Genomic DNA, 40,408 nt, shown 5'->3' with positions numbered 1-40,408 from the left:
TGGGCCATGGATGGCCCTTCGCGGCGGGCCCACGGAGCAATGCCGGAGTGAGGGCATGCCGAGCCTAGGCGAGGCACCGAGTGGTGGGGCAGAAGCGCTTTGGTTACTTTCGACTGGGCCGGCTTCCGGGCTTTTCGAAAGTGACCCGCCGTCAGGGCGGAACCATAAGCAGCCGTTACCGCAGAAACGGATATACACACCGATCAAACACCCCCCAAAAGAAGCGCAAAAAAAAACGGCGCTTCCCATTTCTGAAAGAAGCGCCGTTTTTCTATGTAGACAGTATTACGCCAAACAGGCGGGTTTCTCGATGAGCGACTCAGAGCAAGAAAATCGTCGCCAACCCCAGGAAGATGAAGAACCCGCCACTGTCAGTCACCGCGGTAATCATGACACTGGCGCCCATGGCAGGGTCACGGCCCATGCGGGCCAGGGTCATGGGGATCAGGACCCCCATCAATGCCGCCAACAACAGATTGAGCGTCATCGCGGCCGTCATGACCACCCCCAGCGACCAGCTGCCATAGAGCAGATAAGCCACCACGCCAATCACACCACCCCAAATCACGCCGTTGATCAGGGACACAGCCAGTTCCTTGCGCATCAATCGCGAAGTGTTGCCGGTACTGACCTGGTCCAGCGCCATGGCACGGACGATCATGGTGATGGTCTGGTTGCCAGAGTTGCCACCGATACCGGCGACGATGGGCATCAGCGCCGCAAGCGCCACCAGTTTTTCGATGGAGCCTTCGAACAGGCCGATGACCCGGGAGGCAACAAACGCGGTGATCAGATTGATCGCCAACCAGGCCCAGCGGTTACGCAGGGATTTCCAGACCGAGGCGAAGATGTCTTCTTCTTCGCGCAGACCGGCCATGTTGAGGACTTCGCTTTCGCTTTCCTCACGAATCAAGTCGACCATTTCATCGATGGTCAGACGACCGATCAGCTTGCCGTTCTTGTCGACCACCGGCGCCGAAATCAAGTCATAACGTTCGAACGCCTGGGCCGCATCATAGGCGTCTTCGTCCGGGTGAAAGCTCACCGGATCGCTGGCCATCACCTCGGCCACCTGTTTTTCCGGGTCGTTGACGAGCAAACGCTTGATGGGCAGAACGCCCTTGAGCACGCCGTCGTAGTCGACCACAAACAGCTTGTCAGTATGCCCAGGCAGTTCCTTGAGGCGACGCAGGTAGCGCAATACCACTTCAAGGCTGACGTCCTCTCGGATCGTCACCATCTCGAAGTCCATCAGCGCACCGACCTGCTCCTCGTCGTAGGACAACGCCGAACGCACACGCTCACGCTGCTGGCCGTCGAGGGCTTCCATCAGTTCGTGGACAACGTCCCGCGGCAGTTCGGGCGCAAGGTCGGCGAGTTCGTCGGCGTCCATTTCCTTGGCCGCCGCCAGCAACTCGTGATCATCCATGTCGGCGATCAGGGTTTCCCGAACCGAGTCCGACACTTCGAGCAGGATGTCACCGTCGCGATCAGCCTTGACCAACTGCCAGACCGTCAGACGCTCTTCCAGTGGCAAGGCTTCAAGAATGTAGGCGACGTCGGCGGAGTGCAGATCATCGAGCTTGCGTTGCAGCTCGACGAGATTCTGCCGGTGGACCAGGTTCTCGACCCGGTCATGATGCGGACCTTCCTGGCGATGCGTCAGGTCTTCGACGACACGCTGGCGCTGCAGCAGCTCAACAACTTGAGCGAGGCGATCCTGAAGGCTTTCCTGCGTTTTTTTTACATCTACTTGGGTCATAGGCGAACTCCACTCCCAGCAGTGGAGCACGCCGGAAGGATCAATCAGTCAATTCATGATTGGCAAAACTAAATATTGAGTAACTACTGGGTAAGTCCATGGAGATATTCCAAAGCCCCGGCGGGGCTGACGGGCGCAATCATACACCGCTTGACGCTTTAAAACGCTAAAAAATCATGGCAAGAACAAGCGCTTGCGAGACAAACCTGAACACAGGCTGAACCTGTTCCCTTACGACGACTTATCCAGAAAAGAAAACACACGCCGCGGCAGAAATGCGGCGACTACCCTTCTCTTCTGCACCGTCAAGGAGGACGACCGGATGCACCTCAACCACTGCCTGTTCCTGCTCGCCTGCTTGCCCTGCCTGCCTTTATCGGCTGCCGGGCAGACCGTGCATCGCTGCGAAAACGTCGCAGGACACGTGACATTCACCACCCTGAGCTGCGGCCCGGGAGAAGCCCTGTCGCTACAACAGATCCATCCGTATCGCCCAGGTTCGACCGAACCGACAATCAAACCGACGACCGAGGCGATGCTGCCTGAAGCGGAGCGCGGGCTAACATCCGACAACAAAACCACGCGCAAGGAACCGACCGTGGTTGGCCAGTTCCAGGACCGCTGCGGGAACCTCATCGACGCCAGGCAACGCCGCGACGCCATCCTGGGCCGACGCATCATCGCCGGCATGAGCCAACAGGACGTAGAGAGCGCCCTGGGCAAGCCAGATTCGATCAAAGTTCGGAATTCGAGCACGCGGTATAGCTACAAGGCGAAGAAACGCCGCAGCGCAGAGGTCGTGTTCGATGAGAGGGGATGCGTAAAAGGCAAATCGTAGACAGCAAAAAGCCCGCGTAAAACGCGGGCTTCTTGGTGTTTGGTGCACTCGACAGGATTCGAACCTGTGACCGCTCGGTTCGTAGCCGAGTACTCTATCCAGCTGAGCTACGAGTGCAGGTTGTGGTTTTATACCAGATCACAACTGGTTGAAGCCAAGTTATTTGCATTGCTGCAAACAACTCTTAAATGGTGCACTCGACAGGATTCGAACCTGTGACCGCTCGGTTCGTAGCCGAGTACTCTATCCAGCTGAGCTACGAGTGCATTTGTTGCCGCGCATTATAGGTCGTCAATTCCTTTTGTAAAGCGCTTTTTTCAGTAATTTCAAGCACTTACTGATCAAGCCAGGTTTTGACGCACTAAAAAATAATGGCGGAGAACGGGGGATTCGAACCCCCGACACCCTTTTGAGGTGTACTCCCTTAGCAGGGGAGCGCCTTCGGCCACTCGGCCAGCTCTCCGCAACACGGGGCGTATATTAACCACCTTCATCCCCGTTTGCAAACATAAAAATCGATAAAAATTAATGGCTTGGTTCGTCGTCCTTCTCTTTCTTGATACGCAGGTAAATTTCCTCGCGGTGTACAGCAACCTCTTTCGGGGCATTAACGCCGATACGCACTTGGTTTCCTTTGACGCCGAGCACGGTCACGGTGATTTCGCCATCGCCAATAATCAGGCTTTCTGCACACCGACGGGTCAGAATCAGCATACCTTTCTCCTCACGCAATTCACTTAAGGGACAACAGTCTGAAAAAAAAAGGCATTGGACCTACAACCGAAACGGTCGAAGCCTACAGGCCTAGTATTGACCAGCGCGGGCAAAAGAACAGTTTTGGGACGCGCCATTCAGAAAAACAAAGGGCGCGGTCCAGCCGCGCCCTCCAGACAACGCTTTACTCGCCCGGTTGGGCAGCAGCGTCGAGTTCGAAAGCCGTGTGCAGGGCGCGCACGGCCAGTTCCAGGTACTTCTCTTCGATGACCACGGAAACCTTGATTTCCGAGGTAGAGATCATCTGGATGTTGATGCTTTCCTTGGCCAGGGATTCGAACATGCGGCTGGCCACGCCTGCGTGGGAGCGCATGCCGACACCGACGATCGAGACCTTGGCGATCTTGGTATCGCCCACCACTTCCCGGGCACCGATCTCGCCAGCGGTTTTTTTCAGTATCGCTTCGGCAGACTGGTAGTCGTTGCGGTGCACGGTGAAGGTGAAGTCAGTGGTGTTATCGTGCGAGACGTTCTGCACGATCATGTCGACTTCGATGTTCGCGGCACTGATCGGGCCGAGAATCTTGAACGCCACGCCGGGGGTGTCTGGCACGCCACGGATGGTCAGCTTGGCTTCATCGCGGTTGAAAGCGATGCCGGAAATGATCGGCTGTTCCATGGATTCCTCTTCATCAATAGTAATGAGGGTGCCCGGACCCTCTTTGAAGCTGTGCAGAACGCGCAGCGGAACGTTGTACTTGCCGGCGAATTCGACCGCCCGGATCTGCAACACCTTCGAACCGAGGCTGGCCATTTCCAGCATCTCTTCGAACGTGATCTTGTCCAGGCGCTGGGCCACAGGCACCACGCGTGGGTCGGTGGTGTAGACACCGTCCACATCGGTGTAGATCTGGCATTCGTCAGCCTTGAGGGCCGCTGCCAGCGCTACGCCCGTGGTGTCGGAACCACCACGGCCGAGGGTGGTGATGTTGCCCTGCTCGTCTACACCCTGGAAACCGGCGACGACCACGACACGGCCAGCCTTCAGGTCGCCGCGGATCTTCTGGTCGTCGATCTGCAGAATACGCGCTTTATTGTGCGCGCTGTCCGTCAGGATACGCACCTGGTTGCCGGTGTAGGACACCGCTGGCACGCCACGCTTGATCAGCGCCATGGCCAGCAAGGCGATGGTCACCTGCTCGCCGGTGGAAACGATCACGTCCAGCTCACGGGGAACCGGTTGCTGGTCGCCGCTGATTTGCTTGGCCAGATCGATCAGACGGTTGGTCTCGCCGCTCATTGCCGACAGCACAACCACCAGGTCATCGCCCGCCTCGCGGAATTTCTTAACCTTGTCGGCGACTTGTTCGATTCTCTCGACAGTGCCGACCGAGGTGCCTCCAAATTTCTGTACGATCAAAGCCATTTCAAAGCCGCCTCTGCCCATGAAGGGCGCCCAATAATCACTCAACAGCAACCGGGCCGGCCACTAGACTGCAAGCCCGGGACGCCGCCTTAAATACCCTGCTCTACAAATGCAACGGTCTGGGCCAGTGCCGCGTCCAGTGCGCCGACGTCGGTACCACCGCCTTGCGCCATGTCCGGACGACCACCGCCCTTGCCGCCCACTGCCGCAGCGGCTTGCTTCATCAAATCACCGGCTTTGAGTTGGCCAGTCAGGTCTTTGGTCACGCCTGCGACGAGAACGACCTTTTCCTCATGGACACTGCCGAGCAGGATCACTGCTCGGCCGAGTTTGTTTTTCAGTTGATCGACCAGCGCCAGCAGCGCCTTGCCATCCTGGCCGTCCAGACGCACGGCCAGCACTTTCACGCCCTTGACGTCCACGGCCTGGGCCGAGAGATCGTCGCCCGCAGCGCTGGCGGCCTTGGCCTGCAACTGCTCGAGTTGCTTTTCCAGCAGGCGATTGCGCTCCAGCACAGCCGACAGCTTGTCGATCAGGTTGTCACGGCTGCCCTTGATCAGGGTTGCCGCTTCCTTGAGTTGTTCTTCGGCCGCGTTGAGGTACGCCAGGGCCGCCGCGCCGGTGACCGCTTCGATCCGGCGCACGCCGGATGCCACGCCACCTTCGCTGATGATTTTCATCAGGCCGATGTCGCCGGTGCGGTTGGCGTGGATACCACCGCACAGTTCAACGGAGAAGTCGCCCATGCTCAGCACGCGCACGTTGTCGCCGTATTTCTCGCCGAACAACGCCATCGCGCCCTTGCGCTTGGCGGTCTCGATGTCGGTTTCTTCGGTTTCCACCGGGGAGTTCTTGCGAATCTCGGCGTTGACGATTTCTTCCAGCGCCTTGAGCTGCTCAGGCTTGATGGCTTCGAAATGGCTGAAGTCGAAGCGCAGGCGCTGACTGTCCACCAACGAACCCTTCTGCTGGACATGCTCGCCCAGCACCTGGCGCAACGCAGCGTGCAGCAAGTGCGTGGCGGAGTGGTTCAGCGACGTGGCATGCCGAACGTCGGCGTCGACATGGGCGGCCACCGGGGCGGCGATCATCAGGCTGCCCGACGCCAGCACGCCGTGGTGCAGGAAGGCGCCGCCGGTCTTGGTGGTGTCACGCACGTCGAAACGCGAACTGCCGGCCTGCAGGTAGCCGCTGTCGCCGATCTGGCCGCCGGATTCGGCGTAGAACGGCGTCTTGTCCAGCACGATCACGCCTTCCTGGCCTTCGCTCAGGATGTCGACCGATTGCCCATCCTTATAGATGGCGACGATCTTGGCCGAGCCGGTGGTGCCCGCATAACCGGTGAACTCGGTGGCCACATCAACCTTGACCAGGCTGTTGTAGTCCATGCCGAAGGAGCTGGCAGAACGCGCACGCACCCGCTGGGCGTCCATCTCACGCTCGAAACCTTCCTCGTCGAGGGTCAGGTTGCGTTCGCGGGCGATGTCGCCGGTCAGGTCCATCGGGAAACCGTAGGTGTCGTACAGCTTGAACACCACATCGCCCGGGACCACGTTGCCCTTGAGCTCGGCCAGGTCCTGCTCGAGGATCTTCAGGCCTTGCTCCAGGGTCTTGGCGAATTGTTCTTCTTCAGCCTTGAGCACGCGCTCGATGTGCGCCTGCTGGGATTTGAGTTCCGGGAAGGCTTCGCCCATCTCGGCCGCCAATGCCGCGACGATCTGATAGAAGAAGCTGCCCTTGGCGCCCAGTTTGTTGCCGTGACGGCAGGCGCGACGGATGATCCGGCGCAGCACATAACCGCGGCCTTCGTTGGAAGGCAGCACACCGTCGGCAATCAGGAAACCGCAGGAGCGGATGTGGTCGGCCACCACTTTGAGCGACGCCTGGTTGTCGTTGGTGCAACCGATGGCCTGGGCCGACGCGCTCAGCAGGCTCTGGAACAGGTCGATTTCGTAGTTGGAGTGAACGTGCTGCAGCACCGCACTGATCCGCTCCAGGCCCATGCCGGTGTCGACCGACGGCGCTGGCAGCGGATGCAACACGCCATCGGCGGTGCGGTTGAACTGCATGAATACGTTGTTCCAGATCTCGATGTAGCGGTCACCGTCTTCTTCCGGCGAGCCGGGTGGGCCGCCCCAGATGTCGGCGCCGTGATCGTAGAAAATCTCGGTGCACGGACCGCACGGCCCGGTGTCGCCCATGGTCCAGAAGTTATCGGAGGCGTAAGGCGCACCTTTGTTGTCGCCAATGCGCACCATGCGCTCAGCCGGGACACCGACCTCTTTGGTCCAGATGTCATAGGCTTCGTCGTCGGTGGCGTAGACCGTTACCCAGAGCTTCTCCTTGGGCAGGTTCAGCCACTTGTCGGAGGTCAGGAAGGTCCAGGCGAAGGTGATGGCGTCGCGCTTGAAATAGTCACCGAAGCTGAAGTTACCCAGCATTTCGAAGAAGGTGTGGTGACGAGCGGTATAACCGACGTTCTCCAGGTCGTTGTGCTTACCGCCGGCACGCACGCACTTCTGGCTGCTCACCGCACGGGTGTAGGCACGTTTTTCCTGGCCCAGGAAGCAGTCCTTGAACTGGTTCATCCCCGCGTTGGTGAACAGCAGGGTCGGGTCGTTGCCCGGAATCAAAGAGCTGGAGGCTACTCGGGTGTGGCCTTGCTCTTCGAAGAAGCGAAGGAAGGCTTCACGGATTTCTGCGCTTTTCATTAGGTTCTTCCACGGAGGCTGCGGCCAAAGGCCTGTGCAAAACGTCAACAGACGAAGCAACGGCAAAGGGCCGCATTATATCGGCCCTGCGCGTGGGGTACAGCGTGTTTATACGATAGAAACTGTCAATTGCCCCGGTTGACGAGTCATTGGCGGGAAAATTCGACGAAAGTGGCGATCACCTGGTCGATTTGCGCCGCGCTCACGTCCATGTGCGTCACCATTCGCAGGCGTGGCGCAGCGCTGAGCTTGACGCCCCGCTCATCGGCAAATGCCTTGATCGCCTCGGCCCGCTCGCCCATTTGTACGTAGACCATGTTGGTCTGCACCGGCTCGACCTCGTAACCCGCCGCGCGCAAGCCCTCGGCGAGCCGCTGGGCATTGGCGTGGTCATCGGCCAGGCGCTGGACCTGATGTTCCAGGGCGTACAGCCCCGCCGCCGCGAGAATCCCGGCCTGACGCATGCCGCCGCCGACCATCTTGCGCAGCCGGCGGGCCTTGCCGATCAGCTCGACGCTGCCGCACAGGACCGACCCCACCGGCGCGCCGAGGCCCTTGGACAAGCACACCGACACCGAATCGAAATGTTGCGTGATCTGCCGGGCGTCGACATTCAGCTTGACCGCAGCGTTGTACAACCGCGCCCCGTCCAAGTGCAGGGCCAGGCCATGTTCCTGGGTAAAACGCCGGGCCCGGGCCAGGTATTCCAGTGGCAGCACCTTGCCCTGCATGGTGTTTTCCAGGGCCAGCAGGCGGGTGCGGGCAAAGTGGAAATCATCGGGCTTGATCGCCGCAGCGACGTGTGCCAGGTCCAGGGAGCCGTCCGCCTGCACCTCAAGAGGCTGGGGCTGGATCGAACCGAGCACCGCCGCACCACCGCCTTCGTATTTGTAGGTGTGGGCCTGCTGGCCGACGATGTATTCGTCGCCGCGCTCGCAGTGGGCCATCAAGCCCAACAGGTTGCTCATGGTCCCCGTGGGCACGAACAGCGCTGCGGCAAACCCCAGGCGAGCGGCCAGTTCGGCCTCGAGGCGATTGACGGTCGGGTCTTCCCCATACACATCGTCACCGGTAGGCGCGCTGGCCATGGCATCGAGCATGCCGGCGGTAGGTTGGGTGACCGTGTCGCTGCGAAGATCGATAACGCTCATGAATCTGGCCTCGGGCTCAAGTGGAGGGAAATCCCTTTCGAAGGGCAATTACTGCGGTCATGGCGAGGAATAATCAAGCCCAGTCGACGGAAAGGGCAACACCCCCCTTGCGTGCCGTGGGAGCAAAGCTTGCTCGCGATGGCGTCGGGTCAGGCAGTATTGATGTTGACTGACCCACCGCTGTCGCGAGCAAGCTTTGCTCCCACGGCTCGCTCCCACAAGGGGTTATGTGTTAAAAATTATCCGCCGTCACACAGCGTGGCGGCAAAACGTTCTCAGGGCGGGGCGCAATTCCCCACCGGCGGTAATTGCACGCAACGTGCATAGCCCGCGAGCGCTTGGTGGTGCACCGGTTTTTGGGGTGTAGCGGCAAGGTCAGCAGACCCGGTGTGATTCCGGGGCCGACGGTCATAGTCCGGATGAAGAGAGAACGGGATTGGCACCCAAGGGCCGACTGCGACTGTCCGTGCGCGGCGTACCCTCGAATCCCCTTCGATTCATGACGCCCTGTTTTTCACACAAACAGGAACCAGAACATGCAACCCACTGCAATCGACAGCAAAAGCAAAAGTCATCCGGGCGAGCGCGTCGCGTTCATCCAGGCCTGCTGGCACAAGGAAATCGTTGACCAGAGCCGTAAAGGCTTCGTCGCCGAAATGATCATCCAGGGTTACCAGGAAAGTGATATCGACTTCTTCGAAGTCGGTGGCGCCTTCGAGATTCCGCTGCACGCCAAGCTGCTGGCCAAGTCAGGCCGCTACGCCGGCATCGTCGCCGCCGGCCTGGTGGTGGACGGTGGCATCTACCGTCACGAGTTCGTCGCCCAATCGGTGATCAGCGGCCTGATGCAGGTCCAGCTGGAAACCGAAGTGCCGGTGTTCTCGGTCGTGCTCACGCCGCATCACTTTCATGCTGGGGAAGAACATCAGAAATTCTTCTTCGAACATTTCGTGCACAAGGGTCAGGAAGCAGCGAAGACCTGCGCCGATACGTTGCACAAGACCCGGGCGTTACGCCGTAGTGAGCAGCGGGCGGTAGCGGTCTAAAAGCCGCTAAAAAACCTGTGGGAGCGAGCTTGCTCGCGATAGCGGAGTGTCAGTCGCCTTCAACATTGACTGGTACACCGCTATCGCGAGCAAGCTCGCTCCCACAATGGTTTGTGGGGATTTTAGATCAGGTTTTCATCGGTCGCCGGCACGATCAGGATGCCAGCCCGCAAGCCATTCTTGACCTTGGGGTTCGGAAAGATGATCCGGGCGCCCTCTTCTTCGATCACCCAGCGGGTCTGGGCGATGTCTTCGGCCAGCACGTAGCCTTTCCCCAATTCCGAGAAGTTCTCGATGTCCGTCGGCAGATTCAGGCGGAAGCTGTCGCTGTGCTTGATGATTTCCCGGGCGACGCTGAACAGCTGCAGGCCATCGAGCCCTTCATCCAGCTCCGGCTCGTTGCCCTCGATGATCTGTTGCAGGCGGGTTTCCAACAGGCTGACGTTGACCCCGTCGTTCTGTCCGAATGGCCGGGCCTTGCCCAGTTCCAGGGTGAAGGACTCGGCGCCGAGCTGGTCGTAGGTGTAGGCGCTGAACACAATGGACGGCTTGTTCTGCAGCAACACCGCCTCCATGCCCGCGGCACGCAAGCGTGCCAGTTCACGGCGTGAATGCTGGCGACCTTCTTTCCACGGGTAGAGGGCGAACTGCTCGATCTTCGAGCCGCGGATGGCAGTGTGCAGGTCGTAATGCAAGCGACTGCGCTCTGGCCGGCTGAAAAAACTGGCGGCCAAGCGCTCCAGCTCGCAGGCCCGTAGCGCCTCAGGACCGCCGCTCAGCTCATGGCGGCCATTGAACAGGCGGTTGACGTCTTGTTCGACGAAACGCTCTCCGCGCCGGATGGCCTCGGGGTTGCCGAACAGGAACAGAATGCGTGCCCGCGGCTTCAAATGGCCTCGGGCGATGTCATGCAGCAAGCGGTCGAGCAACTCGATTGGCGCGGTTTCGTTGCCGTGGATACCGGCCGACAGCAGCAGGTCCAGGCCGTTATCCCGGGCTTCGGGCGGCTTGACCTCAAGCGCGCCCTCGCTCAACCAGCGCATCCGTACGCCTTCGACAGTCAGTTGAGTCTTCTCCGCCGGTTCACGGCCGGCGAGGGTCAGTTCAAGCAGTTTGCCGAGGGCGAGCATAGCGCGGTTTCCTTAATGGTCGTGGCCGCAATCCGGGCCATGGACATGGTCATCGTCGCCGACGTCCGCCGGTTCCATTTCCAGTTGCAGGCTGACCAGGTTGGTCGCCAATGGACGCAACAACAGGTTGGCGTATTCCTCGTCCCCTTCTTCGACATCGACGCCGATCAGCAACTGACCGCGGCCATCCTGCTGGATCCACAACTCCTTGCCTTGCCACATCACCGCGACGCGGGTGCAGGAGGTTTCCAGTTGGGTGCCGTCGGTGTCTTCAAGGATCAGCTGCAAGGTATCGCTCATGTCTTTACATTCTCGTCTGGGGATAAGGCAACGCGCCCTGCTTTGACTGTAGTCAGGTCGCGCGCGCTTTCAATTGATCTGGAAAGGATAAACCGAGCCAAGTTTAAGGATTTGTGTCAGTTCATCCAGTGCCGCACGGCATTCGAGCAGCAACTGCGGGTCTGCCAGATCATTTTCGGTCATGCGGTCGCGGTAGTGCCGCTCGACCCATTGGGTCAGCGAATCGTACAGCGGCGCGGTCATGATAACCCCTGGGTTGACGGCCGCCAGCTCGGTTTCATTGAGCGCCACGCGCAACCTCAGGCAAGCCGGGCCGCCCCCGTTCTGCATGCTTTGCTTGAGGTCGAAGACCTTCACTTCGCGAATCACCCCGCCAGTGCCCGTCAGGCCCTGCAGGTATTGCCAGACACGTTCGTTGCTACGGCATTCTTCCGGCACGATCAAGAGCATTGAACCGTCGGGACGCGACAGCAACTGGCTATTGAACAGGTAGGAACGTACCGCGTCATCGACGGTGACCGCCGAACGCGGTACGCACACCGATTGAAATTTCCCACCGACCTTGGCGAGTTTGCTGCTCAATTCAGCCAGCATCTTGTCGGTCTCGAGAAACGCGTCCTCGTGATAGAACAGCACTTCGCCATTGCCCACCGCGATCACGTCGTTGTGGAACACACCCTGGTCGATCACCGATGGGTTCTGTTGGGCGTACACCACGCCCTCCTCCCTCAGCCCGTGCAGGCGGGCAACGGCCTGGGAAGCTTCCAGGGTCTGGCGCGCCGGGTATTTCTGCGGCGCGGGATAGCGGGTGTCAAAAGCGCTGCGACCGAACACGAAGAACTCGACACCGGCCTCACCGTAGGCGCGGCAGAAACGGGTGTGGTTGGCCGCGCCTTCGTCGCCGAACTGCGCCACCGCCGGCAAGGCGGCGTGGTGGGCGAAGTGTTGCTGGTTGGCGAACATCGCCCCCAGCACGCGACTGGTGGTCGGATGCTCGATGCTGCGGTGGTATTTGCAGTTCAGGTTGGCGGCGGTGAAATGCACGCGGCCATCGGCCGTGTCGGCGCTCGGGCTGACCGTGGCGGCGTTGGCCACCCACATGCTGGAGGCCGAGCAACTGGCAACCAGCAACGGCATCGCTTCTTTCGCAGCCTGCTGGATGACCTGGGCATCGCTGCCGGCAAAACCCAGCCGGCGCAGGGCCGCCACGTCCGGGCGCTCCTGCGGCGCCAGCACACCTTGCTGGAAACCCATGTCCATCAGCGCTTTCATTTTCGCCAGGCCCTGCAACGCCGCTTCCTTGGGGTTGGAGGACTGCTGGCTGTTGCTCTGGGACGCGACGTTGCCGTACGAGAGCCCGCCGTAGTTATGGGTCGGCCCCACTAGACCGTCAAAGTTGACTTCATAGGATTTCATCAGCGAGGCTCCACGAGAATCTGTTTTTTATAGGCATCAAATAACAACCGCGGCGCGGCCTTCGCGAGCAAGCTCGCTCCCACAAGGTTCTGCGCAATCCTTTGTGGGAGCGAGCTTGCTCGCGATCGGGGTTCACACCATTCGCACGCCGGGGGTCAGGGCAGCCGGCATGACGAGGCTCGGGGTTTCCAGGGAAGCCACCGGATACGCGCAATAATCGGCCGCGTAATAAGCGCTGGCGCGATGGTTGCCCGAGGCGCCGACACCGCCGAACGGCGCGCTGCTGGCGGCCCCGGTCAGCTGTTTGTTCCAGTTGACGATACCGGCGCGGCTTTGCAGCCAGAACTGCTGGTAACGCTCCTGGGAATCGGACAGCAACCCGGCAGCCAGGCCATATTGCGTATTGTTGGCCTCGGTGATTGCCGCTGCGAAATCTTTGTAGCGGATCACTTGCAGCAACGGCCCGAACAGCTCTTCATCAGGCCGCTCGGCCACGGCCGTCACGTCCAGGATACCCGGCGTCAGCAATGCGGCCTGGGCCTGCGGTTGGGTCATGCTCAACAGCGGCACGGCGCCTTTGCCCAGCAAATGGTTTTGCGCATCCATCAGCGCCTTCGCCGCGGCCAGGGAAATCACCGAGCCCATGAACGGTGCCGGTTGCTGGTCGAAAGCACCGACTTCAAGGGTCGAGCTGACCGCCACCAGGCGCGCCAGCAGGGCATCGCCCCAAGCGCCTTCCGGCACCAGCAGGCGGCGCGCACAGGTGCAGCGCTGCCCGGCGGAAATGAAAGCGGACTGAATAATGGTGTAGACCGCCGCATCGACGTCGGCCACCTCATCCACCACCAGCGGGTTGTTGCCGCCCATTTCCAGCGCGAGGATCTTGTCCGGACGCCCGGAAAATTGTTGGTGCAACAGATTGCCGGTGCGGCTGGAGCCGGTGAAGAACAGCCCGTCGATGCCTGGGTTCGCCGCCAGGGCGATACCGGTTTCCCGCGCCCCTTGCAGCAGGTTCAGTACGCCCGCCGGCAGACCCGCCTCGACCCAGCACTTGACCGTCAGCTCGGCGACTTTCGGCGTCAGTTCGCTCGGCTTGAACAGCACGCTGTTACCGGCTAGCAGCGCTGGCACGATGTGGCCGTTGGGCAAATGACCAGGGAAGTTGTAGGGGCCGAAAACCGCCACCACACCGTGGGGCTTGTGGCGCAGTACAGCAGTGGCGTCGCCCAGGGGGCCGCTCTTCTCGCCGGTCCGCTCGCGGTAGCTCTGCACCGAAATGGCGACTTTGTTGACCATGCTGGTCACTTCGGTCGCCGCTTCCCACAGCGGCTTGCCGGTTTCTTCACCGATGCACTGGGCCAGTTCGTCCGCGTGGTTTTTCAGGGCAGCGGCAAAGGCCTCCAGCACCTGGATGCGTTCATCCAGCGAGCGCCGAGCCCAATCCGGGAACGCCTGGCGCGCGGCCTGCACCGCCGACTCCACTTGCGCGGCCGTGGCGCCGTTGCCCGACCACAACACCTCTTGGCTCACCGGGTTCAAGGACTCAAAGAGGTCGCCCTGGCCTTCCAGCCAGCTTCCTGCGATGTACAGCGAGTTCATCATTTCGACTCCCGGGCAGCAGACAACGCGACGGCACGTACCTGGTCACCGGCGTTGAGTTGAAGACGTTTGGCGGTCAGCGGATCGACCACCAGTGTTCCGGCGGCAAAGCGCGCCGGTGCAGCGGTGATGCGGCAGTCTTCGCGCTTGCGGTTATGGATGAGGAACGGCGTGGCGTCATCGCCCGGCGTGCCGATGGCCAGCACCAGCGCCTGGCTGTCACGAATCGCGCGGATCTTGCCGGTTTCGCATTCCACCGCCGGGCCGGCGTCGAAGATGTCGACGTAACCCTGGTAGCTGAAACCTTCGCTCTTGAGCATCGACAATGCTGGTTCCGTGTCCGGATGAACCTGGCCGATCACGGTCCGGGCATCTTCGGACAAGAAACAGGTGTACAGCGGGAACTTGGGCATCAGCTCGGCGATGAACGCCTTGTTGCCCACGCCGGTGAGGTAATCAGCCTGGCTGAATTCCATCTTGAAGAAGTGCCGACCCAGGCTTTCCCAGAACGGTGAACGCCCCTTGTCGTCGGACATGCCGCGCATCTCGGCGATGATCTTGTTACCGAACAACTGCGGGAATTCGGCAATGAACAACAGCCGCGCCTTGGCCAGCATGCGGCCATTGAGACCATTGCGGAAATCGGCATGCAGGAACAGCGAGCACAGCTCGGAATTACCGGTCAGGTCGTTGGCCAGGAACAGGGTCGGGATTTCCCGATAGATGTTCAATTCCTGGGAAGCGCTGACCGTCAGGCCGACCCGGAAGTTGTACCAGGGCTCACGCAACCCCACGGCACCGGCGATGGCGGAAATGCCCACCACGCGACCGTCATCGTCTTCGAGCACGAACAGGTAGTCCGCGTCACCGCGCCCGGCTTCGCCGCGAAAGGTCTTCTCGGCCCAGCCGACCCGATGGGCCAGGCGCTCTTCGTTGGCCGGCAAGGTGGTCAGGCCGGTGCCCGTGCTGCGGGCCAGGGCGATCAGAGCGGGTAAATCGCTGCTGCGTACGGGACGAACGATCATGCTATCTCCTCAAACGGGTCGCTCACGCCACCCGCGAAACTCAGCTGTAAAGCGTTAAACCGCCACCAGGCGCACGCTGGCGCCTTCGCCGACGCCCAAGGCTTCGGCCGCTTCCATGTCCAGCGTCACAGGTTTGCCCGGCGCGTAATCGAGCTCGAGCAGCACGGCGCGGTAATCCTGCAATTGGGCATTGGCCACCAAGTACTGGCGGCCGGCCCCCTTGACCGGTTCGCCGATCTTGACCGGCACCACGCGGCTCTGGGCGATCGAGCGGATGCCCGAGACACGAGCATGCAGGGTCGGGCCACCGTCGAAGATGTCGATGTAGTGATCGGTCTCGAAACCCTCGCGCATCAGGATGTCGAAGGTGATCTGCGCCCGCGGATGGACCTGGCCCATGGCTTCCTGGGCGGCGTCCGGCAACAGCGGCACGTAGATCGGGTAATGGGGCATCAGCTCGGCGAGGAAAGTACGGCTTTTAAGCCCGCACAAACGCTCGGCGGCGGCGTAGTTGAGGTCGAAGAAGTTGCGACCGATGGCGTCCCAGAACGGCGAGTCGCCATTCTCATCGCTGTAGCCGACGATCTCGGTCACCACCGAATCGGCAAACCGTTCCGGGTGGCTGGCGACGAACAGCAGGCGCCCGCGGGAATTGAGTTCCGACCATGGCGAACCCACCAGTTCCGGCACCACGTAGAAACTGGTCAGCAAGCTGTTGCCAGTCAGGTCGTGGCACTGAGAGAGCACGTGGATCTTGTTGTGGATCTTCAGCTCACGGGAGGCATGAACGAAAGTCTCGTTGCGAAAGCTGTAGAACGGTTCGGAATAACCGGCCGACGCGACGATGGCCGAACAGCCCACCAGCTTGCCGGTGGTAGTGTCTTCAAGGACGAAGAAATAGCTCTCTTCACCGTTGAAGCTGACTTCGGCGGCGAACGAGGCTTCGCTTGCGGCGATCTTGTCGCTCAGGCGTTCCACGTCATCCGGCAAGGAAGTGACACCGATCGGACTGTCCGCAGCCAGACGCTGTACCTCGCCCAGATCAGCCATTTGCGCGGGGCGCATCACCAGCATGGTGTCACTCCTTAACTTGAAATAAAGGGTTCGACCGTGGGGTCGATACACAGAAAAAAACTAAACGAACACCCTGGCCCGCATTGCATCTGCGGCGGTCTTCGATTTTTCAGCCGCTGCAAGACTCCTGTGGGAGCGAGCTTGCTCGCGATAGCGCAGTGTCAGCCAACATTCATTTCACTGAGGCACCGCTATCGCGAGCAAGCTCGCTCCCACAAGGGGTCCGACTCAGCCTTAGGCTTGGGTCAACTTCGCCGCGGCCCGCTCGAAGCGATCCAGGCCTTCGTCGATGTCGGCGTCTTCCACCACCAGGCTCGGAGCAAAGCGAATCACGTCCGGGCCAGCTTGCAGGATCATCAGGCCTTCCTGTTCGGCGGCGTTGAAGATGTCCTTGGCCTTGCCTTTCCAGGCGTCGCTCAGCACGCAGCCGATCAGCAGGCCCAGGCCACGCACTTGGGTGAACAGGCCGTACTTCTCGCCGATCTGCTCCAGGCGAACCTTGAACTTGTGATGCTTGGCTTTGACACCCGCGAGCACTTCAGGGGTATTGACCACATCGATCACTGCTTCGGCCACCGCGCAGGCCAGCGGGTTACCGCCATAGGTGGTGCCGTGGGTGCCGACGACCAGGTGCTTGGCCAGCGCTTCGGTGGTGAGCATCGCCGCGATCGGGAAACCACCGCCCAGGCTCTTGGCGCTGGTGAGGATGTCCGGGACCACGCCGTAATGCATGTAGGCGAACAGGTGACCACTGCGGCCCATGCCGGTCTGCACTTCGTCGAACACCAACAGCGCGTCGTGGGCATCACACAAGTCGCGGGCGCCTTGCAGGTAGGCCTGCTCGGCCGGCAGCACACCGCCCTCGCCCTGGATCGGTTCCAGCACCACGGCGCAGGTCTTGTCCGAAATAGCGGCTTTCAAAGCGGCCAAGTCGTTGTAAGGAACGTGGGTGATGCCAGTAATTTTAGGTCCGAAGCCGTCGGAGTACTTCGACTGCCCACCGACGTTGACGGTGAACAGGGTACGACCGTGGAAGCTATTGAGCGCGGCGATGATTTCGTACTTCTCGCTACCGAAACGATCGAACGCGACACGACGGGCCAGCTTGAAGGCGGCCTCGTTGGCTTCGGCGCCGGAGTTGCAGAAGAACGCGCGCTCGGCAAAAGTCGCGTTGACCAGTTTATGGGCCAGGCGCAGGGCCGGTTCATTGGTGAATACGTTGGACACGTGCCACAGCTTGTTGGCCTGTTCGGTCAGTGCACCGACCAGCGCCGGGTGGGCATGGCCCAGTACGTTGACTGCGATACCGCCAGCAAAGTCGATCAGCTCACGACCGGATTGGTCCCATACGCGGGAACCGGCGCCACGCACAGGTATGAAGGCAGCAGGTGCATAGTTGGGAACCATAACCTGGTCGAAATCGGCGCGTTGTACCGCGGCTTGCTCAACGGACATCGGAGTCTCCTGATGAGGAACACCCGCCTGGAACTGGCGGGCTTGGTAAGGATTGTAAGGACAGTTTTCAGCCCGGCCTTGCCGCCAAGCGACAACTTCTTATAGCGCCAACCCACGTTTTTCGCGGGTTTACGGCAATGCGACAAATAGCGTCGCAAAGGCGCAGTTTAAACGTTGCCGGTGTATTTGAGGGGCTGGCTTCCACATTTCCCTCGGCCATGCAAAACACTTGTGGCGAGGGGGACTTATCTGTGGGAGCAAAGCTTGCTCGCGATGCAGGCGCCTCGGTTCACCAAGGACCGCGTCGCCTGCATCGCGGGCAAGCCTTGCTCCCACAGAAGCGTGTTGTGCCACTAGCCGCGCTCGGACGGCACCGAGGACAATTCGAACGGGCTGCTGCTGCGGCGCTGGTTGCGGTCTTCCCGCGGCGTGGCGCCGAAGAAGTTGCGGTAGGCGCTGGAGAAGTGCGGCCCTGAGGAGAAGCCACAGGACAGGCCGATCTGGATGATGGATTTGCTGGTTTGCATCAGCATCTGCCGGGCCTTGTTCAGGCGCAGCTCCAGGTAATACTGGCTAGGCACGCGATTGAGGTATTGCTTGAAGATCCGCTCCAGCTGTCGACGGGATACACAGACATGCTGGGCAATCTCGTCGGTGGTCAGCGGCTCTTCGATGTTGGCTTCCATCAGCAGCACCGCCTGGGTGAGCTTTGGATGGCTGGAGCCAAGACGGTTCTGCAACGGGATGCGCTGACGCTCGCCGCCCTCGCGAATGCGCTCGACCACCAATTCTTCCGACACCGCACCGGCCAGCTCCGCGCCATGATCGCGAGCCAGCACCGCCAGCAACAGGTCGAGCACCGACATGCCGCCGCAGGCGCTCAGGCGGTCGCGGTCCCAGTCAAACAGATGGCTGGTGGCGATGACCTTCGGGAAACGTTCGGAGAAATCATCCTGCCAGCGCCAATGCACGGCGGCACGGTAACCGTCGAGCAAACCCAGCTGGGCCAGGGGATAGACGCCGGCAGACAAACCGCCGATCACACAACCGGCACGCACCAGTTGCTTGAGGGCGCTGCTCAGGGGTGAGGCCAACGCAGTCGGCGGCTCATCGGCCAGCAGGAACAGCTTCTGGAAGCCTTCGAGCTTACCGGCCCAAGGCTCGCCCGGCAGTTGCCAGGCGCCGTCGGCCGGCGGTTCGGCCTGCAAGAACGACAGTTCGTAGACCACATCCGGATGCACCCGCTGAGCAACACGCAAGGCCTCCTCGGCCAGCGCCAGCGTCAAGGCTTTAGTGCTGGGCCAAATCAGGAAACCTATTCGATGGGCAGTCATGGCGAGCAATCCGAAGCGAAAACAGTGTTAAAGCCAAAAGCGGCTGCAACCAAATTAGACCATCTGGCGCGCGGTGCGCAGCATGACCCAAATCAGGTGCGTAACGGGAGCGATTACTTGAGGCTGCCCGAAAGAAATTGTTGCAAGCGCTCGGATTGCGGATTGACCAGCACTTCGCGCGGGTTGCCGCTTTCTTCGACGATGCCTTTGTGCAGGAACACCAGTTGGTTCGACACTTCACGGGCAAAGCCCATTTCGTGGGTCACCACCACCATGGTCCGGCCTTCCAGGGCCAGGGCCTGCATCACCTTGAGCACGTCGCCTACCAGCTCCGGGTCGAGGGCCGAGGTCGGCTCGTCGAACAGCATCACCTCCGGTTCCATCGCCAGCGCACGGGCAATCGCCACACGCTGCTGCTCGCCGCCGGACATATGGCCCGGGTAGGCATCCTTGCGATGGGCCACGCCAACCTTGTTCAGGTAGTGCTCGGCCTTCTCCCGCGCTTCAGCCTTGGCCACGCCCAGTACATGCACCGGCGCTTCCATGATGTTTTCCAGCGCAGTCATGTGGGACCACAGGTTGAAATGCTGGAACACCATCGACAACCGCGAACGCATGCGTTGCAGTTGCTTGGGGTCCGCGGCCTTCAACGCGCCGTCCTTGCCGGCGACCAGCTTCAACTCTTCGTTGTTGAGCAGGATCTTGCCGGCATGGGGTTGCTCAAGCAGGTTGATGCAACGCAGGAAAGTACTCTTGCCGGAGCCACTGGAGCCGATGATGCTGATCACATCGCCAGCGGCGGCTTTCAGGGACACGCCCTTGAGCACTTCGTGACTGCCATAGCGTTTATGCAGGTCTTGGACTTCAAGCTTGTACATGCGGTCGGTTCTCACAAAACGTCAGTCGTTGAGCAGTCGATCGGATCGATGCGTTATCAGTGCTTGCGCGGGGCCAGGTAACCCAGCCAGCGGCGCTCGGCCAGTTTGAACAGGCGCACCAGGATGAAGGTCAGGCACAGGTAGAAAACGCCGGCCGTGATGTAGGCCTCGAACGGCAAGTAGTACTGCGCGTTCACCGTGCGCGCGGCACCGGTGATGTCGATCAGGGTCACGATGGATGCCAGGCTGGTGGTCTGCAACATCATGATCACTTCGTTGCTGTATTGCGGCAGCGCCCGACGCAAGGCCGATGGCAGCAGGATCCGGCGATACAGCTTGTAGCGCGACATGCCCATGGCCTTGGCCGCTTCGATCTCACCGTTGGGCGTGGCCCGCAGGCTGCCGGCGATGATTTCGGCGGTGTAGGCGCTGGTGTTGATGGCGAACGCCAGGCACGCACAGAAGGTCGCACTGGACAGCCACGGCCAGAGGAAGCTTTCGCGAACGATCGCGAACTGCGCCAGCCCGTAGTAGATCAGGAACAGCTGGACCAGCATCGGCGTGCCGCGGATCACGTAGGTGTAGAGCCAGGCCGTCATGTTGACCGCCGGCTGCTTGGACACCCGCATCAGCCCCAGGGGCAACGCCGCCAGCAGGCCGAAGAACAGCGACAGGGCCAGCAACTTCAGGGTGGTCAACAAGCCACTGAAATACAGCGGCAAGGCTTCATAGATGACGTTGTAGTCGAAGATCATAGATCAGCCGCCCTTACGCCTACCGAGTAGCGCTTCTCAAGGTGACGCAATGCCAGTAACGAGACACTGGTGATCACCAGGTACATCGCCGCCACTGCGAGGAAGAAGGTGAAAGGCTCGCGCGTGGCATCTGCCGCCTGCTTGGCCTTGAACATCATGTCTTGCAGGCCCACCACCGAAATCAGCGCGGTAGCCTTGGTCAGCACCAGCCAGTTGTTGGTGAAGCCCGGGATCGCCAGGCGAATCATCTGCGGCACCAGCACCCGGAAAAACACCTGGAACCCGTTCATGCCGTACGCCATGCCCGCCTCGGCCTGCCCCTTGGGGATCGCCATGAAGGCACCGCGGAAGGTTTCCGACAGGTAGGCACCGAAGATGAATCCCAGGGTGCCGATACCGGCCGCCAGCGGGTTCAGGTCGATGTAGTCGTCATAGCCGAGCATCGGCGCCACGCGGTTGAGCAGGTCCTGGCCGCCGTAGAAAATCAGCAGGATCAGCACCAGATCGGGAATACCGCGAATGACCGTGGCATACAGGTCGCCCAGCCACGCCAGCCAGCGCACCGGAGAGAGGCGCAACGCAACGCCGATCAACCCCAGGACGATGGCCAGGGCCATGGACGACAAGGCGAGCTCAAGCGTCAACCATGCGCCATCGAGGATGACAGCCCCGTAGCCTTTCAACATGATTCAGGTCCTCGAAAGTGGGATGAAAAAATGGCGCAAACCGCAGAGATCCTGTTGCTTGCGCCATTTCGCACGAGTGGCGGGACGTCGTTACTTGCCGTAGATGTCGAAAGCGAAGTATTTGTCCTGGATTTGCTTGTACTTGCCGTTCTCGCGAATGGCCGCGATCGCGCCATTGATCTTGTCCTTCAACGCGTCGCCCTTGCGAACCGCGATGCCGACGCCGTCGCCGAAGTACTTGACGTCGGTAAAGGCCGGGCCGACGAACGCGAAGCCCTTGCCGGCATCGGTCTTGAGGAAGCCGTCATCCAACAGCGTAGCGTCTGCCACGGTGCCGTCGAGACGACCAGCGGACACGTCCAGGTAGATCTCGTTCTGCGAACCGTATGGCTTGATCTCGGCACCCAGCGGGGCCAGGACTTCACGGGCGAAACGCTCGTGGATCGAACCACGCTGCACGCCGATGTTCTTGCCCTTGAGCTCGGCCAGGCCGTCGCTGACCTGGGTACCGGCCTTCATCACCAGACGGGCCGGGGTGTTGTAGTACTTGTTGGTGAAATCAACCGACTTCTTGCGATCTTCGGTGATCGACATGGACGACAGGATCGCGTCGATCTTGCGGACCTTGAGCGCCGGGATCAGGCCGTCGAACTCTTGCTCGACCCATACGCACTTGACCTTCATCTCTTCGCACAGCGCATTGCCGATGTCGTAGTCGAAACCGACGATGCTGCCATCCGGGGCTTTCGAGGCGAACGGAGGGTAAGCCGCTTCGATACCAATCTTCAGGGGCTTCTCATCAGCGAAGGTCGGCAGGGACAGCACGGACAGTGCCAGGGCGCCAAGCAGCACAAGTTTCTTCATCTTGGGACTCCATCGGTAAAGGGCAAAAACGGCAGAGTGAGCAACAGCCCAATATGCGAATGGGTGAAACGAACTTTGGTGCTGCGTCCTAGGAAGCTCACGTTTTATTCAACACGAGCCACGACGAGCGAGTGATCGGCATTCTAACGACAGGCCCGAAGCCGATATTTCTTCAATGCGACAACAAATTACAGAAGCACCGAGAAAGCTGTTCGAGCGCATTGACAGCCCCGCAAATTCATGCAAGAGCAAAAGAAGGGAAACCGATCTATGCTGCAAATAGCGGGCCCATTATTCGCAAACCCTTCTAATCCGGCAAGCACAGCGTGTCGGCTTATTTTTGGAGAGGCCTGCAAGCGCCCTGTATCGGGGCTTGGCGTTTCACATCGCCCCGTTGTGGCGCCTTTTGTTACACATTTCGAAACACCGGTAACGTTCAGACACTTCCTAGTTTAAACGCCGATATTTATTCATTCGCCAAACCTGTGGCGAGGGAGCTTGCTCCCGCTGGGGGTAGGAGCTGCCGAAGGCTGCGATCTTTTGATCTTGATCTTTCGCTTGGGACTCAATTGTCTGGGGCAAGATCGCAGCCTCGTTGCACTCGACAGCTCCTACACAGCTCCTACAGGCGCAGCCGAGCGGGAGCAAGCTCCCTCGCCACAAAGGCACCACATTTCAAGCCCTCCCAGCGCGCCCATAAAAAAGCCCCGCTCGGCACTGCCGGGCGGGGCTTTCGGTTTTACGGGTTACCGTCAGGCAACGTTCATGGTCTTGTGCGTCTCGATCAGATGCGCCACCACACCCGGATCGGCCAGGGTGGAGATATCACCCAACCCGTCGTACTCCGCCGTGGCGATCTTGCGCAGGATGCGGCGCATGATCTTGCCGGAGCGGGTTTTTGGCAGCCCCGGCGCCCACTGGATCACATCCGGCGAAGCAATCGGACCGATCTCCTTGCGCACCCAGTTCTTCAGCTCCAGGCGCAGGGCCTCGCTGGTTTCTTCGCCGGCATTGAGGGTGACATAGACATAGATGCCCTGCCCCTTGATGTCGTGCGGCACACCGACCACCGCCGCTTCGGCGACTTTCGGGTGGGCGACCATGGCGCTCTCGATCTCGGCCGTGCCCATGCGGTGGCCGGACACGTTGAGCACGTCATCCACCCGACCGGTGATCCAGTAGTAGCCATCCTCGTCACGACGAGCGCCGTCGCCGGTGAAGTACATGCCGCTGAAAGTCTTGAAGTAAGTGTCGACAAAACGGTCATGGTCGCCGTACAGCGTACGCGCCTGGCCTGGCCACGAATCGAGGATCACCAGGTTGCCTTCGGCGGCGCCTTCGATCAGGTTGCCGAGGTTGTCCACCAACGCCGGCACCACACCGAAGAACGGACGCGTGGCCGAACCTGGCTTCAATGCCGTAGCGCCTGGCAGCGGGCTGATCAGCACGCCACCGGTTTCGGTCTGCCACCAGGTGTCGACGATCGGGCAGCGTTCCTTGCCGACATTCTTGTAGTACCAGTCCCAGGCCTCCGGGTTGATCGGCTCACCCACCGAGCCCAACAGGCGCAGGCTGCTGCCATCGGCGCCTTCGACAGCGGCGGTGCCCGAGGCCATCATCGCGCGGATGGCGGTCGGTGCGGTGTAGAGGATGCTGACCTTGTGCTTGTCGATGACCTTGGCCACCCGGGTGATGTCCGGGTAGTTCGGCACGCCTTCGAACAGCAGCGTGGTCGCGCCATTGGCCAGCGGGCCGTAGACGATATAGCTGTGGCCCGTGACCCAACCCACGTCGGCGGTGCACCAGTACACCTCGCCCGGTTTGTAGTCGAACACCCGCTCATGGGTCAGCGCCGCGTACAGCAAGTAGCCGGCCGTGGTGTGCTGCACGCCCTTGGGCTTACCGGTGGAACCGGAGGTGTAGAGGATGAACAGCGCTTCCTCGGCACCCATTTCCTTCGGCGCGCAAACGGTGCCGGCCACTTTCATCAGGTCTTCGTACCAGATGTCGCGGTGCTGGTTCCACTTGATGCCGCCACCGGTGCGCTTGCACACGATGACCTTCTGGATGCTGCTGGTTTCCGGGTTGGTCAACGCATCATCGACGTTGGCCTTGAGCGGGATCTTCTTGCCGGCGCGAACGCCTTCGTCGGCGGTGATCACCACTTTGGATTTGCAGTCGATGATCCGGCCGGCCAGTGCTTCAGGGGAGAAACCGCCGAACACCACCGAGTGAATCGCACCGATCCGGGCACAGGCCAGCATCGCGACCACGGCTTCAGGGATCATCGGCATGTAGATGGTCACCACGTCGCCGCGGTGCACGTCCTGGCCGCGCAGGGCGTTGGCGAACTTGCAGACTTCTTCATGCAGCTCGCGATAGGTGATGTTGCGGCTCTCGGCAGGGTCATCGCCCTCCCAGATAATCGCAATCTGATCGCCGCGCTCGGCCAGATGACGGTCGAGGCAGTTGTAGGAAACGTTCAGGGTACCGTCGGCGAACCACTTGATGTCGACGTGGTGATCGTCGAAGGACGTCTGCTTCACCGTGGTGAAAGGCTTGATCCAATCGAGGCGCTTGGCCTGCTCGCGCCAGAAGCCGTCCGGGTTGACGACCGACTGCTGGTACATGGCCTTGTAGGTCGCCTCGTCAGTCAGCGTATTGGCCGCAACCTCGGGACGAACGGGATACACAGAAGCCGCACTCATCTTTCTTACCTCGGTGAATAGTTGTTTTTGTATGATCCCGTTGTAGCCCGGGGCGGGCCTATAGAACCATTCGACGATGGTAGTAACAAGTCCCTACAAAATGTCGGTACTAACGTGCAAGCCCTGCCTACCGCCATTTTCCTGTGGGAGCCGAGCCTGTGGGAGCCGAGCTTGCTCGCGATAGCGCCTGCCCATCCAACATCAGTCCACCAGACAGCCACCGACTCCCAGCCGATTATTACCAGATCAACCAACAGTGTTTATCAAAACCGAGTCTGTTTACCCCCACCCTCACCTTCTAAAATCCACCTCGCCAACCGGCAAACACGATTAACGCAACACAGCCCCCACGAAGGCCGTTAATCCAACTTCCAACACTTGCTCCACACGCAACCCCAAAAAGGTTGCGTGACCCTACTCGACTTCAAAAAGGTGAAATACAGATGAAAGCTTTATGGGTTCTGGTCCTCGGCAGCCTTTGCGCCACCGCGATGGCAGACGAGCTCCCGACCGATGCTGCACAGCAAAAACCGGCCATTGAGGAGTACACCTACTCCACCCACCTGGACATCGCCAAAGTCATCTCCATGAGCGCCATCCCGAACGTCTGCGAAGTGGTCCCGGCGAAGATGGAATACGACGACTCCAAGGGCCAACGCCACATCCTGCGCTACAGCGTCATGGGCAACGGCTGCTCCAACGGCTGATCAACGTCATCGAACCAGGAACAACCACCATGAAAAGCAGATTGATCTTCGCCCTTGCCCTGTCCGTGCTGGCCGCCAATACTTTCGCCGCCGACGGTTTTGATCGCACCGGTTCCGCAGCCGCGATCAAGGGTTACGACCAGGCGGATTGCGCCACGATCGCCAGTGACGATCACGCCACCACTGACCCCACCGCGGTGGCTAGCGACGGCAGCGATCACACCGGTTCGGCCCATACCGATTGATCATTACTGACATTTTCCACGGCCCGGTTTCGATCGGGCCTGGTTGTGTCTAGAACCGCCTAAACCCCTCCGCAAACACAACATGTAGTGCAAACCTTCAAAAAACGCTCGTTTTTTGATCAAAAAAAACCGCGATACGATCCATGCAAAAAAAATCTTCAGCGGCCAAAGCCTTGTAAACCCTCGCTCCCACGCGGATATCCCACCCGCCGCTCCTTCTGTGAGCTATTTCGCCGCAGCACGTAGGCAAAAAAGTCCTTATAATGCCGCCTTAAACGGGCCTGCAATATTCCCTTACAGGGGATCACGCCAGCCTGGAGCCCACGCAGAGGCCAAATCGCCTCCTCGCGTTCACAGCCGCTCCGGAATGACCCGTACATTTTTCTGTTTATTGCCTGCGTCAGCTGCTGCAACAAACGATTTTTCCAAGATCCACCGCGGCCAGTAGGCCCTCATCGGGCATCTGGCCCTCACGCAGGAGACGACACGTCATGCTGAGCTGGGACGAATTCGACAAAGAAGACAGCGGCGAAGTCGCTGTAAAAGGCGCCAACGCCGGCCACGCTTCTGAAGCCAACATGGACCGCCTCGACAGCGCTGGCGGTGCCGCCGCCCTCGAAGCGCGGGCCGTGACAGCCAGCGACTCGGCCGCGATCATTCGCGCCAAGGCCGCCCTCGACAAACTCGACGTCGCCGAAGGCCTCGCCGAACTCGAAGGCGCCGCCGCCCGTGTCGCCGTCGATGAAAAGCGCATGATCAACTGCCGCGCCGACCTCAACCAGCTCGTGCCGTTCAAATATGACTGGGCCTGGCAGAAGTACCTGGACGGCTGCGCAAACCACTGGATGCCGCAAGAAGTCAACATGACCGCCGACATCGCCCTCTGGAAAGACCCGGAAGGCCTGACCGACGACGAGCGCCGCATCGTGATGCGCAACCTGGGCTTCTTCTCCACCGCCGACTCCCTGGTTGCCAACAACCTGGTCCTGGCCGTGTACCGCCTGATCACCAACCCGGAATGCCGCCAGTACATCCTGCGCCAGGCCTTCGAAGAGGCGATCCACACCCACGCCTACCAGTACTGCATCGAATCGCTGGCCATGGATGAAGGCGAGATCTTCAACATGTACCACGAGATCCCATCGGTCGCGAAAAAAGCCGCCTGGGGCCTGAAATACACCCGTTCGATCTCCGATCCGAAGTTCGAAACCGGCACCCCGGACACCGACAAAGAGCTGCTGCGCAACCTGATCGCTTACTACTGCGTCCTGGAAGGCATCTTCTTCTACTGCGGCTTCACCCAGATCCTCTCCATGGGCCGCCGCAACAAAATGACCGGCGTCGCCGAGCAGTTCCAGTACATCCTGCGCGACGAATCCATGCACCTTAACTTCGGTATCGATGTGATCAACCAGATCAAAATCGAAAACCCACACCTGTGGGATGCCGAGATGAAGGAAGAAGCGACCCAGATGATCCTGCAAGGGACCCAACTGGAGATCGAATACGCCCGCGACACCATGCCTCGTGGCGTGCTGGGCATGAACGCGGCGATGATGGAGGACTACCTCAAGTTCATCGCTAACCGTCGCCTGTCGCAGATTGGTCTTAAGGAAGAATATCCAGGGACGACTAACCCGTTCCCTTGGATGAGCGAGATCATGGACTTGAAGAAAGAGAAGAACTTCTTTGAGACGCGCGTGATTGAGTATCAGACGGGTGGGGCTTTGAGCTGGGATTGATTCGAAAGAAAAATCCTAGGCTCCACGCGTAACTAAAAACCCCGTGAAAACGGGGTTTTTGTGTTTCTACAGGACCATAACTGCGTTTAACTCTGGGACCGGCACACTACCTTTACCCTACGAAAAACTCAGAATCTTTCCGCATTGACGCCGTATCGTCTCGTTACCTATCTTAGTCGCAGGTGCCTAAGAAACGCCCAACGTAGTAGCTAATCGCCGAACATAGAACCGCGTACTGTCTAAGGACATTTGCAACTCTGTGTGGAGAAGATAGCTAGTTGGGATTTTTCTTGCATCCTCTACGTCGGGCTCGCGCCGCTAACCTTCGAACGTAGAGGTCGTTATGCCCACAAAAATTTCACCCCGCTCTCCGTATACCTCGGAGACCCATCATGCCTGATGCTTATATTCCGACCGTTTTCACCCGTCACAACCTCCAACTACATACCCTCTTGGTTGAAAACCAAGCCTGGTTCAGCGCCTCGGATTTGGGGCGGTTGATGAGTAAGCACCTCGATGAGCGCATGACACGCAAGCTTGACCCCGACCAGCGTCGGATGATGCTCGTGCATGTCCACGGTTTGACTGAAGAGCGTCTGATGCTGAGCGAGTCAGGCGTCTATGCATTGCTGGTTTATCACTACTGCCCTGAGTATCGATTGTTGCGTGAGTGGATCACGCATCAGGTGGTGCCAACCCTGCGGGATGAGCGCCACTCGCATAAGGTGGAACGGCCTACGCTGAGCGTGTTGGATTGGCCGAAGATGTCACTCTGCATGCTGCACTGGCAGGATGAACCATGGATTCGCTTGCGGGATATGCCGGCGGTGTTGGTAGATGACCCGTTTAGCCAGCATGAATCTTGGTGGCGGAAAGCTTCTCGGATTTTGCGAGGGTTTTGAGATTCAATCGGAAGCCGTCGTCCGTGTTAGGGCGGCGGTTTTTTGTTGGGAATACTGAATTGGGGCTGCTGCGCAACCCAGCGGGAGCAAGCTCCCTCGCCACAGGTGTCAGGTCATAGGTTGGTGTAGGGCTTGGTTGCTGCGTTGTTTTGAAGATCGCGGGCGGGTTCCCACGCTTTGGCAGTGTGGAATAGTGGTTGCGGGAAACGTCCAGTTTCTGTTGGACGAAAAAACATATGGGGATATGTAATGACGAATAAAATAAAAAGTGAGGCCTTCGAGTCGATTCACTGCTCGGCCGAAGCGCTGCTGAAAATCGGCGCTATCGACAAGGCCACCATGCGAGAGTTTGACGAGGCCTGCATGGCTGAGGTGCCTACTGAAATCTCAGATCAGGAAGACTCGTCTGCACTCAGAGCCGGCCTTCAAAACCCTCGATGATGTCCTCGGGGGTGCGGTCAAAATCCGCCGACATCCGAATCTTCCCCTTCAACCGCCCAGGCTTGCGCGCCTGCGGTGTAGCGATATGGGGTAGCAGATCCAGATAAGGCTTGCCGGCGTTGGTGATCACCACCTTGTCGCCCAGCCATGCACGTGCGCCCAGTTGTAAGAGCTGGGACTTCGCTTCTTGCAGGGTTACTTGCACCTGTTCACTCATACGCCGCCTCTCTGGATTTAGCTAAGCAGGTGTAACAATTCCGACCACCTGAAAGATCGAGCTAAAAACCAGCATTATGATATCGATTTCCCCGAGTAAGGAACTGCAGAACGGGGGCCGCTTCGCTGCCCAGCGGGAGCAAGCTCCCTCGCCACAGGTTGGTGTCAGGGCGCAGGTGGGTGGCAGGCTTGATGGTTGGGTTGGGTTTGGGAATCGCGAGCAAGCTCGCTCCCACAGGGGGTTTGTGGTGTGTTGAAACTTTGGGTGCAGCCCGCCGCGTCCTTCGGTATTAATACACCTCCTCTCATGGACCCGAGCCCCGATGAAATTCGATACCGCCTACTGCCTCAGCCTCGATGCCAAGCTTTCGATCTATGACGTTCGGGATCTGAATTTCGACGAGACCATGGCCTTCGATTCGGCCAAGGAGCGCTTTCAGTGCCCCAACGATGCCTGTCGGGCGGCGTTTGATGAGGACAATCGGCTGACGACGCTCAACGCCAAGAACGTCAATTACATCCGCACGCCACATTTCAAGAATCAACCGACTACCCAGCATATCGAGGGCTGCCCTTATGTCAGTCCGAAAACGCCGGGGTTGGGTGCGGAGAGTGTTGAGGCACAAACGGATGACGACCGTGAGGAGCATTTTCCGTCGGAGCTGCTGCTGACTCGGCGTCAGTACGTACGCAAGCCGTCCGATCCGTCGAAGGACGTTGAAGCAGCGACTCGGCCTACGTCGCCCACCCTATCGTCCCACGGTGATGACGTTCATTGCGCCCATGATTCGACACCCGACAAGACCAGTGTCTTCGCCCACCCGGTGGAGTGTTTTGTGTCGAACTTCGCGGACAAGGACCTGCTCAAGCGCAAGCTGTTGAAGATTGGCGAGCACACGGCGCCCTATGGATCGTTCTTCAAGAAGATCGAGTATTTGCAGGACAACAAGGGCTTGATTTACTGGGGCAAGATCAAGGAGATCAAGGATTACACGCAAAGCTTTCGCATCGATTTCGAACCCAAGGTCTGGTTCAAGCAACCGGACGAGGCGAAGAAGAAGCCTTACTCGGTCAACGTTTACCTGAGCAAGAAGCTGATCGATAACTACCGCAAGCGCAAAGCGTTCCTGGAAGAGATCAAGCATGCCGTCGACAGTGACGCGCCGTTGTATTGCTTCTTTTATGGCGTGACGCCGGAGTTGAAACAGGTACCGAGCAAGAAGAACCCCGAACAGACGTTCGGGGTGTTCAGTGCCAATATCGAGAACCTGGATCACTTCGTTATTCGGGAAGCGCCCGGGTTGGCTGAGGGTTAGTCACCAGTCCCGGGCAATTGAAGTTTGACCGCACCGGGGTGTTGTTTTACGACTGCGTACGGCAGCACCGACCAGCCGGGGTCATCACAAACGCGTTGCGCGCGGACGAAGAACGGTCCCAAGTACAAACCTTTTTCAGTGAAGTACCAATTGGAATATCCCCAGACGCCTTCATCGGTGTAGTCGCAGCTGTCTTCATCCGCTGGCTTCAGCATCTCGTCGGGGTACAGCGTGGTGAGTTGCTTGATCAGCCATGGCGCGAATACCTCGCGTTGGTAAGTGTATCGCGCCTGGCTCTCTTCATCGGTCAACGGAGCATCACCCGCGTCGTTGTGGCCGGCGTAGAGCGGTGGCTTACCTGTGCCAACCCAGAGCACATCTTCCAGCGACAAACTGTGGCCGGTGTGAGCATCGAGATTGAGCGGCGAATTGCCAAAATCCGGATGCACGCCGCCGCAGTAGTAACTTGTGGAAATGTTCAGGCTGATCACATCGGGCGATAGGAATTTGGGCGCGACGCCTTGGTCGAACTCGGCATTATCCGCGCCCTGCAACAGACAGCCGTGGTAGCTGATGACTTCGGTCCAGAGCCGCCCCAACAATTGCCGATTGACCCGTTGTAGTTCGTCTTTCGAGTAGCCGGACTCGACGCTGAACATGGAAATACCGGATTGTGGCTCCGTCCACCATTGCAAGTCATGGCCCATGAAAGATTCTTTCTTGCCCGGTTTGAGTTTCAAGCCCAGCAGACGGAGATACTCATAAGGGTCACTTTTTCGCAGCTCGGCGATAACGGGGGGAAGATCAGCCCCAGGTGCCGGGAGCGTGGCTTCGGTCAACTGCACGGGCAGAACCTTGCCCTTGAGACTTTTCCATTCACCCTGCCAGCCGTTGGCCGTTTTTTGCAGCGTCAGGGTTGGCAGCGATTGGCCGTCGTCGTAGCGGGTACCGCCCTCGACCAGCGTCAGGGTCTTTCCTTGCAGCGAGCCGCTCAATCCCAAGTCACGATGGTATTTCTCATAGAAATAACGACCGATGACCTCGTCCTCTTGAGCAGTGTTGAGTCCCAGCACAATCGGCATCTTGCCCAAGGTGCCGGTAAAGACGCCACTACCACCATCGGCACTGGCTGTCGAACAGAGCGCGATCAGGCACACGGCGCTGGATGCGAGGAGCAACAGTCCTTTGAACATGGAATCTTCCTGGAAAAAGCGAGCGTCAGCTCACGAAATGAGTGGAGCGAAGTATGACGAATCAGCCTCATAGAATCGATATGCCACCCTCTCCCACAAAATTTTGAGCAATGCCATGCAGCAACTTACTGCACCGATATGCCCAACATCACGACGATCAACAATCCGATATAGACCCCGGCGTGAAATCGATCCGGTATCCGCCCGATCCATGGCGTAGCTAATCGAATCCCCACTAACGAGCCCAGTGTCAAAACCGCAAACGCCTGCAAATCCACATACCCCACAAACCACGGCCCCAAATCAAACTCGATAAACCCGGCCATGGCCATGTAAGTCAGCGTCCCGACCACCGCAACCGGCAAACTCAGCGGGTTAGCCATGGACGTCGCGCGCGACATGTTCAGGCCGCAACGACGCAATAACGGCACGGTCATGACGCTGCCACCCACGCCCAGAAAAGTGGCGATGACGCCGATGCTGATTCCGCCTGCCGATACCTCTGCCCTGCCCAATCGCCGTGGGACTACAGCGTCAGACTGGGTCAGAAAACCGCGTCTGAACAAGCAGTCCAGAATGGTCACGCCCAGGTAAACGATGAAGGCATAGCGAATGACTTCGCTACTCGCCCACATCGCGGCAACGGCTCCGACGATAGCGCCCAGGCCGATGAAGCCACCCAACGGCCACACGTAGTGGCGAATGAGGTTACCGGCGCGGTGATGCTTGGCGGTGGCGATCAGCGCGTTGACGATCATCACGCAGGTCGAGGTGGCCACGGCAATATGCATCGCCGATTGGCCGATAGGGTCGTCAGCGCCGTGGCTGGCGGTGAGCATGCGGTATAGCAAGGGCACCACGACGAATCCACCGCCGAAGCCGAACAGCACAGCAGTGACGCCAGTCATGCAACCGAAGAGTGCCAGCAAGAGGTAGAACATCGCGCAGCATCCGTAAATTGAGAGAGGCCGACGATAGAGCGATGGGGCTTGGCCTGCCTCAGCAAGTACGCCAATAATGTTTGTATTTACGCCAATTGTTGGAGGCCGCTCGATGCGCAATGTTTCGATTGACCTGCTGGACGACACGCCACGGCCAGTAGTGGCTATCGGCACGGATTACCCCGACGGTCATCGGTTGCCGCGCCATACCCACCGGCGGGCGCAGTTGCTCTACGGCGCCACCGGAGTCATGCAGGTCAGCACGGCAGACGGCAATTGGGTGGTGCCGCCACAACGGGCGGTGTGGATCCCGCCCGGGGTTGCCCATGAGGTGCTGATGCTGGGCGTCAGCACGCGAAGTTTGTATATCGAACCGGCTGCGGTAACGGCCATGGACGCCCGTTGCCAGGTCATCAGCGTGTCGCCGCTGATGCGTCAGTTGCTGATGGAAGCCGTGGAGCTTGCGCTGGACTACGACGAGGCTGGACGCGATGGTGCGCTGATCGATCTGCTGCTGCACGAGCTGCTGCGCAGCGCCCATCTGCCACTGCACCTTCCACTGCCCCAAGACCCGCGCCTGCTCGGCCTGTGCCAGGCATTTCTGAAACGCCCGGACGCCCACGTCTCGCCCGTGCAATGGGCGGCGCAATTGCCTATCAGCTTGCGTTCGTTCAATCGCCTGTTCAGCCAGCAAACCGGGTTAAGTTTCAGCCAATGGCGACAACAAGCCTGCGTGATGTCGGCATTGTCCCGGTTGGCCGTCGGCAATTCAGTGACCCGAATCGCCCTGGACCTGGGCTACGACAGCCCCGCGGCATTCTCCACGATGTTTCGTCGCGTACTGGGTCACGCCCCGAGCGCCTGGCTGGAGAAGACCGCCGGTCATTGATCAAAAAAATGAGATTGATCGGGATTCAAAACAACTGTACAAAAACACAGTATTTTTTAATCCCACAGCTTTGGAGCCCCCCATGGCCTCTCTCGCAATCAAAACCACCCTGGAACGCATCGCTGTCTATCAATTCACCCCTGCTCACAGTGCACAGGCGCGAGCCATGCTGGGTTGGAGTGTCGAGGAGCTGTCCCGCCAATCCGGCGTCTCGGTCCAGGCCATCCGCCGCTTCGAGGCCGGCGGCGAGTTGCTCGATGTGACTCGCCTGGCACTGGCCTTTCGCCTGGAGGCCGAGGGCCTGGTGTTCTTCCCCGGCTTCGCACCAGGGCGCGGCATGAACATCAAGGGTGCGACACCGGACCCAATGGGGCGCTCCGATTACGCAATGATTGAATAACGCCAATCCTGTGAGTGCTAGGCGATACCGGCCTGGTCCTGGTACGCCGAAGGCTCCACGTCCAGCCACCAGGCGCGGCCACGTTGCGGCTGCGTCAGGGTGAATGCTTCGCCCATTTGCGGCGTGGCAATGTAGACATTGCGCTCCCAGGCCAGGGCCAGGATGCGATCGAAGGGTTCATACCAGGCATGCATCGCCAGGTCGAACGTACCGTTGTGGATCGGCAGCAGCCAACGGCCCTTGAGATCGATATGAGCCTGTAGGGTCTGCTCTGGCTGCATGTGGACGTGGGGCCAATCGACGTCATAGGCGCCGGTTTCCATCAGCGTCAGGTCAAAGGGGCCATATCGCTCGCCGATGCGTTTGAAACCCTCGAAGTAGCCAGTGTCGCCGCTGAAGAAAATTCGCGTAGCGCCGTCGATCATCACCCACGAGGCCCACAAGGTGCTGTTGCTGTCGAACAGGCCGCGCCCGGAAAAGTGCTGGGAGGGCGTGGCAACGAACTCGATACCGTCCACCTCGGTACCTTGCCACCAGTCCAGCTGACGCACCTTGCTGGCGTCGACGCCCCATTTGATCAGGGTGTCGCCCACACCAAGGGGGGCCAGGAAGTGGCGGGTCTTGGCCGCCAGCTTGAGGATGGCCTGATGATCGAGGTGGTCGTAATGGTCATGGGACAGGATCACCGCCTCGATCGGCGGCAATTCTTCCAGGCTGATGGGCGGCTGATGAAAACGCTTCGGGCCGGCCCATTGCACGGGTGAGGCGCGCTCGGCGAACACCGGGTCTGTCAGCCAGAATTTATCCCGCAGCTTGAGCAATAGGGTGGAATGGCCGAGGCGGAATACGCTGTTGTTCGGCGCCGCCAGCAGCGCGGCGCGCGTCAGCGCTTGAACCTCGATGGCGCCCGAAGGCCGAGTGGTACGCGGCTTGTGGAAGATCATGTTCCAGATGATGCGCAGGGTCGTGCCAAAACCTTCCCGAGGTGTGAAGGCATGATTGCGATACTTGCCCTGTTCATGCCGGGATGCGTCATGGGCGGACGGATTGTCGGTCGAAAGAGAGGGAATGGTCATGGTGCGATAACTCCAAGGGCGTCGGCGCAATTGCGCTTCGCCGTTGTGGGACGCTGGATGGCCGTTGCATGCACGCTCAGCCGCTTGACTCAAAACTACACCACTCGGTGTAGTTTCTAGATTGCATGAATCCCGGGAGCAAGTAAACTGCCGAGTGTAAGTTCTCTCATCTCAACCGACGAATTGCCCATGACCGTACCGCAGCGCCTTACCGAGCGAAAACGCGAAGCCATCCTCCAGGCCGCGATTGCTGAATTCCGTAGCAGCGGTTTCGAGATCACCAGCATGGACAAGATCGCGGCGACTGCCGGCGTATCGAAGCGCACGGTGTATAACCATTTTCCGAGCAAGGAAGAATTGTTTGCCGAAATTCTGAATCGGTTATGGAACAGCATTACCGCAGAGCAGGACATGCCCTACAGCCCGCAAAAGCCGCTACGGGAGCAGCTTCAAACGTTGCTGCAAGCCAAACTGCACTTGCTGGCGGACGAGAACTTCCTCGACCTGGCGCGCATCGCCATCGCCGCAACCATTCATTCCCCCGAGCGGGCCCAAGACATGGTGTCGCGCATGGGCCAGCGTGAAGAAGGCCTGACGGCCTGGATTCGCCAAGCCCAGGCCGATGGCCGCTTGAAACCCGTGGAACCGGCATTTGCCGCCCAGCAAATGCATGGGCTGCTCAAGACGTTCGCCTTCTGGCCGCAGGTTTCAATGGGGCAACCCAGCCTGACCCAGGATGAGCAGGCCCAGGTGATCGAATCGGCCCTCGACATGTTCCTGAGCCGTTACCAGGCTTGATCAAGAAGTCCTGGCGTGAAGGGCTACTGCAGCGATGGGTTGTGCACGACCTTCTGGTGCATTTCAGTGGTCAAGTTGTCGATACGCTCGGTCAATGCCTTGGTCATTTCCGTCAGGCGGGTGTTCTGCTCTAACAACTCAAGCAACTGCGCCGTATTCAGCGCGGCCTGAGCCTGGCGCTCGCTGTTGGCGATGGCCAAGGCTTCACGATGCTGGGCATCGGCTTCCGCCTGGGCTTTGTCCCGAGCGGCCTGGCGGGTTTGCGCCAGCAAAATCAGCGGCGCGGCATAGGCCGACTGCAGGCTGAACGCCAGGTTCAGCAAGATGAATGGGTAGGCATCGAAATGAAAGACCCCCACCAGGTTCAGGCTGATCCATAGCAGCACGATCAAGGTTTGCGCACCGAGGAACATCGGCGTCCCGAAAAAACGCGCGAACGCCTCCGCTCTCAGCGCAAAGCGGTCATTGCCAAAGGTCGGCGCCAGATGCGCGTGAGGGCGGTGAAAACGCAGGTGGTCAACGGGCGCGGAAGGTGTGGGTTGGGAAGACTTCGTCATCGTGATGTTCTCGGCCAAGGGCTGGTGCTCAAGGCACTATAACCGTTGGGGAAGCGCCATCCATTGAGCCATGTACGCCCTCGCCGTTAAAACTCAGCGCCCGCGCAGATTGCGCCCCAGCTCATCGAACAAGGTCACCACCGAGCGCAAGGCCCGGCAGTCGGGGCGAGTCAGGAGCCACAGGGCTGTGTCATACCCCTCCAGCGGTTCGCCAAGGGGCATCAGGCCCAGGTGTTCATCGATCAGAAAGTCCGGCAGCGCCGCCACACCCAAGCCGGCTCGCACCAGTTCGGTGACCGAGAGCATGCTGTTGCAGCGATAGGCGGGCACCACGCCGGGGAGATGCTGGCGGCGCCAGGCTACGGTGGGGTGATCCGGGAGGAAATCGTCCGGTGCGATCCAGGTCATGGAAGCCAGGTCATTCGCATCCGCCGAGCGCAGATACGTGGCACTGGCACATACCCGGTAAGCCACGTTGCCCAGGTTTCGACCAACCAGGTGTTCCGGCGGCGTACGGGTCAGGCGTAACGCAATGTCGGCATCGCGGCGGCTCAGGTTGGCGAAGTCGTTCGAGGTGCTCAGCTCAAGGGTCAACGCCGGGTAAGCGGGCATGAAGCGCGCCAGCGCAGGCAGCAGCAACGCTTGCAGGACTGAGTCGCTGCACGTCAGGCGTACCGTCCCGCTGATGACCGCGCCGCCCTGCTCCACCCCCACCCGCGCCGCCTCCAAGGCCTGTTCGGCGCGCTCGGCTTGCTCGGCCAGCGCCTGGGCCAGGCTTGTGGGCAAGTACCCGGAACGGCTTTTTTCGAACAAGGGCTGGCCCAGGGCCGCCTCCAGCCGACGTACCGAACGAAACACCGTGGACACGTCCACCTGCAGCAATCGAGCGGCACGAGCCAGTGAGCCACCACGGACCAGTGCGAGGATCAGGGACAGGTCGGGATAGTCCAGACGATAGTGCGCTGCTGCATTGATCACTTGGGTAAATGCCAATATTGATTGCGTGAACGCCAATCTATAGTGGCGACCAGGAATCAACAAGTGGCGAGTCTCTCATGGCAAAACAGCGTCCTTTACACATCGCCCTGGTCGGCGACCACGACCCACACATCACCGCTCACCGGGCGATCCCCATTGCACTTGAGCTGGCCGGCGGGCAAACCGGCCATGACATTCGCGTCCAATGGCTGGCAACGTCGCTCATCGTCGACAACGCAGTGCTGGAGGACTTCGACGGTATCTGGTGCGTACCAGGCAGCCCCTACCAAAACGAAGCTGGCGCCTTGCAGGCGATTCGTTTTGCCCGCGAACAGCGTCGCCCTTTCCTGGGCACCTGCGGTGGTTTTCAACATGCCGTGCTGGAATACGCCCGCAACGTGATGGGTTGGGCCGACGCCGCCCATGGCGAAACCGACCCCGAGGCTGAGCGCGCGCTGCTGACGCCGCTGAGCTGTGCCTTGATCGAAACCATCGACAGCCTTCAGCTCGATGCGGACTCGTTGACTGCCAAGGCTTATGGTCGTCAGAGGGTATTCGAGGGCTACCATTGCCGCTTCGGGGTCAACCCGGACTTTGAAGAAGACTTGCTCAATCAGCGCCTGCACCCCGTGGCCCGGGACTCGGCCGGCGGCCTGCGAGCGGTGGAACTGCAAGACCATCCGTTCTTTGTCGCCACGCTGTTCCAGCCCGAACGTGCCGCACTGGAAGGGCGCGTGCCGCCGCTGGTCAGCGCGTTTGTCGAAGCCTGCGCCAGGACAACGCCATGAGCACCCACTACTACGCGGTGATATTCACCTCCCTGCGCACCGAAGGGGACCAAGGCTACGCCGAAGCCGCCGAGCGCATGCTGGCCCTTGCCCGGGAGCAGCCCGGATTTTTAGGCGTCGAATCAGCCCGTGGCGACGATGGTTTGGGGATTACCGTGTCCTATTGGAGCGATGAAGCTGCAATCCTGGCCTGGAAGCAGCATCCTGAACACAGCGCGATCCGCGAGCGCGGCCGCTCCACCTGGTATACCCATTGCCATACAAGGGTGTGCAAGGTCGAACGCGACTACGCCTTCCAACACCCAATCTAGTGTCACAGTGTTTACCGTTGATCAATCTGTAGCGTGATAGCTGGGAAGCTTTTGTGGCGAGGGAGCTTGCTCCCGCTTGAGTGCGCAGCGCTCATCGCTTTTTTGGGGGCCGCTGCGCGACCCAGCGGGAGCAATCTCTGGCCACAGGACCGTGCCATTCCAAAAATCCTTGTGGGCCCCCACAGGATCTCTGTTCAATTCAAGATTGAGGCTCAGCCTGTCACCAACTGCCGCACCGCCACGATTTCCGGCAGGTCGCTGCGGGCCATATACACCCGCAAAGGTTCGGAGAGATTGATCCGGTCGTCGATGTGCTGGTCCAGCAATAACTGGATCCGCTCGCGCTTGAGGGCCATGGTGCCGTCCGCCACGGGGGCCCAGACAAATTCGCAGGTGGGGATGATGCCGTCGTCGGCCACGTCCATGCCGAAAGCGTCTTCGCTGAAACGCACGATGTACTGGCCAGTCTTGCGGTTCAAGCCGACAAAACCCTTGAGCTGGTCGGCGGCCTGGCAGATGAATGTCGAAGTGGTGCGCATGGTAAACCTCATGGATGCGTCCCTCAGGACGTCTGATCAATGGTTTACACGCAGGGCAAGCGGACACAGGATTTAAGGTTTCCCTCTGCCGGGGAAACTGCTGCGGCAAGGGTACTGCAAAGCGGCCTGGAAATGCGTGGGAAAAATCTTCTTTGCACAGGTTTATGTCGGTATGGCGATAGCGCCGACAGCGTTCAATTGTTAAAAGATAGTTTTTTGCATACACCTACGAAAGGATTTCGAGCATGCCTGTCACCTTCACCCGCACCGCCTTGATGCTGAGCCTGTTGCTCGGCTTCGGCCAGACCCAAGCGTCCGAGGCCCCGAGCCCCAAGGCCTTGGCAGCCCTCCAGGGCATTCCGCACCCCGCCGTGATCGCCCACCGCGGCGCCTCGTTCGACGCGCCGGAATCCACCGCTGCCGCCTACAAGCTGGCCCGCGACCTGGGCGCCGACTACCTGGAACTGGATCTGCAACGCAGCAAGGACGGCGTGTTGTTCGTCCTGCATGACGACAGCCTGCTGCGCACCACGGATGTCGCGGTCAAATTCCCCGAGCGCAAGGGCAGCACCGCCAACGAATTCACCATGGCGGAGCTCAAAACCCTCGATGCCGGCAGTTGGTTCAACACCGCTTACCCGGACCGCGCGCGCCCTTCGTTCGCCGGCCTGAAAATCCTGACCCTCGATGAAGTGATCAATATCGCCGAGGGCAACCCGCAGCAAAAACCCGGGCTGTACATCGAAACCAAGGCGCCGAAGCTGTTCCCCGGCATCGAGCGCGACCTGAAGGACAAACTGCAGGACCGCGGTTGGCTGAGCCCGGCCGGGTCGAAACTGGCCAAGCGGGCCACGGGGGTCGGCCAGGGCAAAGGCAAAGTGGTCTTGCAGACCTTTGAAAAGAGCAGCCTCGAACTGCTGCACAAAGAGATGCCGAAGGTGCCGAAGATCCTGCTGTTGTGGGTGGGCGAAGGCAACATCGAGCCCAAATCCAAGGTGCCTTTTGCCGAGTCCGGCGAAACGGACAAGGCCGCCTATTACGCCAAGCAGGAACCCAAGGACAAGGCTGAATTCGAGAAATGGATTCAGTACGCCAAGGCCCAGGGCGCCATTGGTACCGGGCCATCCGCGGCGTTGACCCATGGCGGCAGCCAGAGTTACGCGGACCTGGTGCAGCCGTGGATGAACCAGTACACCCATGACCAGGGTCTGCTGGTGCATGTCTACACTGTTGATGAGCCGGTGGACTTCAAGAAAGTGATGGATGCCGGCGTGGATGGCATTTTCACCAATCGGGCCAGTGAGTTGCTCAAGTACTTCAAGCGTCCCGAAACAGGCAGTGTGGCGCAACTATTGGAGAAGAACGGTTACTGAAACATCAGGACCGGGTCGGTGCAGTCGCTGCAAGTTTTCCGAATTAAGGGTGAATTAAGTTGCCACAGATAATCTGAGCCCACTTAAACGAATCACCCTTTAACGACACCAAGGAAAGACCTAT

At 59.8% G+C, this 40,408-nt stretch carries 39 protein-coding genes, 3 tRNA genes and 1 riboswitch (1 of these 43 running past the window's edge); of the genes, 14 read left to right on the top strand and 28 right to left on the bottom strand.

All coding sequences use genetic code 11. The features are described 5' to 3' along the window. Window positions 1-319: 319 nt before the first annotated feature. Window positions 320-1,762 carry a magnesium transporter gene (gene mgtE, locus AB4Z20_RS04100; RefSeq protein WP_003204768.1) on the bottom strand — a complete coding sequence of 481 codons (1,443 nt, stop codon included), beginning with the start codon at window positions 1,760-1,762 and terminating at the stop codon, window positions 320-322. A gap of 322 nt (window positions 1,763-2,084) precedes the next feature. Between mgtE and AB4Z20_RS04095 the strand changes: the two genes are divergently transcribed. After that, complete coding sequence (locus AB4Z20_RS04095; RefSeq protein ID WP_253478638.1) at window positions 2,085-2,600, top strand: cell envelope protein SmpA; 516 nt, start codon at window positions 2,085-2,087, stop codon at window positions 2,598-2,600. Window positions 2,601-2,640: 40 nt separating this feature from the next. Here AB4Z20_RS04095 and AB4Z20_RS04090 read toward each other — a convergent pair. From AB4Z20_RS04090 to ltaE, 7 genes are all read right to left on the bottom strand, one after another. After that, window positions 2,641-2,717 (bottom strand) — tRNA-Arg (locus tag AB4Z20_RS04090). A 72-nt stretch (window positions 2,718-2,789) separates the two neighbouring features. Continuing rightward, a tRNA-Arg gene (locus tag AB4Z20_RS04085) sits at window positions 2,790-2,866 on the bottom strand. Window positions 2,867-2,972: 106 nt separating this feature from the next. After that, window positions 2,973-3,063, bottom strand: a tRNA-Ser gene (locus AB4Z20_RS04080). Between the two features lie 62 nt (window positions 3,064-3,125). Next, the gene (csrA, locus tag AB4Z20_RS04075; RefSeq protein WP_003178872.1) at window positions 3,126-3,314 is read right to left on the bottom strand and encodes a carbon storage regulator CsrA; all 189 of its coding nucleotides are present in this window, start codon (window positions 3,312-3,314) and stop codon (window positions 3,126-3,128) included. 184 nt (window positions 3,315-3,498) lie between these two features. Beyond that, entirely contained in the window at window positions 3,499-4,740 is a 1,242-nt protein-coding gene (locus AB4Z20_RS04070; RefSeq protein WP_014339802.1) for an aspartate kinase, read from the bottom strand. 89 nt (window positions 4,741-4,829) lie between these two features. Next, window positions 4,830-7,451, bottom strand: coding sequence for an alanine--tRNA ligase (alaS, locus tag AB4Z20_RS04065; protein WP_214509502.1), 2,622 nt, complete (start codon window positions 7,449-7,451; stop codon window positions 4,830-4,832). Between the two features lie 146 nt (window positions 7,452-7,597). After that, window positions 7,598-8,602 (bottom strand): low-specificity L-threonine aldolase, encoded by a 1,005-nt coding sequence (ltaE, locus tag AB4Z20_RS04060; RefSeq protein ID WP_258689155.1) that lies wholly within the window; start codon window positions 8,600-8,602, stop codon window positions 7,598-7,600. 267 nt (window positions 8,603-8,869) lie between these two features. Then, window positions 8,870-9,038: riboswitch (FMN riboswitch) on the top strand. A 100-nt stretch (window positions 9,039-9,138) separates the two neighbouring features. Between ltaE and AB4Z20_RS04055 the strand changes: the two genes are divergently transcribed. Continuing rightward, on the top strand, window positions 9,139-9,648 hold the full coding sequence (locus AB4Z20_RS04055) for a 6,7-dimethyl-8-ribityllumazine synthase (RefSeq protein WP_024618891.1): 510 nt from the start codon (window positions 9,139-9,141) through the stop codon (window positions 9,646-9,648). 122 nt (window positions 9,649-9,770) lie between these two features. Here the strand turns inward: AB4Z20_RS04055 and astE are convergent, their stop codons facing one another. The 13 genes from astE to acs form a co-directional block, all read right to left on the bottom strand. After that, entirely contained in the window at window positions 9,771-10,778 is a 1,008-nt protein-coding gene (gene astE, locus AB4Z20_RS04050; RefSeq protein WP_214509500.1) for a succinylglutamate desuccinylase, read from the bottom strand. Between the two features lie 12 nt (window positions 10,779-10,790). Continuing rightward, window positions 10,791-11,078: a hypothetical protein gene (locus AB4Z20_RS04045; protein WP_003178862.1), complete on the bottom strand. Its 288-nt coding sequence runs from the start codon at window positions 11,076-11,078 to the stop codon at window positions 10,791-10,793. A 69-nt stretch (window positions 11,079-11,147) separates the two neighbouring features. After that, entirely contained in the window at window positions 11,148-12,494 is a 1,347-nt protein-coding gene (gene astB / locus AB4Z20_RS04040) for an N-succinylarginine dihydrolase (RefSeq protein ID WP_258689157.1), read from the bottom strand. A 132-nt stretch (window positions 12,495-12,626) separates the two neighbouring features. Then, window positions 12,627-14,096 carry a succinylglutamate-semialdehyde dehydrogenase gene (gene astD / locus AB4Z20_RS04035; protein WP_442089365.1) on the bottom strand — a complete coding sequence of 490 codons (1,470 nt, stop codon included), beginning with the start codon at window positions 14,094-14,096 and terminating at the stop codon, window positions 12,627-12,629. After that, the gene (astA, locus tag AB4Z20_RS04030) at window positions 14,093-15,118 is read right to left on the bottom strand and encodes an arginine N-succinyltransferase (RefSeq protein WP_253477333.1); all 1,026 of its coding nucleotides are present in this window, start codon (window positions 15,116-15,118) and stop codon (window positions 14,093-14,095) included. Before astA ends, astD begins: the two co-directional genes overlap by 4 nt. A gap of 54 nt (window positions 15,119-15,172) precedes the next feature. Then, window positions 15,173-16,192 (bottom strand): arginine/ornithine succinyltransferase subunit alpha, encoded by a 1,020-nt coding sequence (gene aruF / locus AB4Z20_RS04025; protein ID WP_092145236.1) that lies wholly within the window; start codon window positions 16,190-16,192, stop codon window positions 15,173-15,175. Window positions 16,193-16,426: 234 nt separating this feature from the next. Beyond that, on the bottom strand, window positions 16,427-17,647 hold the full coding sequence (locus tag AB4Z20_RS04020) for an aspartate aminotransferase family protein (RefSeq protein WP_442089364.1): 1,221 nt from the start codon (window positions 17,645-17,647) through the stop codon (window positions 16,427-16,429). A gap of 353 nt (window positions 17,648-18,000) precedes the next feature. Continuing rightward, window positions 18,001-18,981, bottom strand: a complete 981-nt coding sequence (locus AB4Z20_RS04015; protein WP_018612661.1) for a GlxA family transcriptional regulator — start codon at window positions 18,979-18,981, stop codon at window positions 18,001-18,003. A 113-nt stretch (window positions 18,982-19,094) separates the two neighbouring features. After that, entirely contained in the window at window positions 19,095-19,859 is a 765-nt protein-coding gene (locus AB4Z20_RS04010; RefSeq protein WP_018612663.1) for an ABC transporter ATP-binding protein, read from the bottom strand. Window positions 19,860-19,915: 56 nt separating this feature from the next. After that, entirely contained in the window at window positions 19,916-20,614 is a 699-nt protein-coding gene (locus AB4Z20_RS04005) for an ABC transporter permease (protein ID WP_014339810.1), read from the bottom strand. Then, entirely contained in the window at window positions 20,611-21,300 is a 690-nt protein-coding gene (locus AB4Z20_RS04000; protein ID WP_003204800.1) for an ABC transporter permease, read from the bottom strand. The genes AB4Z20_RS04005 and AB4Z20_RS04000 overlap by 4 nt, the downstream gene beginning before the upstream one ends. A gap of 90 nt (window positions 21,301-21,390) precedes the next feature. Further along, window positions 21,391-22,164 (bottom strand): ABC transporter substrate-binding protein, encoded by a 774-nt coding sequence (locus AB4Z20_RS03995; RefSeq protein ID WP_003204802.1) that lies wholly within the window; start codon window positions 22,162-22,164, stop codon window positions 21,391-21,393. Between the two features lie 752 nt (window positions 22,165-22,916). After that, window positions 22,917-24,872 carry an acetate--CoA ligase gene (gene acs, locus AB4Z20_RS03990; protein ID WP_003204805.1) on the bottom strand — a complete coding sequence of 652 codons (1,956 nt, stop codon included), beginning with the start codon at window positions 24,870-24,872 and terminating at the stop codon, window positions 22,917-22,919. 443 nt (window positions 24,873-25,315) lie between these two features. Here acs and AB4Z20_RS03985 point away from each other — a divergent pair, with 443 nt between their 5' ends. The 4 genes from AB4Z20_RS03985 (at window position 25,316) to AB4Z20_RS03970 (ending at window position 28,468) form a co-directional block, all read left to right on the top strand. Further along, entirely contained in the window at window positions 25,316-25,579 is a 264-nt protein-coding gene (locus AB4Z20_RS03985; RefSeq protein WP_253477339.1) for a DUF2790 domain-containing protein, read from the top strand. 29 nt (window positions 25,580-25,608) lie between these two features. Continuing rightward, window positions 25,609-25,824 (top strand): hypothetical protein, encoded by a 216-nt coding sequence (locus AB4Z20_RS03980; protein WP_253477341.1) that lies wholly within the window; start codon window positions 25,609-25,611, stop codon window positions 25,822-25,824. Between the two features lie 491 nt (window positions 25,825-26,315). Beyond that, complete coding sequence (locus AB4Z20_RS03975; RefSeq protein ID WP_018612669.1) at window positions 26,316-27,566, top strand: ribonucleotide-diphosphate reductase subunit beta; 1,251 nt, start codon at window positions 26,316-26,318, stop codon at window positions 27,564-27,566. Between the two features lie 392 nt (window positions 27,567-27,958). Next, window positions 27,959-28,468, top strand: a complete 510-nt coding sequence (locus AB4Z20_RS03970) for a BRO-N domain-containing protein (protein WP_442089363.1) — start codon at window positions 27,959-27,961, stop codon at window positions 28,466-28,468. A 412-nt stretch (window positions 28,469-28,880) separates the two neighbouring features. Here AB4Z20_RS03970 and AB4Z20_RS03965 read toward each other — a convergent pair whose 3' ends face one another. Beyond that, complete coding sequence (locus AB4Z20_RS03965; RefSeq protein ID WP_442089362.1) at window positions 28,881-29,126, bottom strand: type II toxin-antitoxin system Phd/YefM family antitoxin; 246 nt, start codon at window positions 29,124-29,126, stop codon at window positions 28,881-28,883. A gap of 322 nt (window positions 29,127-29,448) precedes the next feature. Between AB4Z20_RS03965 and AB4Z20_RS03960 the strand changes: the two genes are divergently transcribed. After that, window positions 29,449-30,441: a hypothetical protein gene (locus AB4Z20_RS03960; RefSeq protein ID WP_442089361.1), complete on the top strand. Its 993-nt coding sequence runs from the start codon at window positions 29,449-29,451 to the stop codon at window positions 30,439-30,441. Here AB4Z20_RS03960 and AB4Z20_RS03955 read toward each other — a convergent pair. Together AB4Z20_RS03955 and AB4Z20_RS03950 are read right to left on the bottom strand one after the other, a co-directional pair. Continuing rightward, window positions 30,438-31,634: an RsiV family protein gene (locus AB4Z20_RS03955; RefSeq protein ID WP_320389335.1), complete on the bottom strand. Its 1,197-nt coding sequence runs from the start codon at window positions 31,632-31,634 to the stop codon at window positions 30,438-30,440. The two genes, AB4Z20_RS03960 and AB4Z20_RS03955, sit on opposite strands and share 4 nt — an antisense overlap. 125 nt (window positions 31,635-31,759) lie before the next feature. Next, the gene (locus AB4Z20_RS03950) at window positions 31,760-32,575 is read right to left on the bottom strand and encodes a sulfite exporter TauE/SafE family protein (protein WP_442089360.1); all 816 of its coding nucleotides are present in this window, start codon (window positions 32,573-32,575) and stop codon (window positions 31,760-31,762) included. Between the two features lie 112 nt (window positions 32,576-32,687). Here AB4Z20_RS03950 and AB4Z20_RS03945 point away from each other — a divergent pair, with 112 nt between their 5' ends. Together AB4Z20_RS03945 and AB4Z20_RS03940 are read left to right on the top strand one after the other, a co-directional pair. Further along, complete coding sequence (locus AB4Z20_RS03945; protein ID WP_442089359.1) at window positions 32,688-33,464, top strand: AraC family transcriptional regulator; 777 nt, start codon at window positions 32,688-32,690, stop codon at window positions 33,462-33,464. An 82-nt stretch (window positions 33,465-33,546) separates the two neighbouring features. Further along, on the top strand, window positions 33,547-33,864 hold the full coding sequence (locus AB4Z20_RS03940; protein ID WP_003204826.1) for a helix-turn-helix domain-containing protein: 318 nt from the start codon (window positions 33,547-33,549) through the stop codon (window positions 33,862-33,864). Between the two features lie 17 nt (window positions 33,865-33,881). On the opposite strand, the gene AB4Z20_RS03935 is transcribed toward AB4Z20_RS03940, so the two are convergent. Further along, the gene (locus AB4Z20_RS03935) at window positions 33,882-34,940 is read right to left on the bottom strand and encodes an MBL fold metallo-hydrolase (protein ID WP_258689164.1); all 1,059 of its coding nucleotides are present in this window, start codon (window positions 34,938-34,940) and stop codon (window positions 33,882-33,884) included. A gap of 189 nt (window positions 34,941-35,129) precedes the next feature. On the opposite strand from AB4Z20_RS03935, the gene AB4Z20_RS03930 reads away from it, so the two are divergent. Beyond that, the gene (locus AB4Z20_RS03930; RefSeq protein WP_320389337.1) at window positions 35,130-35,738 is read left to right on the top strand and encodes a TetR/AcrR family transcriptional regulator; all 609 of its coding nucleotides are present in this window, start codon (window positions 35,130-35,132) and stop codon (window positions 35,736-35,738) included. Between the two features lie 23 nt (window positions 35,739-35,761). Here the strand turns inward: AB4Z20_RS03930 and AB4Z20_RS03925 are convergent, their stop codons facing one another. Then, window positions 35,762-36,295 (bottom strand): DUF1003 domain-containing protein, encoded by a 534-nt coding sequence (locus AB4Z20_RS03925; RefSeq protein ID WP_442089358.1) that lies wholly within the window; start codon window positions 36,293-36,295, stop codon window positions 35,762-35,764. Window positions 36,296-36,388: 93 nt separating this feature from the next. Then, the gene (locus tag AB4Z20_RS03920; RefSeq protein WP_442089357.1) at window positions 36,389-37,336 is read right to left on the bottom strand and encodes a LysR family transcriptional regulator; all 948 of its coding nucleotides are present in this window, start codon (window positions 37,334-37,336) and stop codon (window positions 36,389-36,391) included. Window positions 37,337-37,350: 14 nt separating this feature from the next. Here AB4Z20_RS03920 and AB4Z20_RS03915 point away from each other — a divergent pair, with 14 nt between their 5' ends. Both AB4Z20_RS03915 and AB4Z20_RS03910 read left to right on the top strand, forming a co-directional pair. Beyond that, on the top strand, window positions 37,351-38,061 hold the full coding sequence (locus tag AB4Z20_RS03915; protein WP_442089356.1) for a CTP synthase C-terminal region-related (seleno)protein: 711 nt from the start codon (window positions 37,351-37,353) through the stop codon (window positions 38,059-38,061). After that, window positions 38,058-38,372 (top strand): antibiotic biosynthesis monooxygenase family protein, encoded by a 315-nt coding sequence (locus tag AB4Z20_RS03910; protein WP_253477379.1) that lies wholly within the window; start codon window positions 38,058-38,060, stop codon window positions 38,370-38,372. Before AB4Z20_RS03915 ends, AB4Z20_RS03910 begins: the two co-directional genes overlap by 4 nt. A gap of 212 nt (window positions 38,373-38,584) precedes the next feature. On the opposite strand, the gene AB4Z20_RS03905 is transcribed toward AB4Z20_RS03910, so the two are convergent. After that, window positions 38,585-38,911 carry a DUF2025 family protein gene (locus tag AB4Z20_RS03905; protein WP_214509482.1) on the bottom strand — a complete coding sequence of 109 codons (327 nt, stop codon included), beginning with the start codon at window positions 38,909-38,911 and terminating at the stop codon, window positions 38,585-38,587. A gap of 245 nt (window positions 38,912-39,156) precedes the next feature. On the opposite strand from AB4Z20_RS03905, the gene AB4Z20_RS03900 reads away from it, so the two are divergent. Both AB4Z20_RS03900 and AB4Z20_RS03895 read left to right on the top strand, forming a co-directional pair. Continuing rightward, on the top strand, window positions 39,157-40,284 hold the full coding sequence (locus AB4Z20_RS03900) for a glycerophosphodiester phosphodiesterase (protein WP_214509480.1): 1,128 nt from the start codon (window positions 39,157-39,159) through the stop codon (window positions 40,282-40,284). Between the two features lie 122 nt (window positions 40,285-40,406). After that, a protein-coding gene (locus AB4Z20_RS03895) for a PepSY domain-containing protein (RefSeq protein WP_018604552.1) crosses the window boundary here: on the top strand, window positions 40,407-40,408 show a 2-nt sliver of it. Its footprint extends 304 nt past the window's final position; a 2-nt sliver of its 306-nt coding sequence is all that appears in the window; only part of the start codon is in view: it crosses the right edge, with 2 bases visible at window positions 40,407-40,408; its stop codon lies beyond the right edge, outside the window.

This window comes from Pseudomonas sp. KB_12 (assembly GCF_052114545.1).
In the GTDB taxonomy this organism is placed as follows: Bacteria; Pseudomonadota; Gammaproteobacteria; order Pseudomonadales; family Pseudomonadaceae; genus Aquipseudomonas; species Aquipseudomonas brassicacearum.
This window is presented reverse-complemented; position numbering and strand designations above follow the sequence as displayed.

Excerpts from the sequence above, each read along its gene's own strand:
- mgtE (WP_003204768.1), bottom strand. The coding sequence starts at position 1,762 with ATGACCCAAGTAGATGTAAAAAAAACGCAGGAAAGCCTTCAGGATCGC.
- AB4Z20_RS04095 (WP_253478638.1), top strand. The coding sequence starts at position 2,085 with ATGCACCTCAACCACTGCCTGTTCCTGCTCGCCTGCTTGCCCTGCCTG.
- csrA (WP_003178872.1), bottom strand. The coding sequence starts at position 3,314 with ATGCTGATTCTGACCCGTCGGTGTGCAGAAAGCCTGATTATTGGCGAT.
- AB4Z20_RS04070 (WP_014339802.1), bottom strand. The coding sequence starts at position 4,740 with ATGGCTTTGATCGTACAGAAATTTGGAGGCACCTCGGTCGGCACTGTC.
- alaS (WP_214509502.1), bottom strand. The coding sequence starts at position 7,451 with ATGAAAAGCGCAGAAATCCGTGAAGCCTTCCTTCGCTTCTTCGAAGAG.
- ltaE (WP_258689155.1), bottom strand. The coding sequence starts at position 8,602 with ATGAGCGTTATCGATCTTCGCAGCGACACGGTCACCCAACCTACCGCC.
- AB4Z20_RS04055 (WP_024618891.1), top strand. The coding sequence starts at position 9,139 with ATGCAACCCACTGCAATCGACAGCAAAAGCAAAAGTCATCCGGGCGAG.
- astE (WP_214509500.1), bottom strand. The coding sequence starts at position 10,778 with ATGCTCGCCCTCGGCAAACTGCTTGAACTGACCCTCGCCGGCCGTGAA.
- AB4Z20_RS04045 (WP_003178862.1), bottom strand. The coding sequence starts at position 11,078 with ATGAGCGATACCTTGCAGCTGATCCTTGAAGACACCGACGGCACCCAA.
- astB (WP_258689157.1), bottom strand. The coding sequence starts at position 12,494 with ATGAAATCCTATGAAGTCAACTTTGACGGTCTAGTGGGGCCGACCCAT.
- astD (WP_442089365.1), bottom strand. The coding sequence starts at position 14,096 with ATGATGAACTCGCTGTACATCGCAGGAAGCTGGCTGGAAGGCCAGGGC.
- astA (WP_253477333.1), bottom strand. The coding sequence starts at position 15,118 with ATGATCGTTCGTCCCGTACGCAGCAGCGATTTACCCGCTCTGATCGCC.
- aruF (WP_092145236.1), bottom strand. The coding sequence starts at position 16,192 with ATGCTGGTGATGCGCCCCGCGCAAATGGCTGATCTGGGCGAGGTACAG.
- AB4Z20_RS04020 (WP_442089364.1), bottom strand. The coding sequence starts at position 17,647 with ATGTCCGTTGAGCAAGCCGCGGTACAACGCGCCGATTTCGACCAGGTT.
- AB4Z20_RS04015 (WP_018612661.1), bottom strand. The coding sequence starts at position 18,981 with ATGACTGCCCATCGAATAGGTTTCCTGATTTGGCCCAGCACTAAAGCC.
- AB4Z20_RS04010 (WP_018612663.1), bottom strand. The coding sequence starts at position 19,859 with ATGTACAAGCTTGAAGTCCAAGACCTGCATAAACGCTATGGCAGTCAC.
- AB4Z20_RS04005 (WP_014339810.1), bottom strand. The coding sequence starts at position 20,614 with ATGATCTTCGACTACAACGTCATCTATGAAGCCTTGCCGCTGTATTTC.
- AB4Z20_RS04000 (WP_003204800.1), bottom strand. The coding sequence starts at position 21,300 with ATGTTGAAAGGCTACGGGGCTGTCATCCTCGATGGCGCATGGTTGACG.
- AB4Z20_RS03995 (WP_003204802.1), bottom strand. The coding sequence starts at position 22,164 with ATGAAGAAACTTGTGCTGCTTGGCGCCCTGGCACTGTCCGTGCTGTCC.
- acs (WP_003204805.1), bottom strand. The coding sequence starts at position 24,872 with ATGAGTGCGGCTTCTGTGTATCCCGTTCGTCCCGAGGTTGCGGCCAAT.
- AB4Z20_RS03985 (WP_253477339.1), top strand. The coding sequence starts at position 25,316 with ATGAAAGCTTTATGGGTTCTGGTCCTCGGCAGCCTTTGCGCCACCGCG.
- AB4Z20_RS03980 (WP_253477341.1), top strand. The coding sequence starts at position 25,609 with ATGAAAAGCAGATTGATCTTCGCCCTTGCCCTGTCCGTGCTGGCCGCC.
- AB4Z20_RS03975 (WP_018612669.1), top strand. The coding sequence starts at position 26,316 with ATGCTGAGCTGGGACGAATTCGACAAAGAAGACAGCGGCGAAGTCGCT.
- AB4Z20_RS03970 (WP_442089363.1), top strand. The coding sequence starts at position 27,959 with ATGCCTGATGCTTATATTCCGACCGTTTTCACCCGTCACAACCTCCAA.
- AB4Z20_RS03965 (WP_442089362.1), bottom strand. The coding sequence starts at position 29,126 with ATGAGTGAACAGGTGCAAGTAACCCTGCAAGAAGCGAAGTCCCAGCTC.
- AB4Z20_RS03960 (WP_442089361.1), top strand. The coding sequence starts at position 29,449 with ATGAAATTCGATACCGCCTACTGCCTCAGCCTCGATGCCAAGCTTTCG.
- AB4Z20_RS03955 (WP_320389335.1), bottom strand. The coding sequence starts at position 31,634 with ATGTTCAAAGGACTGTTGCTCCTCGCATCCAGCGCCGTGTGCCTGATC.
- AB4Z20_RS03950 (WP_442089360.1), bottom strand. The coding sequence starts at position 32,575 with ATGTTCTACCTCTTGCTGGCACTCTTCGGTTGCATGACTGGCGTCACT.
- AB4Z20_RS03945 (WP_442089359.1), top strand. The coding sequence starts at position 32,688 with ATGCGCAATGTTTCGATTGACCTGCTGGACGACACGCCACGGCCAGTA.
- AB4Z20_RS03940 (WP_003204826.1), top strand. The coding sequence starts at position 33,547 with ATGGCCTCTCTCGCAATCAAAACCACCCTGGAACGCATCGCTGTCTAT.
- AB4Z20_RS03935 (WP_258689164.1), bottom strand. The coding sequence starts at position 34,940 with ATGACCATTCCCTCTCTTTCGACCGACAATCCGTCCGCCCATGACGCA.
- AB4Z20_RS03930 (WP_320389337.1), top strand. The coding sequence starts at position 35,130 with ATGACCGTACCGCAGCGCCTTACCGAGCGAAAACGCGAAGCCATCCTC.
- AB4Z20_RS03925 (WP_442089358.1), bottom strand. The coding sequence starts at position 36,295 with ATGACGAAGTCTTCCCAACCCACACCTTCCGCGCCCGTTGACCACCTG.
- AB4Z20_RS03915 (WP_442089356.1), top strand. The coding sequence starts at position 37,351 with ATGGCAAAACAGCGTCCTTTACACATCGCCCTGGTCGGCGACCACGAC.
- AB4Z20_RS03910 (WP_253477379.1), top strand. The coding sequence starts at position 38,058 with ATGAGCACCCACTACTACGCGGTGATATTCACCTCCCTGCGCACCGAA.
- AB4Z20_RS03905 (WP_214509482.1), bottom strand. The coding sequence starts at position 38,911 with ATGCGCACCACTTCGACATTCATCTGCCAGGCCGCCGACCAGCTCAAG.
- AB4Z20_RS03900 (WP_214509480.1), top strand. The coding sequence starts at position 39,157 with ATGCCTGTCACCTTCACCCGCACCGCCTTGATGCTGAGCCTGTTGCTC.